This is a genomic window from Sorangium sp. So ce1014 (assembly GCF_051521505.1).
GTDB lineage: Bacteria > Myxococcota_A > Polyangia > Polyangiales > Polyangiaceae > Sorangium.
This window is the reverse complement of record NZ_CP150356.1, coordinates 5,462,501-5,518,184: the sequence shown is the minus strand read 5'-3', so window position 1 is coordinate 5,518,184 and position 55,684 is coordinate 5,462,501. Positions and strand designations below refer to the sequence as shown.

54 protein-coding genes and 1 pseudogene (2 of these 55 cut by a window edge) are annotated in these 55,684 nt (G+C 72.2%); 30 read left to right on the top strand and 25 right to left on the bottom strand.

Annotation, left to right across the window (positions count from 1 at the left end; translation table 11 throughout):
• Positions 1-423: the 3' end of a transketolase gene (tkt, locus tag WME75_RS21115; RefSeq protein WP_437493659.1), read on the top strand. 1,566 nt of this gene lie to the left of the window's left edge; the window shows 423 of its 1,989 coding nt (coding positions 1,567-1,989); its start codon lies off the left edge, out of view; the stop codon is at positions 421-423.
• A gap of 168 nt (positions 424-591) precedes the next feature.
• The gene (locus WME75_RS21110; protein ID WP_437493656.1) at positions 592-1,530 is read left to right on the top strand and encodes an AEC family transporter; all 939 of its coding nucleotides are present in this window, start codon (positions 592-594) and stop codon (positions 1,528-1,530) included.
• Between the two features lie 61 nt (positions 1,531-1,591).
• On the opposite strand, the gene WME75_RS21105 is transcribed toward WME75_RS21110, so the two are convergent.
• Positions 1,592-3,142: an Hsp70 family protein gene (locus WME75_RS21105; protein WP_437493653.1), complete on the bottom strand. Its 1,551-nt coding sequence runs from the start codon at positions 3,140-3,142 to the stop codon at positions 1,592-1,594.
• 250 nt (positions 3,143-3,392) lie between these two features.
• Here WME75_RS21105 and WME75_RS21100 point away from each other — a divergent pair, with 250 nt between their 5' ends.
• From WME75_RS21100 to WME75_RS21075, 6 genes and pseudogenes are all read left to right on the top strand, one after another.
• Complete coding sequence (locus tag WME75_RS21100) at positions 3,393-3,824, top strand: carboxymuconolactone decarboxylase family protein (RefSeq protein ID WP_437493650.1); 432 nt, start codon at positions 3,393-3,395, stop codon at positions 3,822-3,824.
• A gap of 1 nt (position 3,825) precedes the next feature.
• Entirely contained in the window at positions 3,826-4,755 is a 930-nt protein-coding gene (sigJ, locus tag WME75_RS21095; protein ID WP_437493647.1) for an RNA polymerase sigma factor SigJ, read from the top strand.
• Between the two features lie 365 nt (positions 4,756-5,120).
• A complete protein-coding gene (locus WME75_RS21090; RefSeq protein ID WP_437493644.1) occupies positions 5,121-5,567 on the top strand; it encodes a hypothetical protein in 447 nt (148 codons plus the stop codon).
• The gene (locus tag WME75_RS21085) at positions 5,567-5,884 is read left to right on the top strand and encodes an SDR family NAD(P)-dependent oxidoreductase (RefSeq protein WP_437493641.1); all 318 of its coding nucleotides are present in this window, start codon (positions 5,567-5,569) and stop codon (positions 5,882-5,884) included. The genes WME75_RS21090 and WME75_RS21085 overlap by 1 nt, the downstream gene beginning before the upstream one ends.
• Positions 5,863-6,108: pseudogene (locus WME75_RS21080) on the top strand (SDR family oxidoreductase); the annotation flags it as partial. The gene WME75_RS21085 and the pseudogene WME75_RS21080, both read left to right, overlap by 22 nt.
• 55 nt (positions 6,109-6,163) lie before the next feature.
• Positions 6,164-6,298 (top strand): SDR family oxidoreductase, encoded by a 135-nt coding sequence (locus tag WME75_RS21075; protein ID WP_437493638.1) that lies wholly within the window; start codon positions 6,164-6,166, stop codon positions 6,296-6,298.
• Positions 6,299-6,335: 37 nt separating this feature from the next.
• On the opposite strand, the gene WME75_RS21070 is transcribed toward WME75_RS21075, so the two are convergent.
• Positions 6,336-7,256: a transposase gene (locus WME75_RS21070; RefSeq protein ID WP_437493635.1), complete on the bottom strand. Its 921-nt coding sequence runs from the start codon at positions 7,254-7,256 to the stop codon at positions 6,336-6,338.
• Positions 7,257-8,196: 940 nt separating this feature from the next.
• A complete protein-coding gene (locus WME75_RS21065) occupies positions 8,197-8,367 on the bottom strand; it encodes a hypothetical protein (RefSeq protein WP_437493632.1) in 171 nt (56 codons plus the stop codon).
• 99 nt (positions 8,368-8,466) lie between these two features.
• On the opposite strand from WME75_RS21065, the gene WME75_RS21060 reads away from it, so the two are divergent.
• Positions 8,467-9,375: a hypothetical protein gene (locus WME75_RS21060; protein ID WP_437493629.1), complete on the top strand. Its 909-nt coding sequence runs from the start codon at positions 8,467-8,469 to the stop codon at positions 9,373-9,375.
• A 75-nt stretch (positions 9,376-9,450) separates the two neighbouring features.
• On the opposite strand, the gene WME75_RS21055 is transcribed toward WME75_RS21060, so the two are convergent.
• Entirely contained in the window at positions 9,451-9,852 is a 402-nt protein-coding gene (locus WME75_RS21055; protein WP_437493626.1) for a PEGA domain-containing protein, read from the bottom strand.
• A gap of 137 nt (positions 9,853-9,989) precedes the next feature.
• Between WME75_RS21055 and WME75_RS21050 the strand changes: the two genes are divergently transcribed.
• The 13 genes from WME75_RS21050 (at position 9,990) to WME75_RS20990 (ending at position 22,609) form a co-directional block, all read left to right on the top strand.
• A complete protein-coding gene (locus tag WME75_RS21050) occupies positions 9,990-11,543 on the top strand; it encodes a radical SAM protein (protein ID WP_437493623.1) in 1,554 nt (517 codons plus the stop codon).
• Positions 11,540-13,042, top strand: coding sequence for a radical SAM protein (locus tag WME75_RS21045; RefSeq protein WP_437493620.1), 1,503 nt, complete (start codon positions 11,540-11,542; stop codon positions 13,040-13,042). The genes WME75_RS21050 and WME75_RS21045 overlap by 4 nt, the downstream gene beginning before the upstream one ends.
• Positions 13,039-13,782, top strand: a complete 744-nt coding sequence (locus WME75_RS21040; RefSeq protein WP_437493617.1) for an SDR family NAD(P)-dependent oxidoreductase — start codon at positions 13,039-13,041, stop codon at positions 13,780-13,782. Before WME75_RS21045 ends, WME75_RS21040 begins: the two co-directional genes overlap by 4 nt.
• Positions 13,782-14,522 carry an SDR family NAD(P)-dependent oxidoreductase gene (locus WME75_RS21035; RefSeq protein ID WP_437493614.1) on the top strand — a complete coding sequence of 247 codons (741 nt, stop codon included), beginning with the start codon at positions 13,782-13,784 and terminating at the stop codon, positions 14,520-14,522. Before WME75_RS21040 ends, WME75_RS21035 begins: the two co-directional genes overlap by 1 nt.
• Entirely contained in the window at positions 14,522-15,124 is a 603-nt protein-coding gene (locus WME75_RS21030; RefSeq protein ID WP_437493612.1) for a hypothetical protein, read from the top strand. The genes WME75_RS21035 and WME75_RS21030 overlap by 1 nt, the downstream gene beginning before the upstream one ends.
• Complete coding sequence (locus WME75_RS21025) at positions 15,124-15,600, top strand: 3-hydroxyacyl-ACP dehydratase FabZ family protein (RefSeq protein WP_437493609.1); 477 nt, start codon at positions 15,124-15,126, stop codon at positions 15,598-15,600. Before WME75_RS21030 ends, WME75_RS21025 begins: the two co-directional genes overlap by 1 nt.
• On the top strand, positions 15,597-16,508 hold the full coding sequence (locus WME75_RS21020) for a beta-ketoacyl synthase N-terminal-like domain-containing protein (protein WP_437493606.1): 912 nt from the start codon (positions 15,597-15,599) through the stop codon (positions 16,506-16,508). The genes WME75_RS21025 and WME75_RS21020 overlap by 4 nt, the downstream gene beginning before the upstream one ends.
• A complete protein-coding gene (locus WME75_RS21015; protein WP_437493603.1) occupies positions 16,505-17,752 on the top strand; it encodes a beta-ketoacyl-[acyl-carrier-protein] synthase family protein in 1,248 nt (415 codons plus the stop codon). Before WME75_RS21020 ends, WME75_RS21015 begins: the two co-directional genes overlap by 4 nt.
• Positions 17,749-18,507 (top strand): SDR family NAD(P)-dependent oxidoreductase, encoded by a 759-nt coding sequence (locus WME75_RS21010; RefSeq protein WP_437493600.1) that lies wholly within the window; start codon positions 17,749-17,751, stop codon positions 18,505-18,507. The genes WME75_RS21015 and WME75_RS21010 overlap by 4 nt, the downstream gene beginning before the upstream one ends.
• Positions 18,504-19,133 carry a nitroreductase family protein gene (locus WME75_RS21005; protein ID WP_437493597.1) on the top strand — a complete coding sequence of 210 codons (630 nt, stop codon included), beginning with the start codon at positions 18,504-18,506 and terminating at the stop codon, positions 19,131-19,133. The genes WME75_RS21010 and WME75_RS21005 overlap by 4 nt, the downstream gene beginning before the upstream one ends.
• Positions 19,130-19,579 (top strand): phosphopantetheine-binding protein, encoded by a 450-nt coding sequence (locus tag WME75_RS21000; protein WP_437493594.1) that lies wholly within the window; start codon positions 19,130-19,132, stop codon positions 19,577-19,579. The genes WME75_RS21005 and WME75_RS21000 overlap by 4 nt, the downstream gene beginning before the upstream one ends.
• Positions 19,580-19,665: 86 nt before the next feature.
• Positions 19,666-21,099, top strand: a complete 1,434-nt coding sequence (locus WME75_RS20995) for a hypothetical protein (protein ID WP_437493591.1) — start codon at positions 19,666-19,668, stop codon at positions 21,097-21,099.
• Positions 21,100-21,160: 61 nt separating this feature from the next.
• Positions 21,161-22,609 carry an amidohydrolase family protein gene (locus WME75_RS20990; protein ID WP_437493589.1) on the top strand — a complete coding sequence of 483 codons (1,449 nt, stop codon included), beginning with the start codon at positions 21,161-21,163 and terminating at the stop codon, positions 22,607-22,609.
• A gap of 57 nt (positions 22,610-22,666) precedes the next feature.
• Here WME75_RS20990 and WME75_RS20985 read toward each other — a convergent pair whose 3' ends face one another.
• Genes WME75_RS20985 through WME75_RS20965 form a run of 5 tightly spaced genes read right to left on the bottom strand, consistent with a single transcriptional unit; the run spans position 22,667 to position 26,022 of the window.
• Entirely contained in the window at positions 22,667-23,041 is a 375-nt protein-coding gene (locus tag WME75_RS20985; protein WP_437493586.1) for a hypothetical protein, read from the bottom strand.
• Between the two features lie 51 nt (positions 23,042-23,092).
• Positions 23,093-23,653 carry a hypothetical protein gene (locus tag WME75_RS20980; RefSeq protein WP_437493583.1) on the bottom strand — a complete coding sequence of 187 codons (561 nt, stop codon included), beginning with the start codon at positions 23,651-23,653 and terminating at the stop codon, positions 23,093-23,095.
• Positions 23,625-24,428, bottom strand: coding sequence for a ParA family protein (locus tag WME75_RS20975; protein ID WP_437493580.1), 804 nt, complete (start codon positions 24,426-24,428; stop codon positions 23,625-23,627). The genes WME75_RS20980 and WME75_RS20975 overlap by 29 nt, the downstream gene beginning before the upstream one ends.
• The gene (locus tag WME75_RS20970; protein ID WP_437493577.1) at positions 24,425-25,300 is read right to left on the bottom strand and encodes a DUF4388 domain-containing protein; all 876 of its coding nucleotides are present in this window, start codon (positions 25,298-25,300) and stop codon (positions 24,425-24,427) included. Before WME75_RS20970 ends, WME75_RS20975 begins: the two co-directional genes overlap by 4 nt.
• Positions 25,300-26,022 (bottom strand): TRP-like protein, encoded by a 723-nt coding sequence (locus tag WME75_RS20965; protein ID WP_437493574.1) that lies wholly within the window; start codon positions 26,020-26,022, stop codon positions 25,300-25,302. The genes WME75_RS20970 and WME75_RS20965 overlap by 1 nt, the downstream gene beginning before the upstream one ends.
• Positions 26,023-26,710: 688 nt before the next feature.
• On the opposite strand from WME75_RS20965, the gene WME75_RS20960 reads away from it, so the two are divergent.
• Complete coding sequence (locus WME75_RS20960) at positions 26,711-27,469, top strand: hypothetical protein (RefSeq protein ID WP_437493572.1); 759 nt, start codon at positions 26,711-26,713, stop codon at positions 27,467-27,469.
• A gap of 358 nt (positions 27,470-27,827) precedes the next feature.
• Here the strand turns inward: WME75_RS20960 and WME75_RS20955 are convergent, their stop codons facing one another.
• From WME75_RS20955 to WME75_RS20935, 5 genes are all read right to left on the bottom strand, one after another.
• Positions 27,828-28,208 (bottom strand): VOC family protein, encoded by a 381-nt coding sequence (locus tag WME75_RS20955; protein WP_437493569.1) that lies wholly within the window; start codon positions 28,206-28,208, stop codon positions 27,828-27,830.
• 214 nt (positions 28,209-28,422) lie between these two features.
• Entirely contained in the window at positions 28,423-29,118 is a 696-nt protein-coding gene (locus tag WME75_RS20950) for a fatty acid desaturase (protein WP_437493566.1), read from the bottom strand.
• Between the two features lie 355 nt (positions 29,119-29,473).
• A complete protein-coding gene (locus WME75_RS20945) occupies positions 29,474-29,812 on the bottom strand; it encodes a hypothetical protein (protein ID WP_437493564.1) in 339 nt (112 codons plus the stop codon).
• A 699-nt stretch (positions 29,813-30,511) separates the two neighbouring features.
• Complete coding sequence (locus WME75_RS20940) at positions 30,512-30,862, bottom strand: hypothetical protein (protein WP_437494882.1); 351 nt, start codon at positions 30,860-30,862, stop codon at positions 30,512-30,514.
• Positions 30,863-31,955: 1,093 nt separating this feature from the next.
• Complete coding sequence (locus WME75_RS20935) at positions 31,956-32,231, bottom strand: hypothetical protein (protein ID WP_437493561.1); 276 nt, start codon at positions 32,229-32,231, stop codon at positions 31,956-31,958.
• An 88-nt stretch (positions 32,232-32,319) separates the two neighbouring features.
• On the opposite strand from WME75_RS20935, the gene WME75_RS20930 reads away from it, so the two are divergent.
• Both WME75_RS20930 and WME75_RS20925 read left to right on the top strand, forming a co-directional pair.
• Positions 32,320-33,189, top strand: coding sequence for a hypothetical protein (locus tag WME75_RS20930; protein ID WP_437493558.1), 870 nt, complete (start codon positions 32,320-32,322; stop codon positions 33,187-33,189).
• A 288-nt stretch (positions 33,190-33,477) separates the two neighbouring features.
• Positions 33,478-35,313, top strand: coding sequence for a M2 family metallopeptidase (locus tag WME75_RS20925; protein WP_437493555.1), 1,836 nt, complete (start codon positions 33,478-33,480; stop codon positions 35,311-35,313).
• Positions 35,314-35,350: 37 nt separating this feature from the next.
• Here WME75_RS20925 and WME75_RS20920 read toward each other — a convergent pair whose 3' ends face one another.
• From WME75_RS20920 to WME75_RS20885, 8 genes are all read right to left on the bottom strand, one after another.
• On the bottom strand, positions 35,351-36,151 hold the full coding sequence (locus WME75_RS20920) for a GNAT family N-acetyltransferase (RefSeq protein WP_437493552.1): 801 nt from the start codon (positions 36,149-36,151) through the stop codon (positions 35,351-35,353).
• A 93-nt stretch (positions 36,152-36,244) separates the two neighbouring features.
• Positions 36,245-36,811 carry a hypothetical protein gene (locus WME75_RS20915; protein ID WP_437493550.1) on the bottom strand — a complete coding sequence of 189 codons (567 nt, stop codon included), beginning with the start codon at positions 36,809-36,811 and terminating at the stop codon, positions 36,245-36,247.
• 295 nt (positions 36,812-37,106) lie between these two features.
• Positions 37,107-37,412, bottom strand: coding sequence for a DUF3817 domain-containing protein (locus WME75_RS20910; protein ID WP_437493548.1), 306 nt, complete (start codon positions 37,410-37,412; stop codon positions 37,107-37,109).
• Between the two features lie 111 nt (positions 37,413-37,523).
• Positions 37,524-38,759 (bottom strand): ferritin-like domain-containing protein, encoded by a 1,236-nt coding sequence (locus tag WME75_RS20905; protein ID WP_437493545.1) that lies wholly within the window; start codon positions 38,757-38,759, stop codon positions 37,524-37,526.
• Positions 38,760-38,975: 216 nt separating this feature from the next.
• Complete coding sequence (locus tag WME75_RS20900) at positions 38,976-40,268, bottom strand: cytochrome P450 (protein ID WP_437493542.1); 1,293 nt, start codon at positions 40,266-40,268, stop codon at positions 38,976-38,978.
• A gap of 84 nt (positions 40,269-40,352) precedes the next feature.
• Positions 40,353-41,963 (bottom strand): S8 family serine peptidase, encoded by a 1,611-nt coding sequence (locus WME75_RS20895; RefSeq protein ID WP_437493540.1) that lies wholly within the window; start codon positions 41,961-41,963, stop codon positions 40,353-40,355.
• A 465-nt stretch (positions 41,964-42,428) separates the two neighbouring features.
• Positions 42,429-43,451: an ABC transporter permease gene (locus WME75_RS20890; RefSeq protein WP_437493537.1), complete on the bottom strand. Its 1,023-nt coding sequence runs from the start codon at positions 43,449-43,451 to the stop codon at positions 42,429-42,431.
• Positions 43,448-44,206: an ABC transporter ATP-binding protein gene (locus tag WME75_RS20885; protein ID WP_437493535.1), complete on the bottom strand. Its 759-nt coding sequence runs from the start codon at positions 44,204-44,206 to the stop codon at positions 43,448-43,450. The genes WME75_RS20890 and WME75_RS20885 overlap by 4 nt, the downstream gene beginning before the upstream one ends.
• A 76-nt stretch (positions 44,207-44,282) precedes the next feature.
• On the opposite strand from WME75_RS20885, the gene WME75_RS20880 reads away from it, so the two are divergent.
• From WME75_RS20880 to WME75_RS20865, 4 genes are read left to right on the top strand one after another with little or no spacing between them, the layout of a single operon-like run.
• Entirely contained in the window at positions 44,283-45,773 is a 1,491-nt protein-coding gene (locus WME75_RS20880) for a radical SAM protein (protein ID WP_437493533.1), read from the top strand.
• Positions 45,770-46,522, top strand: a complete 753-nt coding sequence (locus WME75_RS20875) for an SDR family NAD(P)-dependent oxidoreductase (protein WP_437493530.1) — start codon at positions 45,770-45,772, stop codon at positions 46,520-46,522. Before WME75_RS20880 ends, WME75_RS20875 begins: the two co-directional genes overlap by 4 nt.
• A gap of 1 nt (position 46,523) precedes the next feature.
• Positions 46,524-47,831 (top strand): aspartate aminotransferase family protein, encoded by a 1,308-nt coding sequence (locus WME75_RS20870; protein WP_437493527.1) that lies wholly within the window; start codon positions 46,524-46,526, stop codon positions 47,829-47,831.
• The gene (locus WME75_RS20865) at positions 47,828-48,535 is read left to right on the top strand and encodes an SDR family NAD(P)-dependent oxidoreductase (RefSeq protein WP_437493524.1); all 708 of its coding nucleotides are present in this window, start codon (positions 47,828-47,830) and stop codon (positions 48,533-48,535) included. Before WME75_RS20870 ends, WME75_RS20865 begins: the two co-directional genes overlap by 4 nt.
• On the opposite strand, the gene WME75_RS20860 is transcribed toward WME75_RS20865, so the two are convergent.
• Positions 48,484-49,170: a DUF1349 domain-containing protein gene (locus WME75_RS20860; RefSeq protein ID WP_437493521.1), complete on the bottom strand. Its 687-nt coding sequence runs from the start codon at positions 49,168-49,170 to the stop codon at positions 48,484-48,486. The two genes, WME75_RS20865 and WME75_RS20860, sit on opposite strands and share 52 nt — an antisense overlap.
• A 192-nt stretch (positions 49,171-49,362) precedes the next feature.
• Here WME75_RS20860 and WME75_RS20855 point away from each other — a divergent pair, with 192 nt between their 5' ends.
• Positions 49,363-49,737, top strand: a complete 375-nt coding sequence (locus WME75_RS20855) for a hypothetical protein (protein WP_437493519.1) — start codon at positions 49,363-49,365, stop codon at positions 49,735-49,737.
• 359 nt (positions 49,738-50,096) lie between these two features.
• Here WME75_RS20855 and WME75_RS20850 read toward each other — a convergent pair whose 3' ends face one another.
• On the bottom strand, positions 50,097-54,737 hold the full coding sequence (locus WME75_RS20850) for a HEAT repeat domain-containing protein (RefSeq protein WP_437493516.1): 4,641 nt from the start codon (positions 54,735-54,737) through the stop codon (positions 50,097-50,099).
• 37 nt (positions 54,738-54,774) lie between these two features.
• A protein-coding gene (locus WME75_RS20845; RefSeq protein WP_437494880.1) for a hypothetical protein crosses the window boundary here: on the bottom strand, positions 54,775-55,684 show its 3' portion. Its footprint extends 605 nt past the window's final position; 910 of the gene's 1,515 nt are visible here — the last part of the coding sequence; its start codon lies beyond the right edge, outside the window; the stop codon is at positions 54,775-54,777.

Sequence of the window (55,684 nt, the reverse complement as noted above, 5' to 3'; positions counted from 1 at the left end):
GTCCCGATGCTGCCGGGCGACGCCGCCGCGAAGCGCGAGGGCGTGCGGCGCGGCGCTTACGTCCTCGTCAAGGAGACGGCGGCGCTCGAGACGATCCTGATCGCGACGGGCAGCGAGGTGCAGCACGCCGTCGAGGCCGCGAAGCGGCTCGGCCCCGGCGTCCGCGTCGTGTCGATGCCCTGCGTCGAGCGGTTCGCGCGACAGGACCGCGGCTACCATGAGGCCGTGCTGCCCGCCGCGTGTGCGCGGCGCGTGTCCCTCGAGGCCGGCGTCACCTTCGGCTGGCACCGGTGGGTCGGCTCCAAGGGGCTCGCCCTCGGGATCGATCGCTACGGCACGAGCGCTCCCGGCGACATCGTGCTGGACCGGCTGGGCATGAATCCGCAGGCGATCGTGCAGGCGGTGCAGGAGCTCGTGCCCTGAGCCTCTGAGGAGAGGATCCGCGCGGGCTGCCGCATCGCCCGCGCCGGTTGTCCTCCCGCGTCTTTCGTCTCCCGTCTCCCGTCTCGATCTCCCCTCTTTCGTGCGCATGCGCGTGCGCGTGCTCCTCCTATCGCTGGACGCCGCCCGCCGCGGAGCTAAAAGCCGCCCGTGCCGTCGGGCGACCTGATCTCACAGCTCCTTGCCCTCTTCGCGGTGCTCGGGGTCGGCGTGCTGCTGCGCGCGCTCGGCCGCGGCGGCCAGGCGGACGCCGCCGTCCTCCACCGGCTGGTCATCGACGTCACAACGCCCGCGCTGATCGTCTCCGTGCTGCGCCGCTCGGGCCTCGGCCACGGCGCCTGGGGCGCGGTCGCCGCCTCGTCGATCGCGCTCTTCGCGTGCGCCCTCGCGGGCGTCGCGGTCGCGCGCGCGCTCGGGCTGCCGCGCGCCGCGCAGGGCGCCGCCGGCGTCGTCGGCAGCTTCTCCAACACCGGCTTTCTCGGCGTCCCCGTCGTGCTGGCCCTCTACGGCCACGCCGGCGGCGCGGCGGGGACGGCGATCCTCGTCGACAGCATCGTCACGACGCTGCTGCTCTGGACGTTCGGCGTGGCGCTCGTCGCGCGCATGGGCAGAGGCGGCGGCGTGGACGCGCGGAGCCTGCTCACGGTGCTCCTGCAACCCAACGTGCTGTCGATCGCCGTCGGCCTCGCGCTCCACGCCCTGCCGATCCCGCTGCCGGTGTGGGTGGAGCGCGCGCTCGACGCGCTCGGCAGCGCGACCCCGACGCTCGTGTTCCTCGCGCTCGGCCTGAGCCTCGACCTGCGCTCCCTCCGCGGCCGCGTGCGGCCGCTCGCGGCCGTCGCCGCGGTGAAGCTGCTCCTGTCCCCCGCCGTCGCGCTCGGCGCCGCGCTCGCGCTCGGCCTGAAGCGCCCCGTGTCGGAGGTGGCGGTGCTGCAGTCCGCCATGCCGACCTCGATGGTGTCCGTGATCGTCGCCGCGCGGTACGGCTGCGACGGCGAGTTCGCCGCGGCCACCGCGGTCGTGACGACGATCGCGGCGCTGGCGACCCTGCCGGTCGTGATCGAGGTGCTGCGCCGGCTCCTCTCGTGACGCCGAAGAACGCGCGCAGCCGCGGCCGAGCGCGGATGGATTCAGGCCGCGCCCGGCGCGCTCACGCCCCGACCTGATAGACGCGCTGGTAGCCCGCCTCCACGTCGGTGATCGTCACCTCGACGATGCCGTGCGAGGTGATCGCGTACTGCTCCTCGATCAGCGGCCCCTCGTCGCTCACGCGCTGCACGGGCACGGCGGCGAGCTCGGCGGCGCGGTCGCGGAGGCGCCGGTCGAAGGGGAAGACGACCTCGTTGAACGCCGTGATGTCGCCGTGGGGCACGCCGAGCCGGTCGAGCGCGGCGCACTCGACGAACCGGTAGCGACCGACGTTGTGCGCCGCCCGGTACACGCGGCGCGAGACCACCGGCGCCTCGTGGCTCGACGGGATGCGCGCCTCCCGGTCGAAGATCGGATCGAACACCACCTCGTCCCCGCCGCCGCTCTCCCGGAAGACCCCGAAGTGGCGCGAGAGCCGGTCGGACAGCTCGAAGCCCGCGTCCTCGTCGACGGCGATGGCGAGGCCCATCGCGATCGCCGCCGAAGGGTAGGGGGAGCGATGGACGCGGCGCCCGAAGCGCTCGCGCAGCGTCCGCGCGACGACGGGCAACGAGCTCGCGCCGCCGACGACGTAGATCCCCGCGATGTCGGCCAGCGCCTCGCCCGCGCCGGCGTCGAGGCGCGCGATCACCGGCTGCATCGCGGTGATCGTCTCCTCCACGAGCGGCACGCACCGGTCGTAGAAGTCGGAGGCCGAGATCGTCACCTCGTGGGCAGGCGAAAGGTCGCCGAGGCACGCCTCCAGGTCGATCACGATCCGCCGGGAGTTCGGGTTGAGCCGCTCCTTCGCCTCGCGGCACTGGTCCGCGAGCGCCGCGAGCGCGCGCGCCGGCAGCTCCTCGCGCTCGAGCTTGGCCGCGGCGAGCGCCATCGAGGCCAGCACGGCGTCGAAGTCGTCGCCGCCAAGGTGGTTCAGCCCCGCGGTCGTCACGGCGTCGTGGCTGCGCCCGGTCATGTGGACGAGCGACGCGTCGAAGGTGCCGCCCCCGAGGTCGTAGACGACGATGTGCTCGCGCTTCGACGTGATGGTGCTGCGGTAGCGGTGCGTGTACTCGAAGCCGGCGGCCGAGGGCTCGTTCAGGAGCGCGATGACCTCGAAGCCGGCGCGGCGGAAGGCGTCGAGCGTCACGAAGCGCTGCGTCCCGTGCGCGTTCGCCGGGGTCGCGACGACGCAGATGAGGCGCGCGTCGTCGTCCTTCTTCTTCGGCCGGTTCGACCGGTGCAGCACGGCGTCGCGGAGCGACCTGAGGAACAGGGTCAGGAGGTCGAGCACCCGGAGCTTGGTCCCGCCGATCTCGACCTCGACGTCGGGCGACGCGCGCGGGCCCGAGAGCACGCGCTTGAACGAGCGGAGGACGGTCCACTCCGGGTCCGAGGCGACGGCGAGGGCGTCGAAGCCGAACCGGAGCTCCCCCTGCCGCTCGGCCGCCACGGAGGGGTAGAAGTCCACGGGGTCCCCCGCCGCATCCTGGAAGCTGATGACGGGGTAGTTCCCGCGGTCGCAGCACGCGACCACGGTCCGCGTGGTTCCAAAATCGATCCCGAGGCGCACGGTGGGGGGTTCCTCCGGCCCGCATGCTGCCACATCGGACCGCCCGAGGTGAAACTCCGCGGCGATGGGCTGCCGGAGATCTCGAGGTGCGGATGACGCCGGCCGCGAACGACGAAGTCGTTTGTTGTTTTGTTGTTAAATCATCACCCCAGAAAAAACGAGCGCGGGCGCCGGCCAGGCGTCACGGGCGGGAAGGCTGGATCGTCGTAAAGGTGGAGGGGCCCGCGGGCCCGTGGCAAGGAGAACCACCGTGAGCGACAAATCCGCTGTGAAATACGAGCAGGCGATCCCGGACGTGCTGCAGGCGCTGGCCGGTGTGCACGAGGTGATGAACCGGCACGGCTTCGACAGGAAGATCATCCACCTCGTGCAGCTGCGCGCGTCGCAGATCAACCAGTGCGCCTTCTGCGTGAAGATGCACACGAGGGAGGCGCGGCAGGACGGCGAGACGAACGACCGGCTGGACCGGGTGGTCGTGTGGGAGCACGTCAGCGATTTCAGCGAGCGCGAGCGGGCCGCGCTCGCCTGGACCGAGGCGCTGACCGTCCTCGACCGGCGGACCGACTATGCGGCCCTCCGCGCGCGGCTGCGGGAGCACTTCTCGGAGGAGGAGATCGGCGTCCTGACCTCCGCTGTCGCCATGATCAACCTGTGGAACCGCCTCCAGGTGTCGAAGCACTGAGATGGCGCAAGAGGAGGACGACGTCTCGGCGTTCGAGGCGACGAGGCCGATGCTCCTCGGCCTCGCCTACCGCATCCTCGGCTCGCGCGCGGAGGCCGAGGACGCGGTGCAAGACACGTACCTGAAATGGCAGAACGCCGACAGGAGCGCGATCGAGAACCCGGGTTCGTGGCTCACGACCCTCTGCACGCGCCGGTGCATCGATCTCCTGCGGGCCGCCCGCAACGCCAGGGTCGACTACGTGGGAGCGTGGCTGCCAGAGCCCATCCACGCGCCGACCGACGCGCCGACCGAGGTTGAGCCGAGCGAGCGGCTGTCGCTGGCGGCGTCGCTCCAGACGGCGTTTCTGCTGGTGCTCGAGCGCCTCACCCCGAAAGAGCGGGCGGCGTACCTGCTCCACGAGGTCTTCGACGTCTCCTACCCGGAGATCGCGGCGACGCTCGGCATCCAGGAGACCACGTGCCGCAAGCTGGTCTCGCGGGCGCGCGCCAACGTGGGTCAGTCGAAGGTGCGGTACATCACCCCGCTGCACCGGCAGGAGCAGCTGCTCGCCGCCTTCCAGACGGCCGTGGCGAGCGGCGGCACGGAGCACCTGTCGGCGCTGCTCTCGGACGAGATCGAGCTCTGCGCCGACGGGGGTGGCAAGGTGTCCAGCCTCCTTGAAGTCCTGCAGGGGAAGGCCGAGGTGCTCGATTTCATCGGTCGCGCGCTGCACGCGTACTGGGGCGACTATGCGTGGGAGGCGACGGACATCAACGGGGGCCGGGGCGTCGTCCTGTGGAAGGACGGCGCGGCCGCGGCCTGCGTGTCCTTCGCCTACGACGAGGACGGCGCGGCGACGAACATCTATATCGTGCGCAACCCCGACAAGCTCGCTCGCCTGGGCGGGGACGGCGGAGGTGGGCAGGGGGGTGGGCGCGAGGCGCGGTGACCGGGCGGATCGCGCCTGGGCGAGCGGCGCGCCAGCGCTGTCGGCGTCACGCCGAGGACGCGGCGCATGCACCGACCTACCGCCTGCTGGAGGCGACCGAGGTTGCCGCCGCCCTAGGTTGCCGCCGCCCTCGCCGGCAAGGTCGCCCTCGCCGGCAAGGTGGTCGTTCAGCTGAGCACGGGGACCCCACACGACGCGCGCCACAGCGAGGCGTGGGCGAAGGAGCGAGGCGTCGATTACCTCGACGGCGCCATCCTGGCCGTCCCGAGCCAGATGGGAAAGCCCGAGAGCAGCATCATCGTCTCAGCATCATCGTCTCGGGTTCGGCCACGGCATTCCAGAAGAGCAAGACGCTCCTCGAGCGCATGGCCGGCACCGTGTCGTACCTCGGCGAGAAGGTGGGCTCGGCGTCGGCCCTGGACCTGGCCTTCATCTCGTTCGTCTTCGCGGCGCTGATCGGCTTCTATCACGGCGCTCGCATCTGCGAGGCCGAGGGCCTGCGCGTGGGCGACTTCGGTTCCATGCCCGCCGACGTCGCTCCGGCCGTCGGCGCGATGAGCAAGCAGGACGGCCACGCCCTCCAGGCCAGGAGGTACGTGAGCGCCGAGAGCTCGGTGGAGATGTGCGCGCGAGGCGCCGAGATCGTCCTGCGGCAGGCCCGGGAGGCGAGGATCGACGTGGTGATTCCGGCGTTCGCCACGGGGCTCTTCCGGAAAGGAGTGGCGGCAGGGGCGCCAAGTCTCCGGGCGCGCTCATCAAGGTGCTGCGCGAGGGTGCTGCGCGAGGGTGCTGCGCGAGAAAACCTGAGTTGATGAAAGGACTGGTTGTGAAGAGGTATTCAGGGAAGAAAGCGGTCGTCACCGGCGGGACCCACGGCATGGCGCTCACTACGGTCAAGGCGCTCCCGGTCAAGGCGCTCCTCGACGGAGGCGCCGAGGTGCTGCTCACCGGTCGGAACGAGAGGAACCTGGAGGCGGCGCGGCGCGAGCTCGGCCCGGAGGCGCATGTCGTGCGATCGGATACGGGGAGCATGGCGGACGTCGACGCGCTCTCCGTGACCGTGAAAGAGACGCGGTATCAATCAATACAAAGGGCGCGTTCTTCACAGTGCAGCGGCAGGTCCCGCTGATCCGGGACGGCGCGGCCATCGTGTTCACGACCTCGATCGGCAACGAGGGCGGCAGCCCCGAAGGCGGCAGCCCCGGGATGAGCGTCTACGCCGGATCGAAGACGGCTCTGCGGGCGTTCGCGCAGGTCTTCTCGGCAGAGCTCCTGCCGAGGCAGATCCGCGTGAACGCGGTGAGCCCCGGGTTCGGTGAGCCCCGGGTTCATCAAGACGCCAACCATGGGCATCGCGGGGGGCCTCCGCGGAGGCGCTGGCGGCCTTCGAGCAGGAGGGGTCACCCCCATGAAGCGCATCGGCACGTTCGAGGAGGTGGCCCGCGCCGTGCTGTTCCTTGCCTTCGAGGCGACCTTCACCACGGGCGTCGAGCTGCCCGTCGACGGCGGTCTGGGCCAGGGCATCGTCGCGCCCCACGCCTAGCCCGGCCCGTCTTGCTGTCGCGCCCTCGCGCGGGGTGCTATCCCGTGAGCACCACCTCATTGACGTTGGCGCCGTGAAACGTGCGCATCCACCACGTCCCCACCGGGAACAGGACGCTGCGCACGCCAGCTCGCCATCGTTCGAGCGCAGAATGGTACGACGCACGAAACGCACGTACAGCGGTAGCAGCGGTTTGCCACGAGTCACCCTGGTCACGGCCAACGGCGAATGTCGGATTGCGCCCGCCCAATTCCTCGGAGCTCGTGGCTCGCTCGTAGGGGGAGACCCTGCTGACTCGCTCGGCGCCCAAGAAGCGGAGCCCTTGCCGCTCCGCCTCCGCATGGGCCTGCGCTTCCAGGCGCTCGAGTTCGGCAGCGATCTGATGGCGAAGGCTCCCCGCGTTCTCCTGTTCGATGCCCGGCGGCAGCGCCAGCGGCAGCGTCGCTTCCTCGACCCACTGTGGATTCTCCGGATCGAGATACACCGAGGGACGTGTCGCGCGCAGCACGCCACAGCCTAGCTCGCCCACATCCACCTTGACGCCCGGCCATTCCCTCGCATGGCGGACCAGACCAGCGGCCACTGGGTTCGCGAGCACGTAGGCGATCTTCTCCACCACCGCAGCCGGCGTCAGCAGCCGTACCACGCTCGTGGCCTCGTGGTCCCATACTGGCCCTTCCCACTTGCGCAGCACCTTCGTGCCCAGCGCGACGAGGCGGTGGAAGAGCTGCAAGAAGCGCGGCAATACGCCGTGCACATCGGTCACCACGAGGTGCAGGTGCGTCGACATCGCGCAAAGAGCGTGAACCTCGACGCCGTAGCGGCGCGCTGAGACAGCGAGGGCGTAGACCAACAGCTGGTTCATGGCCACATCGGGGCGCAACAGGAAGTGACGGCGCAGGACGCGACGGGTGAGCAGGTAAGTGGCGCCGGGGGCGATCTCGCGAGGCTGGCTCATGGCCGGAGCGCAGAGACAAACGCCGCGCCGTGAGTCGGTGTGAATCATTTCAAGGGTTTGCTCCGCTCACAGGGTGGCGGCGGGGGATTCCGCCAGTTTCCGCCACCCTGGGTCGGCGCGGCGGCGGCGGCGGCGCGGGCACCGGCGGCGGCTGCGTCGTGGAGACGCCCGCCGAGGACCCGGCGCCGCCCGTCAACGCCACGCCGTTGGTCTTCCCTCCGGATGCGCCCTACGAGCAGCGCCCCCGTGGCGCGCGGGCTCGTGCACCGGCTGGTCGCAGGTCCCGCCCGTCTACGATTACCCCGCTCCTGCCATCTCGGACGAAAGCCCGTGGATCGTCAGCGGCCAGTACCTGAGCTCCTCGCACGTCCTGCATCTCACGCGCTGCGGCTGGACGATGACGGGCTTCGGACCGCACCTGTCGCTCTACAACGTCGCTGCCGGGACGGACTGGGTTATGATCTCCACCAGCGACAGCACCCAGCTCCCGTACCGCCGCGGCGGGACCTGGTACAACATCGCTGATCCGGAGCCCGGGGCCGGCGCCGGCCGTGTCCACAACGTCGGTGGGACCCTGGCGACCTGGGTCGGGGTGGCGGGCGGTTCCCAACCTGGGTCGGGCGGTTCCCAACCTGGGTCGGGGTGCTGGCGGGGTCGGGGTGCTGGCGGGCGGTCCCAACCTGGGTCGGGGTGCTGTTGCTGTTGCTGGTTCCAACCTGGGTCGGGTTGTGTGTGCCACTACGACACCGGCGTCCGGCACTGGGACGGTTCACGCTGGCGAGAGCTCTCCGGCCCGGCGCCGCAGCGCTACGCCGCGATCGCGGGGAGCGGGACCGAGGTGTTCGTATCCGGCGCCGAGGAGCTTTACCTGGTCTCGGGCGATTCGCTCGCTCGTACAGCAGCCCGCGCCGGACTGCGGAGACGGCGCCGTCGTCACATCCTACGCCGACCTGGCGGCCGGGGGCGGGACGCTGGCCCTCAGCGTGAAATGCCGCGCCGCAAGCTCGGACACGTTGACGTTCCGGGTCTTCCTCCGGAGCGGCGGCGCGTGGGTCGCGACGCCCGCGCTCCCGGAGCCGTTCCCGTTGCAACCGCCCACGAACGACGCCACGGCGGGCGTCGTCTATGCCAGCGCGGCCGACGGGCAGATCCAGCGGCTCGATCCGACCGGCTGGACATCGCTCGTGGAATCACCCGCGCCGCCGCGCCGATGTGGAGGTCGTTCGCGGGCCGCACGCGCGACGAGCTCTACGCCATCGGCGACGGCGTCGCCCGACTCCCGGCGGACGGCCTCATGTGGGCGCCGGTCGCCGGCTCCGAGGCCATCCGCGGCCGCTCGGCGTGGCAGGCGCCGGACGGCGCGCTCTTCGTCGTCGCGATGGACGCCGGCGTGAGCTCGGTCTGGCGACATGACGGCGCGGCATGGACGCGCGACCTGTCGCTGCCGGCCGCGTCGACCTCGAACCTCGTGGGGCGATCGTCGTCCGAGGTCTACGTCGCGCTGGACAACACCCTCCACCGCTGGGACGGCGCCGCGTGGTCGTCGCTCGGCGCGTCGCCGTGCGACGGGCGGGATCCGATCATGGCGCGCCTCGCGCTCGCGGGCGCGCAGGCCGTGGTCGCGCTGTGCGACAGGCACGCGCTGGACGACTCCCGGGGACCGTCATTCGTGGAATGGGACGGCGCCGCGTGGTCCGAGTCGCCCGCGACCGGAGACTCCCTCGCGCAGATCGGCCCGCCCGACGCGCTGGAGGCCTACGCGTGGGAGAAGGCGCGGGGACTGGGCGTGTACCGCGTGCGCGATGACCTCGGCTGGGGGCTCGGCGCCTTACCTCCCACGACGCACATCGAGGATCTCGCGGGCATGCCCGGGCGGCTCGTCGCGAGCGCCTCCTTGCACAACGCAGAGCCGTTCGACCAGTCCCTCGGCCGGACGGACGGCACCTCGTGGACCCGCAACCACGACTGGATGCATTTCTCGTCGAACGGCGAGACGGAGCTCCCTTCCGGGCTCTGGAGCGACGGCCGCTGGGTGGCCACCACGGTCAACGTGGGTGCGCGGAGCAGCCACCACGGCGGTCTGGCGAACGCCGCCGTCCTGTGCGATCTCGGGCCGTAGGCTCGAGCGCCCGTCACCGCGGGAGCTCGCGGCGCTGGCCTGCGCAGGACCGGCGACGCCGCGTGGGCCGCGGCGCTACTTCTTCTCTTCGGCCTTCTCGCCCTTGGCGTCGCCGGCGTTCTCCCTGATGGAGGGCGGCGGGTCCGACTGGACCGTCTTCGCGTCGCCGGGTTCGAGCGTCACCATCATCGTGCGGTTGCCGCGCTCCGGATCCACGAAGGTCACCTCGTGCGTGCCGGGCGCGACCTTGCGCCCCGAGATCGGCGTCGCCCCGATCGGCTTGCCGTCGAGCAGGATCTCGGTGGGCTGCGCCGAGACGACGTCGAGCATCGGCGCGTCGTCGAGCGGCGGCTCGGGCTCGGGCTCGGGTGCGGTGACGGCCGGCGGAGGCGTGGGCTCGACCGGCGGCGGCGGGCTCGCGGCCCCGCCGCAGCCGGCGAGCGCGATGACGAGAAGGGGAGCGGCGACACGGACCATGCGCCGGAGGCTAGACACGAATCACGCGCGGGGGAATGGCCCGGCGCTGGCACCACGCGCGCGCCGCGCTCGCGCGGTGCCAGCGCCGGGGAGCCGGGCGTTGCGCTGCCCGACCAGCCCAGGTACTCCTGGTCGCCATGTCGACCGTGGCGATCTGCGGAACGGGGAACCAGCGACAGCCGACGGAGCACGTCTACTACTCGTCGACGAAGAGCCTCTGCAAGACCTGCAAACAGGCCGTCGACGCCAAGATCCAGTTTTCTGGTGGGGCGGTATATTTCGACAAGTTCTGCCCTGAGCACGGCCACCAGCGGGTGCTCGTCGCCTCCAGCGTCGACTGGTACCTCGACGCGCTCTCCTTCCTTGCGCCGCACACGCCGCCGCGCGGCGAGATCCGCGCCGTGCGGAGCGGCTGTCCCTTCGACTGCGGCCCGTGCGCCTCGCACCAGCAGAAGGTGTACATGCCCGTCGTCCCCATCACGTCGGCGTGCAACCTCGATTGCCCCATCTGCTACACGGTCAACAAGAACGAGGGGGCGCACCAGATGAGCGAGGGCGAGTTCGCCGCGATCCTCGGCCACCTCCGCGCCCAGCACGACGAGCTCGACATCATCAACTTCACGGGCGGCGAGCCCACCATGCACCCCGAGCTCCCGAAGCTCCTCCGCATGGCGTCCGAGGCGGGGATCCGCCGCCTCACCATCTCGACCAACGGGCTCAAGCTCCGGAACGAGGCCTACGTCCGCGAGCTCGCCGCCCTCGACGCGCGCATCGTGCTCTCGCTCGACACCTTCGACCCCGAGATCGACCAGCGGATGCTCGGGGCCAACACCGTGCGGGCCAAGCTCGAGGCGCTCGAGCTCCTCGAGAAGCACGACGTCACGACGACGCTCCTGCCCGCGATCGCGGCCGGCCTGAACGACAAGGACCTCGGCAAGCTCTTCGACCTGATGATGCGCAAGCCGAACATCGTCTCGCTCGAGCTCCACACGCTCACGTTCACGGGCCAGGGCGGCGCCGGGTTCGACCGCGCCGCGCGCATCACCACGCCCGATCTCCACCGGCTCCTCGAGGAGCACACAGGCGGCGCCATCGCCGCGCGCGACTTCGTCCCTTCGCCGCTCGCCCACCCGCACTGCTACTCGATCTGCTACCTGCTCGTGCTCGACGGCGGCGGCGTCGCCCCGTTCGCGCGCTTCATGGGCCGGGACAAGCTCTTCGAGCTGCTCGGCGACTCCCTCTATATCCAGCCCCGCGAGCCCATCGAAGAGGCGCTCCGGACCGCGATGGACGAGCTCTGGGCCGATCCGGACAGGCTGCCTGAGAGCGAGGCGCTGCTCCGCACGCTGAAGCGCCTGCTCCGCGAGATGTTCCCCCCGGGCAAGCCGCTTCCCCTCGAACAGCGGCAGAAGCTCGCCGAGCGCGCGACAAAGGCGATCTACATCCATTCCCACATGGACGAGGAGAGCTTCGACGTCGCCCGCGTCATGAAGTGCAGTATCGGCGTCCCCGATGTCGACGGCAGCAACATCCCGACGTGCTCGTACAACGTCCTCTACCGCGAGAACGACGCGCGCTTCGCCGATCCCGACATGCTCGCTCGCATGGGGCGGACCGAGCCGCACCCGCTCCTCGCGCCCGCGCCCCCCGCGAACAGGCGCTCTCTCCCGCTCCTCAAGGTGCCGTCATGACCGCGAAGCTCCCCCTCGTCGACCGGAAGTTCACGTTCACCCCGAGCGCGAAGGACCGCGAGGTCTTCCACTCCTTCTCGCGGGGGCTGTGCCCCCAGTGCAAGAAGGCCGTCGACGGCGTGAGGCTCCTCCGCAACGGCAAGGTGTACCTCCGCAAGCAGTGCCCGGCGCACGGGCAGAGCGAGGCGCTCATCTCCGGCGACGCCGACTGGTTCCTGAGGTCCCTCACCTACGTCAAGGAGGGCTCCAGGCCGATCGAGTACTCGACCTCGGTCGAGCGCGGCTGCCCGGACGATTGCGGCCTTTGCCCGGATCACGAGCAGCACTCGTGCCTCCCGATCATCGAGATCACGAACCATTGCAACCTCGAGTGTCCGATCTGCATCGTGCAGAACCGGCACAACTACACCATGACGCGCGAGGAGTTCGGGCGCGTGCTCGACGGCATCGTGGCCAAGGAGGGGACGCTCGAGACGATCAACCTCTCCGGCGGCGAGCCGACGCTCCACCCCGAGTTCCTCGCGCTCCTCGACATGGCGTGCGCGAGGACCGAGATCGCGCGCGTCTCCATCTCGACGAACGGCCTCCGCTGCGCGAGCGATTACGCCTTCTGCGAGGAGCTCGCCCGGCGCAAGGTGTACGTGAGCCTCCAGCTCGACGCGCTCAGCAACCCGGCCCTCCGGGTCCTGCGCGGGGCAGGGGACCAGGCCGCCGCGCGGGAGAAGGCGCTCGCCAACCTGAAGAGGGCGGGCGTGCGCACCACCCTCGTCTCGACCGTGGCCCGCGGCGTGAACGACGACCGCATCGGCGACTGCCTCCGGCTGCTCTACGACAACGACTTCATTCTCTCCCTCACGTTCCAGCCCGCGGCGTACACCGGCTATGGCGGCGCCCACTTCGCGCCGCACGATCCGCTCGACGTCATGACCATCCCCGACGTCGTCCGCGCGGCCGAGGAGCAGACAGGGCTCCTCAAGAAGAGCGATTTCTTGCCGCTGCCGTGCTCCCACCCGAGCTGCTTCGCGCTCACCTACCTGCTCAAGGTCGACGGCGAGTTCATCCCGTTCCCCAGGTTCCTCGAGCTCGATCGCTATCTAGAGCTCCTGGCGAACCGCGGCACGATCCGGCCCGACGAGGAGCTCGAGGGCGCCCTGCGCGACGCGATCGACCAGATGTGGACGAGCTCGGGCCAGGTCCCCGACTGCGACCGGATCCTGAAGGTCCTGCGCCGGGCGATCTTCCTCATGTACCCCGAGGAGCGCGCCCTCGCGCTCGAGGAGCGCCTCCACATCGGCGAGGGCCTCGTGAAGACGGTGTTCATCCACGCCTTCATGGACGTGCACAACTTCGAGATCGACCGCATCAAGAAGTGCTGCACCCACTACGCGCTCCCCGACGGGCGGCTGATCCCCGGCTGCGCGTACAACAACCTCTACCGCGACAAGGATCCGCGGTATGCGGGCCCGATCGGCGCGCCGCAGATCTGGGGCAAGACGTGACAGGCCTGCTCGCCGGCAAGCGCGCGATCGTCACCGGCGGCGGGCGCGGCCTCGGCCGGGAGATCTGCGCGACGTTCGCGCGGCACGGCGCCCGGGTGGCGTTCACCTTCACGAAGAGCGAGGAGGGCGCCCGCCGCCTCTGCGACGAGATCGCGGCCGCCGGCGCGGAGGCGCGCGCGTTCCGGGCGAGCGTCCTCGACGCGGACGCGACGCGCGCGATGGTGCGCGCCGTCGAGGAGGCGTGGGGCGGGGTCGACGTGCTCGTCAACAACGCCGGCGTGTCCCAGAATCTCCCGCTCGCGCTGCTCGAGGAGCAGGACTTCGATCACGTCCTCGACCTGAACCTCAAGGGCGCCTACCTCACGGCCCGCGAGGCGCTCCGGTCGATGATCCGGAAGAAGCGCGGCGTGGTGCTGAACATCGGGTCGCTCGCCGGGGTCAGGATGATCGAGGCGCCCATCCATTACTGCGCGAGCAAGGCCGGCCTGAAGGGGATGACCGAGGCCATGGCCAAGGAGGTCGCGCGGCACGGGATCCGCGTCCTGTGCGTCGCGCCCGGGCTGCTCGAGGACGGCGTCGGCCGCAACCTGCCCGAGCACCGCCTCGCCGACTACCTGAAGCACTGCGCGCTCGGCCGCGTCGGCACCTTCCGCGAGGTCGCCGAGCTCGCGGCGTTCCTCGTGTCGGATCGCAACGGCTACATGACCGGCGCCACCGTCGTGGTGGACGGGGGCGTGTGATGGCCGCCGCCGCGAAGCCGCGCCGCTGCGTCGTCCTCGGCGGCTCGGGCACGGTCGGGCGCGCCCTTGTCGCGGAGCTCGCCCGCGCGGGGGCGCGCGTCGGGTTCACGTACAGGCAAGGGCGCGAAATCGCTGATGATCTGGTGCGCGCTCTCCCGGGTACGACCGCGCTCGAGGTCGACCTCGGCGATCCGCGCGCGGCCGCGGAGGCGGCGGAGGCGCTCGCGCGCCGGCTCGGGGGCGTGGACGCCTTCGCGCACTGCGCGGTCCGCACGTCGTCGGTCGATCCGCCCGCGTTCGACGCGATCGAGGACGTCAGCTTCGAGGGGTTCGCCGACGTCCTCGCCGTCAACGTGACCAGCGCCTTCGCCGCCGCGCGGAGCCTGCTCCCGCACTTCGACGGCGGCGGGAACATCGTCCTGTTCGGCTCGGTCGACGGCATCAAGCCGGTGCCTTCACCGGTCCCCTACGCCGTGTCGAAGGCGGCCCTCGCCGGCCTCGTGCTCAGCCTCGCCAAGTCGCTCGGCCCGCGCGGGATCCGCGTGAACCTCGTGGCGCCCGGCGTCCTGGAGGCGGGCGCCTCGCGCACGCTGCCCGACGACCTGCGCAGGGAGTACCTCAAGCACTGCGGGCTCCGCCGCCTCGGCAAGGTCGAGGAGGTCGCGGCGCTCGCCGCGTGGCTCGCGCTCGAGAACACCTACGTCACCGGCCAGACGATGATGGTCGACGGGGGGCTCTGATGGCGGCGCCTTCCTCGTCGTCGTCGTCGCGCCTCCGGGTGCTGGGCGGCCTCGCCGCGACGGCGTTCCTCGTCCACGGCGGCAACCACGTGCGGCGGGGCTCGCCGCACGACGTGCTCTGGATGTGCAACGTCGCGCCGCTCCTGCTCGCGGCCGGCTGCTTCCTCGCGAAGCCGGACCTCGCCGCGATCGCGGCGCTGTGGCTCGCGTTCGGCACGCCCATGTGGCTGCTCGACATCGCGACGGGGAGCGGCCTCATCCTGACCACGTTCCTGCCGCACGTGCTCTGTCCCGTCGTCGCCGTCCTCGCCGTGCGGGAGATGGGGCTCGCGCGGCGCGCCTGGCTCAAGGCCACCGGGGCGCTGCTCGCCCTCGGTGGGCTGACGCGCGTGCTCACGCCCCCGGAGGCGAACGTCAACCTCTCCCACCGCGTCTGGGCGGGCTGGGAGGCGATGTTCCCGCGCTACGACCGGTACTTCGTCCTCGTGGCGGCCGCGGCGGCGCTCACGTTCTTCGTCCTCGATCGCGCGCTCGCGGCGTGGCTCGGCCCGCCGCGCCGGCGCGCCGCGGACGGCATCACCCCCGGAGCGAGCACCCCCTGATGCGTTACATCCTCCTCGACCGGATCACGTCCGTCGAACCCGGCCGCTGCGCGCGCGGGCTGAAGGCGGTGACCCTGACCGACGAGGTCCTGCACGACCACTTCCCCGACTACCCGATCTACCCCGGCGCGCTGCTCGTCGAGGCGGCCGCGCAGCTCGCCGGCTTCCTCGTCGAGGTGACGGAGAACAGGCCGTCCGAGGCGCCGCGACGCGCGCTCCTCGCGCAGATCGACCGGGCGAAGTTCTACCGCCCCGCCCAGCCGGGGGACAGCGTCGAGCTCTTCGCCGAGGTGGCGCAGTCGCTGGACGCCGCGGCGAAGCTCTCGGTCGGCGCCGACGTCCGCGGCGAGCGGTGCATGCGGGCGACGCTCACCTTCGTGCTGAAGGCGATCGACTCGGAGCGCTTGCACGCGCAGCGGCGCTACCTCTACGCGCTGTGGACGCGCGAGCTCCCGGACAGGGTGTGGCTGCCGTGACGCTCGTGACCGGCCTCGCGTCCGTCGTGCTCTCGCCCGGTGATGCGTGCGATCCGTCGCCGTTCCTCCGCGAGAAGAAGAGCAGGAAGTACCTCGGGCTCCAGGACGCGCTCGCGGTGGTGAGCGCCGGGCGGGCGCTCGCGGCGGCGGGGCTCGCCGCGTCGCTGCCGGGCGAGCGCACCGGGCTCTACCTCGCGGTCGGCTACATCCCGTTCCTGGAGCGCGACATCGCGCCGGTGCTCGAGGGCTCGCTCGACGAGCGCGGCGATTTCAGCCCGGCGCGCTTCGGCGCCGAGGGGTACACGCGCGCGCACCCGCTGCTCGCGTTCCGCTGCCTGCCCAACATGCCCGCCTACCACGTCGCCGCGAGCTTCGGCGTGGAGGGGCCCTACGCGGTGCTCTACCCGAGCGCGGGGCAGCTCTACCTCGCGCTCGAGGAGGCCGTGCAGGCGCTCGATCGCGGCGAGATCGACGTGGCGCTCGTGGTCGGGGTGGCGCACCAGCGCAACTACCTCGTCGAGCACCACATGCGGCGCATCGACGACCCCGTGCCGCCAGACCGGCTGTTCGACGCGTCGGCCACCGTCGTCCTGGAGCGCGGAGCCCACGCGGCGGGGCGGGGCGCGCGGGCCCTCGGCGAGCTCGCGTCGGTCACGGTGGCGTACGCGCCGTTCGATCCGCTGTCCCGTGCGCCCGCGAAGCGCGAGGCGGTCGCGGTCGCGTCGCCCACGCCGGCCGACGGCGGCGGCGGGGACGCCGCGCTGGACGCGGGCGCGGAGCTCGGGCCCGCGTCGCCGCTCGTCGCGCTCGCGCGCGCGTGGGAGCGCGGCGCCGTCGAGCTCGTGCACCGCCTCGAGGGGCGCGACGGCATCACCGCGGAGAGCCGCTGGATCCGGAGGGTCTCGTGACGGCGCGCCACGCGGTGGTCGTGACGGGGATGGGCGTCGTGTCGCCGCTCGGCGATCGCGTCGATGCGTTCGGCGACGCGCTCCTCGCCGGGCGGAGCGGCGTCGGTCACATCACCCTGTTCGACGCGTCCACCCTGCCGACGCGCATCGCCGGGCAGGCCCCGCTGCCGGCCGAGGTGCCGCTCGGCGATCGCAAGGTCGCGTTCGCGCTCGCGGCGGCGAGGCGCGCCGTGGAGGCGTCCGGGCTCGCGCTCGGCGCGGGCGGTGACGCGCCGCGCGCCGACGCGGGCGTGAGCCTGGGCGTCGGCCTGGAGCTCTTCAACATGGAGCACCTCGCGGCGGCGCGGCGCCCGGGGTTCGCGCTGCCGGAGGGGCTCGCCGCGCGGCTCGCCTTCATGCAGACGCCCTCGGAGGTCTGCGTCCACGCGCTGAGCCACCGCTTCGGCCTCGCCGCGCCGCCGCTCGTGCACGTGTCGGCCTGCGCCGCGGGCACCGACGGGATCGGCGCGGCCTACCGGCTCATCGCCACGGGCCGCCGCCGCGTCATGCTCGCGGGCGGCACGGACTCGATGATCAACCCCCTCGGCGTCGCGGGCTTCTGCGCGCTGCAGGCGACGAGCCTCCGCAACGACCGGCCCGAGGCGGCGTCGCGGCCGTTCGACAGGACGCGCGACGGCTTCGTGATGGGCGAGGGGGCGGCCGTGCTCGTCCTGGAGCGGCTCGACGACGCGCGGGCCCGCGGCGCGCGCATCCTCGCCGAGGTGGCGGGGTACGGGAGCAGCTTCGACGCCTACAAGATCAGCGATCCGCACCCCGAGGGGCGCGGCGCCTTCCTGGCGATGTCGCGCGCGCTCGCCGACGCGGGGATCGGCCCGGACGAGGTCGACGCGATCAACGCCCACGGCACGGGAACGCCGAAGAACGATCCCGCCGAGACGCTCGCCCTGAAGCGGCTGCTCGGCGAGCGCGCGCGCGGCGTCCCGGTCTCGGCGACAAAGTCGATGATCGGCCACCTGATCTCGGCGTCCGGCGCGGTCGAGGCCGTGGCCGCCGTCGTGTGCATGCTGCGCGGCGCCGTGCACCCGACGATCAACCTCCACGAGCCGGACCCCGAGTGCGATCTCGACTACGTGCCGAACGAGGCGCGCGCGCACCGACAGCGTCACGTGCTCTCGAGCTCGTACGGGTTCGGCGGGCACAACGCGGCCATCGTCCTGCGCCACCCGGAGGCGATCCGGCCGTGAGCCTCCTGCTCGAGGGCAAGCGCGTCGTGGTGACGGGCGCGAGCCGCGGCCTCGGCCGGGCCATCGCGCTCGCGTGCGCGCGGGAGGGCGCGGCCGGCGTCGGGATCGGTTACCGCGAGCGGGCGAGCGAGGCCGCGGACGTCGCGGCCGCGGTCGAGGCGGCGCGCGGAGGGCGCGCGCTGGCCCTCGGGTTCGACGTCGTCGATGAGGCGGCCGTGGCGGCCGCCGTGGCGCGGTTCGAGGCCGAGGTGGGGCCCATCGACGGCTGGGTCAACGGCGCCGGGGTCGTGGCGCCGGGGCTGCTCGTGACGGGCGACGTGGCGCAGATCCGGGCCCAGATCGACACGAACCTGCTCGGCCCGCTCCTGTGCGCCCGCGCCGTGCTGCCGCTCATGATGCGGCGCAAGCGCGGCGTGGTCCTCAACGTGAGCTCCGTCGCGGCGGTCCGCCCTGCCCGCGGCCAGGCCGCCTACGCGGCGGCGAAGGGAGGGATCGAGGCGCTCACGCGCGCGCTCGCGGTCGAGTACGCGAGGAAGGGCATCCGCGTCGTCTGCCTCCGGCCCGGCCCGGTCGACACCGACATGCTGGGCGGGACGCGCGCGCTCGCCGGCGAGGAGATCGTGGCCCGCGTGCCGCAGCAGCGGATCGCCGCCCCGGGCGAGATCGCCGACTACGCGGCGTTTCTCCTGAGCGACCGGGCCGCGTACGTCACCGGCGCGGTGGCGTCGGTGGACGGGGGCTACGCGGTCGGATGACGCTCGAGGAGCTCCTGCGATCGCGCCGCAGCGTGCGGCGCTTCCTCCCGGAGCCGCCGCCGGACGGCGTGATCGAGCGGCTGATCGAGCTCGCCGTCACCGCGCCGTCGGCCAGCAACAAGCAGCCGTGGCGCTTCGTCGTCGTGAAGCGCCCGGAGGCGATCGCGGCGATGGCGAGCGCGGTGCGCGAGGCGGTGGCGACCGTGGCGGAGCACGTGCCGCCCGACAGCCAGGGGGCCTTCGTGGCCTACGGCGACTACTTCACGCGGTTCGAGGGGGCGCCGGTCGTGATCGCGCCGATCTACCGCGGGCACACGGTGCTGTCGGGCCTTGTCGCGCCCTCGCTGCCGGCGGAGCTGCGCGAGACGATCGCCGCGATGGAGCGCGACTCGGGGCTGACGGGCGCGTCGCTCGCGCTGATGAGCCTTCTCCTCGCGGCGCACGACGCGGGCCTCGGCGCGTCGGTGATGACCGGTCCGCTGCTCGCGGCGGGTCGGCTCAAGGAGATCCTCGGCGTGCCCGCGAGCTGGGGTATCGTCGCGCTCGTGGCGGTCGGGTACGCCGCCGGCGAGCCGGCGCCGACCGATCGCAAGGCCGGGAGCAAGGTCACGAGGTGGATCCGATGACGGACACGGACGCAGCGAGCGTGGACATCCCTCCGCACGTGGTCGAGGCGGTGAAGCGCTGCATCGTGGAGAGCCTCGCCGTCGAGGCCGACGCGGTCGAGCTGGGGAGCCGCCTCATCGACGACCTCGGCGCCGACTCGCTCGACTTCGTCGACATCGTGTTCATGGTCGATCACGAGCTCCACATCCGCGCGCGAGAGAGCGAGTTCAACTTCATCACCCGCCTCGATTTCTCCTCGCCCGAGGTGATGAAGGAGGGGTTTCTCACCGGGCCCGTGGTGGCCCGGCTGGAGACGTGGCTCCCGGCGCTCGCGGCGGTGGAGGACAAGACGCGGGTGACGCCCCGGCAGCTCTTCTCGCTGATCACCGTGGAGGCCCTCTGCATCGTGGCGGCGCGCCGGCTGGCGCCGCCCGCGGGCGGCGCGGGCTCGGCAGCGCCGGAATAGCCGGCGGGATCACCCGCGCAAGGACAGGTGGAACGAGCACCTGCCCCCGCCTTGCCGTGCACGCCCGGCCGCGTCACGACCCAGGCATGCATCCCGTCCTCGCCGCCGTTCGCGCCGCCCTCGCCGTGGGTCCGGTCGCGCCCGGCGCGCCCCCTGACCCGTGGCATGCGTGGCTCGTCGTCGTGCTCGCGCGGCAGGTCGATCGGCAGCGCTGGCTGGTACGGGTGCAGCACGAGCGCCTCCTCCCGGCCTCCGACGCGGACGAGGACGAGGGCGCGGACGAGGTGCCGGGCATGCCGGGCTGGAGGTTTCTCTTTCACGGCGCCGGCCTGTGCCTGACCGCGCCCGACGGCGAGACGATCGACGTCGACGACCACGGCGACGGCGGTCTCACGATCGATCCTTACTTCTTCACCCAGCGCATCCTGAGCCTCCGTCACCCCGCGCTCCCCGAGCGACGCCTGCTCGCGTTCCTCCCCACCGCCGACGTCCTGGTCGCCGCGATCCGCGAGCTCGTCCGGGAGGGGTTGCTCGTCCTCGGCAAGCACGGGCACGTCTTCCGCGTCGCCCGTGAGCTCGAGGAGGACGCCGGAGCGGTCGCCTCGATCGACTTCTCCGACGCGGCCCTCCGTGTCCGCTGGGCGGAGCACCTCGGCGATCACGAGCTGCTCGCCCGCGAGCGGCCCTCGGCGGCCGTCGAGGCGCGCGCCACGGTGCAGCGCGAGGCGTACAAGCGGTACTTGCTCGCGGGGATCGCAAGCGAGGCGACGGCGCGCGCGTTCATCGATCCCCTCGAGGCGGTGCTCACGCCGGCCGAGCTCGTCGATGCGTGCGCGGGGTTGATCGACGCCGCGGTGAACGCCACCGCGGGACACGCGATCGAGCGGCTCGACGCGCACCCGGACTACCCCGTCTGCCCGGCCGTGAGTCGGCTGCTCGCTCGCGCGGATCCGGAGCGGCATCACCCCTACGCCGTGCACGCCGCCGCCAGGTACCTGCTGCGACGCGGGATCGAGCGCGAGCGCGCCGTCGAGGTGGTGCTGGCGTTCGCTCGCGTCTGGGTCGTCGCCGGCTACAAGGGCAACCCGTTCCTCGGCGAGCTGGCCCTGCTGCTCCTCGAGCACGCACCGGCGCACGCGCTCGACGCGCTCCGCCGAGCGCTCCGGTCGAGCACGCCCCTCGTCCGGACGAACGTCGCCGCGGCGCTCGCGGCGCTGGGCCAGCCGTGGTGCCAGCGCGAGCTGGAGCTCGCGCTGGACGACGCGGCGACCTTCGAGAAATCGGCCTCGGTGCGGGCCGCGCTCTCCTGGATGGGGTCGGACGAGGCGCGCGCGGCGGTGACGCGCTGGACGCAGACCCACGTCCTGCGGGCGACCAAGGGCCCCGGCTATGGATGGGAGGAGGTCCAGGAGGCCAACGTCGATGGGTCTCTCGCGCACGAGATCGACCAACGTCGCGCCTGGGCCGACGCGGTCCGAGCGGGGATCGATCCGGATTTCGACCGCGTGATGTGGGGATGAGCCCGCGTCATGGCGACGCGCCGAAGTGAACGCCTGAGCCGGAACCAACAGGAGTCACGGAATGAAAAAGAGCCTGCCTGACGATGATCTCCGCCTGCCGGTGAAGCTGGACTCCACGAGCAACGGTGAGTACTGGCCGCGTCCACCGGACGCGGCGCTGCGCGAGGTCCAGCGGAGCGCGATGGAGAACGCGGTCGAGAACGCGCGCAAGCTCGGGATGAGCCGGCGCGAGTACCTGGCCAGCACGTGCGGCGCCGCCACGGTCTTCCTCGCGCTGAACCAGCTCGGCTGCGGCGGCGGGCGCTACCAGGTCACGAAAGCGTCGACGCTCGACCCCGGCGCATCGAACCAGGTGCTGACCGGCAAGGAGTTCATCTTCGACGTGCAGACGCATCAGGTCAGCGCGGATCGCGTCTGGTGGAAGGAGGGGCAGCCGTCGCTCGCGAATTTCCTCAAGACGACGCCGCAGGCGGACTGCGGCGCGCCGGTCTGGGCGCGGTGCTTCACCGACGACGTGCTGATCCGCGAGGTCTTCATGAACAGCGACACCCAGCTCGCCGTGCTGAGCGGGCTCTGGGGCGATCCGCTGCCCATGCTGACCGACGAGGCGGCGCGCACGCGCGAGAAGGTCGCGCAGCTAGGGCGGGATCGGCTGCGCATCCACGGCGTGGTCCAGCCGACCGTCGCGCCCTGGGAGAAGATCGCCGACGAGATGCGCAAGCAGGCCGAGGCCTTGAAGCTCAGCGCGTGGAAGCTCTACACGGTGTGGGGACCGACCGGGGAGGGCTGGTGGTTGAACGACGAGGTGGGCCGGAGCACGATCGAGCACGGCATCGCCCTCGGCGTCCCGATCTTCGCGGTGCACAAGGGACTCCCGCTCTCGGGGATGAACCCGGAGTACACGCGGCCGAAGGACGTGGGACCGGCGGCGCGCGCGTTTCCGGGGGCGACGTTCCTCATCTACCACTCCGGCTATGAGCCGGACCTCACCGAAGGTCCGTACGACCCGAAGGCGACGCGCGGCGTGGACGCGCTGATACGCTCGCTCCAGGAGAACGGCATCGGGCAGAACGGGAACGTGTACGCCGAGCTGGGCTCGACGTGGCGCGAGGTGATGAAGAAGCCGGACGAGGCGGCGCACGTCCTGGGCAAGCTGCTCAAGCACGTGGGCGAGGACCGGATCCTTTGGGGGACCGACGCCATCTGGTTCGGCTCGCCGCAGGATCAGATCCAGGCCTTCCGGGCGTTCGAGATCACCCCCGAATTCCAGGAGCGTCACGGGTACCCGGCGCTGACCCCGGCGCGGAAGGCGAAGATCCTCGGCCTCAACGCCGCGCGCGTGTACGGCGTGGACGTCGCCGAGGTGCAGCGAGCCCAGGCCAGCGACGAGGTGAGCCGTGCTCGCGCGGAGTACGCGAATGCGCCGATGCCTTCGTTCCAGACCTATGGTCCGAGGACCCGCCGGGACATGCTCCGGCTGCTCGATTTCACCGCGGGCCTGCCGGACTGACCCCCGCGGACCTTCTCGAGGGGAGGCCGTCGAGGCGCCGGGCGGGGGCCGAAGAGCTCAGAGCTCCATCGCCTGCGCGACGGTCTCGATCATCCGCGGGATGGCGACGGAGATGAGGATCCCCAGGTTCGCCCGCCTGTTGTCCACCAGCATGCCCTGGAGCAGCTTCCCGTGGTTCAGCACCACCACGGTGTGGTTGCCCGCCATGTCGAGCATGTAATACCGCCCGAGCGATGGGAAATTCGAGTCGCGCAGCGAGCTGTCCAGCTCCTCGGTGATGCGCGTGAAGAGGGCCACCGCCACCGGCTGCTGGTTGAAGCCGGCGAGCGACAGGCCTGCCGTGCGTTCCCAGATGTCGGTGGCCAGCAGCCCGTCGCGGAGGATGTTGCGGAGATCATGGACTGCGGCGTCGAGGACTTTGGTATCGATCATCGTGCTTCCGTCGTTCCTGGGCGCGCGCGCCCGTGGTGAAAACCGGATCCGTTACAGCCCGCGCACGGTCGTTCCGAGCGCTTCCTTCAGCTGCTCGAACGCCCGCGTGGAGAGAGCCTCGTCCCCCACCGTCCCGAGGCAGAAGCCGCCGCGCGTCGTGCGCGCCTCGACCCACGACATCATCTGCGCGCCAAGCCAGAGCGCGCCCGCCGTGGCGTCGACGCCGGGGATGGTGCGGACGCCGACCAGCGCCGAGAGCAGCGGGCCCACGAGGGACACGTGCGCCTCGGAGATGCCGTGCGCCGCCAGCGTGAGGCCGTTGTCGTCCGCGACGAAGGCGCCCACGCACGCCTGATGAGCGAGCGTCCAGGCGACGAGCGCGTCGAGCCGGTCGGCCGGGTTGTCGGAGGTCTGCACGAGGCGCGGCACCTCCTTCGGCGCCTTCGGCGCGGCCTTCGCCGGCGTCGGCGCCGGTTTCCCCGGCGCGCCGGCGCGCGCTGCCCCCATGGCGCTCACGAGCGCCGCGGGCTCGGGGGAGCGCGTCGCGGTCACCCGCGCGAGCAGCGAGCTCACCCGCTGCGCGTCAGTCCACGAGACGGATCGGACCGTCATCCTCGCCTCCTGCCGTGGTGCCGAGGCGCTCCTCGATCTCGGCCACAAGTTTGTCGAACACCGCAGAGACCGCCGGCGGGCGGCGGCTGAGCAGACCGAGCGGCACGCCCGCGCGGCTCGCCTGGAGGAACGTGCCGTCGCGCGGGACCGCCGTGTCGAAGACCTGATCGCGGTAGAGGGACCATAGCTCCTCCAGCGAGGCCAGCATCACCGGGTCGCGGAACGAGCTCATCGTGCCGACCACGCCGAGCAGGGAGCAGGCGGAGCCGATCTCGCGGAGCCGCGCGAGGAGCTCGAGCAGCCGCGGCAGGGCCCGCAGCGCGAGCGGCTCACACTGCGCCACGGCGATGACGCTGTCCACCTCCTCCAGGGCGAGGCGCGACATCCCGCCGAGCCCGGCCGGCGTGTCGAAGAGGACCAGGTCGAAGTCGCGCTGGCTCTGCTCGAGGACGCGCCCCAGGAGGTTGGCCTCGCGGGCGTTGACGGCGAAGCGATCCTCGTCGAGCGCGTCGACGGGGCCCATGGGCAAGAGGCAGAGCTCCGCGAGCCGGGTCTTCACCATGCCCTCGAGCGGGGGGCCGCCGCGCGCGAGGTTCGCGGCCAGGCCGGCGCGGTCGCCGACACCGTCGAGCGACATGCCGATGGCGCCCTGCTGATCCGTGTCGACGAGGAGGGTCCGCGCGCCTCGGCGCGCGAAGGCGAAGGCGCAGTTGAGCGCCACGGTGGTCTTTCCGACTCCGCCCTTCAGACTGGCGAATGCGATGGATCGGGTCATCTTGGGTATCCGAGCTTGCGTAGCTGTTCCAGGTTAGCGCGCACGAGGCTCGACGCAGGGTCGAGCGTCGAGAGGTCGGTGAGGACGCGGGCCGCGTCGCTGTAGCTGCGTTCCATCAAGAGGCGCCGCGCGTCGGAGTTGAGCTGCTTGATCCGGATCGCGACCTGCTCCGGCGAGGCGAGCGCGACCTCGAGCCGCCTCGACGAGATCGGCGGCGGCGCCTCCACGCTGCCCTCGTCGATCCGGCGCAGCGAGTCGAGCAGCAGCTCCGCCAGGTCCTTGAAGATGGTGCGCTCCTTCGTCGAGCCGACGGCCGGGGTGACGCGCACCCGCATCTCGGGGCGGATGAGCCGCGCGAACGCGGCCTCGCCCACGCCGAGGCCGTCGAACGCCGTCCATACCTTGCCGCGCCGCACCTCGATCAGACCCACGTCGGCGCTGTCGCTGCTGACCACGAGGACGTGCGAGTCGCCGGACATGCAGATCATCTGCAAGAAGTCGACGGGCATGAAGTTCATCCCGATCGGCGTCGATTGCGCGCCCGCGGCGTGCGCCATGAGGATGAGCGTCTCCTCGGCGATGGGCCACGTCACCCGCGTGGTGTTCACCGCTCCCGGGACCTCCGCGCCGTCGTTGACGGCGAGCACCAGCCGCGCCGTGCGGCGGAGGAGCTGCGCGATGGCGTCCTCCGGCGCGCCCGGGAGCGACGGCGCGTAGATGATCAGCTCCGTGCTCGGCGCGCCCTCGAGGGCCTGCTCGAGCTCCTCCCAGGCGGCGGCGCCGAGGGCGCTCACCGGCGTCTGCCCGGCCATGACGCGAATGCACCGCATGCGCTCGCGCAGATCGGGATCGGCGACCACGACGATGGGCATCAGACTCCGAAGTCGCGCCGCGCTCGGCGCAGCATGACCGACGACGCCGCGTCGCCCGGGCGCATGCGCTCGCAAGCCTCGAACGCCTCGATCGCGTCGGCGAAGCGGCGCTGCACGAACGCGGCGGTGCCGCGGGCGAACGCCTCGCGGTAGCGCCGATCCTCTTCCGTCTCGAACACCCGCGGCGTGAACGGCGCGCTCGCGGGGGGAGGCTCCGGTGATTGCCGGCGCAGCCCGCGCTCCGGCATGGTCGGCGGCCCCGGGTCCGTGCCGGGCTCGGACGGCAGCGTGTCGAGCTGCCGCCGCCAGGACTGCGGCGTCCTCTCGCTGAACGGCGACGCCACCTCCTTGCCCGTGTAGAGGCCGACGAGCACCTGCAGCGTGCGGAGCCGCCCGAGCGGGCACATTTGCACGATGTCGTCGAACGTCGACGAGCCATCGATGTACCGCACCACGAGCAGCGCGTCGGGCGAGCGACCCGCGGCGACCGGGATGGGCCCCGCCACCCGATCGAGGCCGCCGAGCCGCTTGGCGTACGCGCCGGCGAGGAACTCCTTGATCCGCTCGATGCTCGTCTGCAGCTCGCGATCGCCAGGGGCCTCCGAGCGCGCCTGGTACAGCACCGCCAGCGCCTCCTCGTAGCGCTTCTCACGGACCAGCCGCACGACCTCCGCCCGTACGGGCGCGCTCTTCGGGAGCGTGCGGCTCTCAGGTTCCATCATCAAAGCTGAATCGCGTGGGTCTTTCACGGCACGACTCGGCAAGCTACATGCCTCGACCGCCGACCTTCAAGCTGTTTGGTTGCCCCTTCGCGGGAACCTTCGTCAGCGCCGTCCACCCGGATCGCCGCACGTCAGGTGCGTGCGTGTGGGACCAGCCGGAACCCTACTCTGAAGCATCGGGTGCTGCGACATGGGCCCACGTGAAGCGGTGGAGACATTGACGAGGCGATGACAGCGACCCGCTTCCGCAATCGGTGCATTGAGTCGCCGAACGCCCTCGCGCGCCCCGCAGAATGGATGGCCAGCCGATCCTGGATAGCGAATACGGTGTCGCACATCGGCTCCGGTTCGCCCACCCGGATCCCGATCCCGATTGGACTGGAGATCCATGAAGATACTGGATGCAGCTTACGCCGCACTTGCGCTAGAGTGGGTACACCGAGTGGATGCACCCTCCAACGTCGCATAGCGTTTGAGGTGGTTCGAGGAAGTTTCCGAAAATCAAGCTCGGACTGCAAGGGGGGAGGGGAATGCAGGATTTTGACACGGCTGAGATCCAGCAGCAGCGTCCATTTGGGTACGCCGTGGTCTTGCCTTGAGGCGTCACGGGGCGCGCAGGGCGCTTGGCTTTTGCAAACAGAGGGATCGCTCAACCAACTGACACCCACAGCCGAGAAGGAGATCGCTTATGCGGCAGGTCTTGCGGCACATCTTCGAGAAGAAGCAGGCGTATGCTCGTCTACCCCTGTTCGAGCGGATGCGTGACGAACAGCTCGATCCTAGCGAGCGGCTCGCGTTCTACCCATGCATGGCTTATTTCATCCTGAGCTTCGGTGATTTGAACAGGTTCGTGTTGAGGGAGGAGCACGCGGCGGACGAGTACCAGGAGATGGTCAACGTCCACACACATGAGGACGATCACCATTGGCCGTGGTACCTGGAGGATCTGGCCAAGCTCGGCTTCGACATCGAGGCGCGGAGCTCGGACCTGATGAACTTCCTCTGGGGCGAGGAGACGATCGAGAATCGGATCCTCACCGCGCGGCTCACCGCGCTCATCAAGGGCACGACGGGCCTCGAGCGGCTGGTCATCATCGAGGCCATCGAGGAGACTGGCAACGTCCTCTTCGGCGCGATGCTTCCCCTGGCGGAGGCGCTGGAGAAGGAGCTCGGAACGCAGCTGCGCTACTGCGGCCCGTTCCATTTCGAGCGCGAGTCGGGCCACGCGGTGAACGCCGACCATGCCGAGCTCGCGCGCATCTCGCTCGACGCGGAGACGCGCGAGCGGTACAAGGCGCTCGCGGACGAGGTATACGCGATGTTCGAGCCGTGGACACACGAGCTCCTGCGCTATGCCCTCGCGCACCCCGTGAGCGCCCCCGTGGCCGACCCCGAGACGGACGGCGTGAGCCAGGTGATGACCCGGTCATCGGTGCTCGCCGCGTGATGCGACGCGGTTGGGGTCCCTCGGGCCTCAACCGCACCGCCCCCTCCACGGCGCCCGGCCCCCTCCCGCGCTCGCCACGCGCCGAGTATTCTGTGTAAATCTCTGTTGCAGTCTTGCACGGAAGGCGGTAGCCGGCCGCCGACTCGCGTGGCGAGCAAACCCCACCGAGCTCGCCCCTCGCCCCACCGGCGCTGCCGGTGGAGCGAGGACCCATGGGCTCCCACATCGACCCTTCCGGCGCGGCGGACGAGCGCCGGCTCCTCGGGCCTATCCTCTTCCGGGATCCGGGACGAGCATGGACGACGAGGTGCTGGAGATTGGATGAGCGCCCGTCCGCCGGGAGCGCGGCGCGCCCGGATCAGCCGCCGCCGTAAGGGCGGGTGATGATCTCGAGGAAGTGCCCGTCCGGGTCGGGGAAGTACACGCCGCGCCCGCCGTCGTTGTGGTTGATCTCGCCGGGGCGCTGCGCTCTGGGATCGGCCCAGTACTGGAGCTTTCGCTCCCGGATCCGACCGAAGATCTCGTCGAACTCGGCCTCGCTGACCAGGAAGGCGTAGTGCTGCGGGCGGATTTCGTCAGTGCTGTCGGCGAAGTCGAGCGTGACGTCGTTGTCGAGCTGCACCGCCAGGAAATGTCCGAACGGCTTCGGGGCGGCGAGGCCCAGGACCTCGGCCATGAAGGTGGCGGACACCTTCTTGTCCTTCGCGGACACGATGGTGTGATTGAGCCGGACGCTCATGCTCGCACCCCCGTTCCGCTGCGCCCGAGCAGGCCTCGCGGCCGCTGCGTCGAGGCCATGATTCCAGTCTTTGGCCTGGTGTCATTCATCTCTGTACCCTCCGTCCAGGCCGAGCCCGGCCGAGCGAGCCGCTGCACCAGGCTCGCCGCGCGTGCCCGCCCGGGATCAGGGCGAGCGTGCCATGGTGGGCTCACCCGAGCAACCGCACTGGCGGCTAGCAATCGGCGGAGGGGAGGGCGAGGCGGCTGCAGGGCAGGTTGGGGATGCGGTGGTGGCGCTCGTGGTAGGCGAGGCTCAGCGCGATGGGTGAGCGGGTGAAGGCGAGCCGGCGGGCGGCGGCCAGCATCCAGGCCGGGGCGTTGTGCGGGATGTACGCGGCCCACACGGCCATGGTGAGCTGGAGAGACGCGGCGGTGGCCGCGAAGGCGAGGAGCGCAGGCCGCCGCGATGCGAGCAGGAGGGCGAGCGAGGCGAGGTTGAGCGCGGCCTCGGCGAGCTGCCAGCGGCGGCCGGAGGGGCCGGCGGCGCGGAGCGCCTCGGCGCGGAGGGCGAAGGCGGCGCGGGGGGCGCCGACGAGCGCCCGCGAGAGCGGCAGGCGCGCGGGGGCACCCTCGGTGTCGTCGGGCGCGAGGGGGCGAGCGTGGTGGCGCAGGTGCATGATGCGCAGGGCGTGACCGCTCATGAGCATCAGCGCGGCCGAGAGGGTGAGGGCGATCTCGTTCGCCTTGCGCGGCAGGCGGAGGGCGCCGTGGGCGACATCGTGCATCAGGGCGAAGGAGGCGAAGAAGAGCGAGCCCCCGGAGGCCGCGGCGAGCGTCGCGCTCTCGATGCGCGCAGCGGCGGCGACGCCGGAGGCGCAGAGACCGATACGGGCGATGTGCAAGGCGAGGTCGCCGAGGCGAGGCTTCATGACGTTCGAGGGGTGCGACCACCGTGCCAGGGAGCACGCGCCGGCGCGGAGCGCACCGCGGTGGCGCGCTTGACGGTGCCGGCGCGCGTGACACGACCTCCGGTGTCCACGCGGTCGGCACGCCGGGTGTCCACGGCGTGGACAGCCACGAAGGCGCGTGGGCGGGCGGGGCCGAGGCGCGCGCGTGGAGGCGGCGGGAGCGGCGCGCTGTCGTGGTTCCTGGGGTTGGTGAGCGGCTTGCAGATGCAGAAGCGGTGACCCGCGGGGGACCACGGTGACCCACGGGGACCGGGGCGGGAGATCTCGCTTGTTCGGGTCCTTCGAGCTCAGGGATGGATGTACCATGGCCATCGCGTCATTTTTCCTCGCCGTAATCTGCCTCCTCGGCGCGTTCGATATCGCCTACTTCCACTGGTACCGGTGCCGTCTCGGGGACCGTGCCGACTCGCGGGTCGAGGTGTGGCTCCATGTGGCGCGCGGCTTCATCTATGCGCTCCAGCTCGCGCTCGTGCCCAACATCCAGCTTCATGGCGACTTCTATGCCGTCTTCGTCGCGCTCTTCGTGGCCGATATCGGCGTTGCCATGGCCGATATCGCCGTCGAGCCGGCGTCGCGGCGCAGCCAGGGAGGGTTGCCCGGCGGGGAGTACCTGATGCACATCGTCCTGAGCGTGCTCGTCGGCGCCTATCTGCATGCGATCGCGCTGGGTTCGCTGGCATGGCGGCACCTACCCTCGGCGGTCGTTTATGCGCCGGCGGACGTCCCCGGCTGGCTTCGCGGGCTGCTCGGGCTCATGGGCGCGGGGGCTGCGCTCGTCGCGGTGGTCGAGGGGCTCGCGCTCGTCGAGCAGCGCCTGCCGCGACCGGCTCCGATCCATGTCCGCGTCCGGCTCCGCACCACCGTCGAGCGGCTCTGGGAGGTCACGCAGGATCACAGGCTCCATCCGAACTGGGACCATCGTTTCAGCAGGATCTCCATGCTCGGGGAGGTCATCCGGACCGGGACGGCGATGCGTTACGAGAAGGACCTGCTCGGGGTGACGATCCGCGGCGGTGGGCGGTACAAGCTCCACCGGCCGTGCCGGCAGTCGACGTTCGAGTTCTGGTCGGAGGATCGGCGATCGCTGATCCGCCGTGGAGTCGGGCTCTGGCTGTATCGGGTCGTGGGAGAGGGGATCGTGGAGTTCTCGACGTCGTATACGTACGAGGTGCGCTGGGGGGTGGTCGGGCGGTGGATCGATCGGTCGGTGTTTCGGCCGCTGTTCCAGCGCGCGACGGAGCGGAGCTTCCGGCGGCTGGCGGAGCGGTATTTCCCCGAGGGGGCGTCGCGGGTCGCGGGGGCGCGCGGGAGGAAGCCGGTGCTCTTCCTCGACGGAGGTGATCTGGCGCCTTCGTCAGGGGCGAGCGCCTCGAAGCCGCGCGCCGGCCCAGGCGCACGGCAGCGCGATCGCGATGTTCGCGAGCGAGTACCACGCGGGGCCGAGCTCCCACATCATGACGGCGCCGAGGGTGGCGAGAGCGACGCCCAAGAAACCGAGGGCGAGCGCGTGGCGCATCGGGCGAGCCGGAGCGAGCTGGGCCGCGACGTAGCAGCCGGCGGCGTTGAGCGGGATGCGGTAGGCGAGCGCGAGCACGAACAGCGAGTCGGACATCCGCTCGCCGTGCGGCGGAAAGATACCGGAGGCGTGAAACGCCAGATCCACGGCTGTGGTGAGGATGACGGTCGCGAAGAGGCCGCAGAGCACCGCGCCGGCGCTGCGGAGCGTGGTTCGAGCCGGGGCGGCCTCGGTCGTGACGGTGAGCGTTCCCTGGAGAGCTTCGATGGTGTTCATGAGGTCCTCGTCCGCGTGATGTCACGCCGTTCTCGGCGCTACACAGAGGAGTCGGAGCCGCCGGTGCGTCATCGACATCGGCGGTGACGATTTTTCGGTGGCGACCGGACCCGGGTCGGGTTGGGTGGCGGAGCGGCGGAGCCGACCCGGGTTGGGGGGCGGAGCCGACCCGGGTTGGGTGGCGGAGCCGACCCGGGTTGGGTGGCGGAGCCGACCCGACCGGGGTTGGGATGGGTGGCGGAGCGGATGGCGGAGCCGACCCGGGTTGGGGGGCGACCCGACCGGGGTTGGGATGGGTGGCGGAGCCGATCCGGGTTGGGTGGCGGAGCCGACCCGGGTTGGGTGACCCGGGTTGGGTGGCGGAGCCGACCCGGGTTGGGGGGCGGGGGGCGACCCGGCAGAGCCGACCCAGGTTGGGGTGGGTGGCGGAGCCGACCCGGGTTGGGGTGGAAGGTGGGGCGACCCGACCGGGGTTGGGGTGGGCGGTGGGTGGCGGAGCCGACCCAGGTTGGGGTGGCGGAGCCGACCCAGGTTGGGGTGGCGCAGGTTGGGGTGGCGGAGCCGACCCAGGTTGGGGTGGCGGAGCCGACCCCGGAGCCGACCCAGGTTGGGGTGGCGGGTTGGGGTGGCGCGAGGTTGAGGTGGCGCGGGGCGGAGCCGGACCGAGCTTTGCGTAACCACGCAATCCGTCGCGCCGGGGCCCGGGCTGCGCCCGGCCTCCGCGCCACCCGCCACCAGCAGCTGCGCCGCGACGCGACGCGCGAGCATCCTGTAGTGGTATATTCATTGCAGTTTTCCGATGGTGGCGCGCGATGGCGGCGTGCCCCCCCCGGACGCGCGCGGGTTGCGCGCCTGCGGATCAGCGGCGTCTTCAAGGCGAGGAGAGTCGAAACGAGATGAGAACCATGAGACAGACCTGCTTGCTGGCGGGAGTCGTGTTCGGTCTGGGATGCACCTCGTCGTTCGTCGATGAGGAATACCCGCCGCGCCGATGCATTCCGGGTCATCAGGTGACCTGTGCTTGCGGTGATGGGCGCAGCAGCGCGCAGCTCTGCGGGGATGACGGGCGGTTCCTCGCATGCCAGTGCAGCGAGGGCATGCCTTGGAGCAGCGGCGGCGTGGGCAGCGGCGGCGGCGTGGGCGCCGTGGGCACCGGCGGCGGCGGAGTGGGCAGCGGCACCGGCGTGGGCAGCGGCGGCGGCGTGGGCGCCGTCGGTACCGGCGGCGGTGGGGCCGTCGGCGACGGCGAGGTGCGGCTCCGGACCGGGACATCGGTGCTCATCGATGCCTTCCTGGCCGACTCGGGTGTTATTATCGTGCTGGCCGACTCCATCCTTCTGATCGGTCGCGGAGGCGAGGAGATCACGCGTGTGGACTCGCCTCGCGAGAACACCGCGGCGGCCTTCGACGGCGAGATCCTCGTCGTCGCGGACAAGGCTCGATTCGCGAGCTACGACGCCACGCTGTCGAGGATCACGGAGAGCGACCTCGTCGAGGCGTGCGCGTCGGCCGTGCTCGTCAGCGATCACCGCTTCATCTGCGGTCCGAGCAACGACTGGGATCGCCTCTTCTATACGTACGATGCACAGACCGGGGCGTTCGTCGCCTCCTCCGAGAAGTACACGTACCATGGCATCCCCATGCGCCGCATCCCGGGAACCGACGATTTCGTGACCGTCACGGTCGGCTCCTCGCCCTCGGATTTTCACCTGTACTCTGTGCTAGGTACGGGCGTGGCGCAGTTCGTGAACGAGTCGCCCTACCACGGAGACTTCGGGGTCACGAACGTCTATGCCTACGACGGCAGCCCGCCCACCCACCTCGTGACGCACGAGGGCCTCATGCTCCGCATCTACGGCTCCCAGTGCAGCGCGGCGGAGAGCAGCTTCAGCTCCGAGTGCTTCGTCCGCGACGGGGGCATCGGGACGCTCCTTGGCGCCCAGCGCTTCCTTGGAATGGATAACGACGCCGGAGGCAAGATCTACGGGCTGGTGAGCCTGTCAGGCGCTTCGTTCTCCGATCCCCCCTGCGACGCCGGCTGCCTCGTCCAGCGCGTCGACATTCCCTCCCGCACGGTCGAGGCCCAGCGGACCCTCGCCCTCGATCTGGGCGCCGTCGTCGTCGTCCGCCACGATCCGCTCTCAGGCGCTCTCCTGGTCGGCTATCGCCTCCCGGGCGACCACTTTTTCCCGGACGATCCCTATCCTGGTTTTGCGGTCTCACTGCTCAGCTACGAGTGAGCCCGGTGCTGCCGACGGCGGAGATCGCAAGAGGAACGACCCGCCAACTCATTGCCGATGTCGCGGTAAGGGGCCATCCTCCAGGCTGACGTGATGGCGTGAAAGGAGCCGACTTTGCCGCATGTCAGCCCCTCGCGAGGATGCACCCCCGAGGATTGCTCGAGCCGCCGAGCGGCCTTAGAGGCCCATCAGGATCGCGGCGCCGAAGCGCACCCCGCGCCCTCTGCGCGTCCGGGGTGGAGGGACCATTGCACGCTTCAGCTGTCGGCGATCCAGGAGCGGCGGGAAATGGTGCGCATGGTTCCGGTGTTCGTCGTCGCCTTGCCCTGCAGCGCCCTCGCGCTCACGGCGGCCTGCTCCGATCCCACCCCTCCGCCGCGGCCCCAGCCCGGCTCCCAGCCGGCGGCGGAGGAGGCCGCGCGACTCATCGAGGCGGCCGAGTCGGAGCTCCACGAGCTCAGCACCCACAACAACCGAGCCGCGTGGGTGGCGTCGACGTACATCACGGTCGACACGCAGATCCTCGCGGCCGCGGCGAGCGCGAAGCTGCTCGGCGCGCAGTCCGAGCTCGCCAAGCGGGCGGCCCGCTTCCGCGACCTCGATCTGCCCTACGACGTCCGCCGGCGGCTCGATCTCCTGCGCACGTCGCTCACGCTGTACGCGCCCGCCGATCCGGCGAGGACGCAGGAGCTCGCGACCATCGCGTCGCGGCTCGAGGCGATGTACGGAGCGGGCAAGTACTGCCCCGCGGCCGGCCAGTGCCTCGATCTCCAGGAGCTCAGCAGGATCATCGCAAAGAGCCGCGATCCCGAGGAGCTGAAGCGAGCGTGGGTCGGCTGGCGCACGGTCTCCGCGCCCATGCGCGGCGACTTCACGCGGCTCGTGGCGCTGGCGAACGAGGGCGCCCGCGAGCTCGGGTTCAAGGACACAGGCGATGCCTGGCGCTCGAAATACGAGATGCCGCGGCAGGCGCTGCCGCGGGAGGTCGACCGCCTCTGGGAGCAGGTCAAGCCGCTCTACGACGCGCTCCACTGCTACGTGCGCGGCCGGCTCGCCGCAAAGTACGGCGAGGACGTCGTCCCCTCCGCGCGCCCGATCCGGGCCGACCTGCTCGGCGACATGTGGGCCCAGAGCTGGAGCAACATTGACGATCTCGTCGCGCCCGAGGGGGCGGCGCCGATCTACGATCTCGACGCGGCGCTCCGCGCGAAGGGCCTCACACCGATCGAGATGGTGAAGACGGGCGAGCGATTCTTCGTCTCGCTCGGGTTCGATCCGCTCCCCGCCACCTTCTGGGAACGATCGCTGTTCGTCAAGCCGGCGGATCGCGACGTCGTCTGCCACGCGAGCGCCTGGAACCTCGATGACGAGGAGGATCTGCGCATCAAGATGTGCATCGAGATCACGGCCGACGACTTCCAGACGATCCACCACGAGCTCGGCCACACCTTCTACCAGAGGGCCTACAATCACCTGCCGTGGCTGTACCGCGACAGCCCGAACCCCGCGTTTCACGAGGCCATCGGCGACACGATCGGGCTGTCGGTCACGTCGGAGTACCTCCAGCGGATCGGGCTCGTGGACGAGCTGCCCCCGCCGTCGAGCGATCTCTCGCTCCTCCTCCGCGACGCCCTCAACAAGGTGGCTTTCCTGCCGTTCGCGGTCCTTGTCGATCGGTGGCGCTGGGGGGTCTTCTCCGGGGATATCTCGCCGGCGGAGTACAATCAGGCCTGGTGGGAGCTCCGGACGAGGTACCAGGGCGTGATGCCGCCGGTGCCCCGCTCCGAGGCGGACTTCGATCCCGGCGCGAAGTTCCATGTGGCGGCGAGCGTCCCGTACCTCCGGTACTTCTTCGCTCATATCCTCCAGTTCCAGCTCCACCGCGCGCTCTGCGAGGAGGCGGGGTACAAGGGGCCGCTCCACCGCTGCACGATCCACGGCAGCGAGCAGGCCGGCGAGCGCCTCCGGCGGATGCTGGAGATGGGGCGGAGCCGCCCGTGGCCGGAGGCGCTCGAGGCGGTGACCGGATCGCGGCAGATGGATGCGGCGGCGATGCTCGACTACTTCGCGCCGCTCAAGGGGTGGCTCGACCAGCAGAACCGCGGCAGGACGTGCGGATGGTAGGCCGCGGCCGCAGCGGGACGCGCGCGCCGCCGGGGCTTCAGGCCTGCGGCGGCGTGTAGAAGGCGAAGCGCGTGACGGCGCGGTAGCCCATCCCTTCGTACACGGGCCGCCCCATCTCCGTCGCGTGGAGGACGGTCCTCGTGACGCCCGTTTCGCTCAGCGCGTCGTCGAGGCAGCTGCGCATCACCGCCTCGGCGTACCCCTTGCGCCGGTGCTCGGCCGCGGTGACGACGAAGCCCACGTACCGGATCTTCTCCACGATGAACGTCGCCGCGGAGCACACGGGCTGGTCGCCAACGTAGCCGACCCGCCCGAACGCCCGGTCGTTCCACAGCGCCTCGTGGGCCACGGAGGCGCGCCCCGCGGGGATCGGGACGCTGTACGCGGCGGAGTTGAGGTCGGCGATGGCGGCGCGCGTCTCGGCGTCGGCCACGCGCCGGAGATCGAGGCCGGCGGCCGGGCGCCGCGAGGGGGTGATCGCGTCGGCCACCATGCCCATGAGCGACACGGCCGGCGTGAAGCCGAGCCGGGCCAGGAGCTCGGCGGTCGCGCCCGCGTCGCCGCCCGGCGACCAGCTGTCGGACAGCGCGAAGAGCCACGGAACGCCGCCGGTCCGCGCGAGCTCGACGGCCCTGAGCGCCCGGCGCTCGAGATCCTGGAGGTCGGTTGCCGGCGAGGAGAGCGTGGCCGTGTTGAGCAGGACCATGTCCGTGCCCGAGAGGACGACGGTGACGCCGTCGGTGTGCTCGATCCGATGGCCCGGGAGACCCTGGCTGAAATGCATCCAGGCGGCCAGGAACTGAGCGTTGGACTCTTCGATCTCGATCGGGACGGGCATGCGAAACCTCCTCCGGGCGGAGAGTAGCCGGAGATAGGGCGGTGGCGCCGAGGACGCTGAGATCCGCGTCGCTCGCTCACGCCTAGCGCCGTCTCACGGCTCGACATCCTCCACCGTGTGGCAGTTGTTGCACGAGAACTCGCCGGTACCTGTCATCGGATCGTACCTGGCGACCTGGAGCAGGTCGGCCATCTCGGGCACGACCTGGTTGTACATGAAGTCGGTCCACTCCATGCGCTCCGGGTGCTCCGGGTCCGACACCCACTCGGGGAACTCCTCCTCGCCGAGGAGCGGGGCGATCTGCGGGTTCGGCATCGCGTAGGCGCGCTCGACCGCGTCGTCGCCGTGGCACGTCGTGCAGTCCATGGACGCGTACTTCGCGTCGTACGCGACGAAGACCTCCTTCATCCGAGGCATGACGACGTTGTTCATGTACGTGGTGCGCTCCGCGAAGCTCATGTCCGTCCACGCGACCGGATCGGGCTCGCCGTCGTCCGCGCCGCCGCACGCGGCGACGAACAGGCACGCTGCCATCGAGATGCGCCTCATGACCGTGCTGCCTCGCGTCGTCCGGCGATCGGACGGCGCCACGTGAGCCGGCTGCTGCGTGTCCGTCCTCGCCTCGTTCGCTGCCGGTCCCGCGGTGTTCATGGATCGCATCGTCGTGTCTCCTTCTGGTTCGAAGCGGCGCGTCCGGGCGTTGCCGACCGGATGCGCCCCGGTTCTATCGTCACGACGAACGGGCAGACGCGGGATCGACACGCCGGTCCATTTTTTTACGATCATCTGTAAGTATATGAAATAATTGTGTTTGCGCTTGCCGCCCGGCGAGGAGCGCCCGGCGTCGCCGGCGCGCGCGGGCGGCTCCGCGGCGAGGTGCGCGGGCGCTGGCGCGGTGCCCGGCTGACGCGGGGTGGGCCAGGCGACCCCGCGATCGCGCCGCCTGCGCGCCTGCCTACGACGACGGCAGGGTCGCCTCGATCTCGCGCCGCAGCGAGCGGTCGAAGACGAACGTCCCGAAGGGGACGATCGACGACACGAGGGCGAGCAGCGAGCGGCCGAGCGACCACCGGCGCCGGACGGCGGCGTGGACGAGCGCGGCGAGGAACAGCACGAAGAGGAGGCCGTGGGCGCTGCCGACGACGCGAACGGCGAGCGGCAGGTCGGCGAGGTACTTGAGCGGCATCGCGATGAAGAGCAGGAGCAGGTAGGACAGGCCTTCGAGGATCGCGATGAGGCGGAGCTGGCGAAGCGCGGTCATGACGGGAAGGTAGGCCAGGCGGCGGGGAGGTTCGTGGGATTCGTCTCGGGCATCGACGTCGTGCTCGTTCCTTGACGTAGGCGCGGTCGGGCGCCGGATCCAGGGGGGAGGCTACGCCGGGGCGTCGAGGCCGGCGTCGGCCGCGGCGGTGGAGGGCGGCGTGGACAGCAGCGCCTCCGCGCACGGCGCGATGACCTCGCGCGCGGCGTCGAGGTGGCAGCGCGCCCGCTCCGCCTCGGTGAGCCGGCCGTGATCGTGCCACGCGGCGGCGTCGATCCCGGGGCGCTCCGGGCCGCGGGCGACGCGCACGTCGGCCAGCGCCTCATCGAACGCGCGGGCCACGGCGGCGCGCACCGGCTCGCCGCCGCGCGCGACGGCCCAGCGCACGAAGGCCCACGCGAGCTCGGCGTGCGCGGCCTCGTCGGCGGCGATCCGGTCGAGTGCGCGGCGGACCTCGGGGTCGCACGCGCGGCGCCGTTGCTCGTCGGCCTGCAGGGCGGCGAGCGTCTCGCCCACGCAGCCCTCGCGCACCGCGCTGGCCGCGGCGCCGGCGAGCGTGGGCGCGTCGAGCGCCCCGTCCATGGCGAGCGCCCCCGGGCCGAGCGAGCGGCCGGCGTAGCGGCTCGCGAGGGTGAAGCAGGCCCGGGCGTGCTGCAGCTCGTCCGAGAGGGCGCGCTGCGCGGCCTCGATCAGGGCGGGCGGCGCGCCGAGGGCGAGCAGATCCAGGGTGAAGCGCGCGAACGACGCGACGGACGCGTGCTCGAGCCGCGCGTCGGCGAGCCACGCCTCGGCGAGGGCGGCGCGCGTCACGGGGTCGACCGCGAGCGGCTCGTCCGCGGCGGCGTCGAGCACCCAGTCGGCCCGCGCCTCGACGCCGGCCAGGCGCGGCGCGCCGCCCACGAGGAACGGGCGGCCGCAGGCGCCGATGCCCGGGTCGTTGACGTCGTAGCAGCACTGGCCGTCCTCCAGCCGGCCATTCTCGTAGACCACGCAGGACACGGGGTTCGGATGGTACTCGCTCGGGCAGGTCTCGGCGCTCCCTCCCGCGCCGCCGCTTCCGCCAGCGCCGCCGCCGCCGTCGTTGCTGGCCCGGACCTCGTCCAGCGAGAAGCACCTCGTCTCCGAGGAGGTGCCCTGACCGCCAGCGCCGCCCTGACCGCCGGCGCCGCCCTGACCGCCGGCGCCGCCCTGACCGCCGGCGCCGCCGGTTCCTCCAGCCCCGCCGGTCCCGCCCGCCCCTGTCGCCGCGCCGCCGGTGCCGTCCTGGCAGCCGAGCGCCAGCGACAGGCCCGTGAACATGCCAGCTCCCACGATTTGCATGATGCGCGCGCGCAGCTCTCTGTTCATGGCGCTCCGCCTCCCAGCGATGTTCCGTCGATAGGCATCCAAATGCTCAACTGCTCCGTCCCAGCTCTTCTATCGAGTCCGAGCGTACCCGGTCCGGCGATCGAGCGAAAGTGGCGACCCGGAGACGAGGACCGGCAAGACGCCAAAGACGCCGGGAGAGCTCGGAGCGCTCGTCTTGGTGGCCTGTCCCGTCCTGAAGCGCGGCGGCCGCCGCGGTCACGCCGCGCCGAGCGTCACGGGCACGGCCGTGGGCTTGCGGAAGAACAGGCTGGGCGCGTAGCTCGGGCGCGCCGCGGAGGCGAGGCGCAGGCCGGGGAACGCGGCGCGCAACGCCTGCACGGCGCACCTCACCTCGATGCGCGCGAGCGCAGCGCCGATGCAGGTGTGCACTCCCCAGCCGAAGCCGAGGTGCCGCGCACGCGGGCCGGCGACATGGCGGTTCACGTCGAACCGCTGCGGGTCCGGGAAGACCGCCGGATCGTGGTTGGCGGCGCCGAAGAACGCGAACGCCGTGGCCCCCGCGGGGATCTCGACGCCGCCGACGACGGCCGGCGCCGTCGCGCGCCGCGGCTCCATCTGCACGGGGGCGTCGATCCGGAGCGCCTCCTCCATCGCCCCCTGGAGCAGCGCCGCGTCGCTGCCTATGGCGTCCCACAGCGCGGGCGCCTCGAGCAGGCGGAGCACGAGCGAGCCAATCAGGCTCGCCACGGTCTCGTAGCCGGCGAAGAACAGGATGATGATGTGGGAGATCATCTCTTCGACCGAAAGCGGCGCCTCGCCGTCGACACGGGCGCCGATCAGCGCGGTGATCAGGTCGTCGGCGGGCTCGGCGCGGCGCCGCTCGATGAGATTGGCCAGATAGCGCTCGTAGGCGACGAACCTCCGCGCGGCCTCGACCTTCCGCGCCGTGTCGAGCGCCGGCTCGTAGAGCTTGAACCGCTCGTCCTGGCAGGCCCTGAGCAGCGGCGCGTCCTCCAGCGGTATCCCGACCAGGGCGGCGATGATCTGCAAGGGGAGCGGGAAGGCGAGCGCCTGCATCAGATCCACCGGGTCGCCGCCCGGGTCCATCGCGCGCACCAGCGCCTCCGCCGCCAGGGCGATCGTCGGCTCGAGGGAGGCGAGCCTCGCGGTCGTGAACGCCTTGGAGAACAGCGCCCGCGCGCGCGTGTGCCCGGGAGGGTCGTTGTTGAAGAGCGCCGGCGGCATCTGGTAGATGCCGCGCTGGAGCTCGGCAATCACCTCCGGCGGCAGATCCGGCGGCAGGTCGAGGATGTGCGCCGAGGAGAACCCGACCGGCTCGCGGAGCACCTGCGTGACCTCGGCGTGCCCCACGATGAGGTAAGCGGAGAACGCCTCGCTGTAAGCGACCGGCGCCTCCCGGTGCGCCGCTTGATAGAACGCGAGCGCGGGGTTGTCCGCATAGCTCGGCGAGAAGGGTTCGAACAGCGCGCCTACCCGGCGCGAGCTCTCGGCGACCGGCGGCCCCTGAAGCGTGTTCTCTGCGATCATCGAGCCCGAGCGTACCGGGGCCGGCGATCGAGCGAAAGGGGCTGCCGGTCGCCCGGGGGGCGGACTACAGGTCTGGCCTGTGCGTCACCTGCTATGCGAGAGGTCGAAGCGCCGCAGCGGTACGAGCCTGAACGCGCGCACGGTGATCTCGTCGTTCCGGATCGCGACCCGGGCGGCGGCCGGCTGGTAGCCGAACGCCGTGACCACGACGTCGTACACCTCGAGTCGGTGCGCCGGAGCCACGGGCAGGGACATCGCGTACGCGCCCGCCTCGTCCGTGAAGGTGCTGCGCTTCAATCCGTCGTCGCGTCGCTGCGCGACGATCATCGCGTGCTCCACGCGCCTGCCCGTGCGGGCTCCGATGACGGTGCCGATCAGCTTGCCCGCGACCCGCTCGCTCGCGGCGACCGCCCGGAACGCGTCGATCCGGCCGTCGCCATAGGTGTTGTTCGGGTCGCCGTCCGCCGCGCCGCCGCACTCGAAGCTCCGGCGATTGACGGCGGTCCTCCGGATCAGCTCGAACGATTTCCCGATGTCGCCGATCAGGTCCGGAGCAGCAGACCAGACGAGGGCCAGCGTGCCCGTGACGTGGGGCGCCGCCATCGACGTGCCGCTGAAGATCGCGTAGCCGCCGGGGACGCTCGAGCGCACTTCCACGCCGGGCGCCGACGCATCCGGCTTGATGGGTCCGAACGCCGAGGGGCCGCGGCTCGAGAACGCGGCGATCTCATCCATCCTGTCGGTGGCGCCGACGCCGAAGGATTCGGGGTAGTCGGCCGGCGACCCCGCGGTCCCGCAGGCCGGTCCGGCGTTGCCGTTGGCGAACACCGGGGCCATCCCCGCGGCGCGCCAGGCCTTGACGATGCCCCGGAAAAACGGATTCCCTGGGCCGTCACCCCAGGAGTTGTTGATGAGGTGAGGCCGGCGCGAGGGCTTCGGGTTCCTTCCGAGCAGATCGGTCGGCGCCAGCATCCACTCGCCCGAGGACACGAGCGCCGCGAACGAGCAGGACGTCGGTTCGCACCCTTTGGCCGTGATCCACTTCACGCCCGGCGCCACGCCGATGTCGTCCTCGAAAGGGCCGAGTCCATCGCCGCCGGCGATGGTGCCCATCGTGTGCGTGCCGTGGCCGTCGTTGTCGCAGGGCGGGCTGCCGGGCGGCCCGCAGATCTGCAATGGATCCCAGAAGTTGTAATCGTGCACGAACCTGCCGTCGCCGAGGTTGCCCCGGTACTGGCGGACGAGCGCCTCGTGGTCGAATTGGACGCCCGTGTCGATGCTGCCGACGACGATCCCGTCGCCGTCGCCGAACGCCGACCAGACTTTATCCGCGCGGATCCTGGCGATGTTCCACTCGACCTCGTCGCCCGGGCCTGTCCCGTCGTCCACGGGAGGCGGGATGCTGAAGGCGCCGTCGAGGACGATGGCCTCCACCTCGGGGCGCCGCGCGATCTCGTACATCAGGTCGCGCGTCCCCGTCACTTGCATGACATTGATGATCCAGTGGGCGCGGTGCGCCGCTCCCCTCGCGCGCACCAGGCTGCGCACGCCGCGCTGGCTGCGCTCGGCCACGGCCTTGAGCGCCTCGAAGACGAATTGACCTCTCGCGTCCCAGTCCTTGATTGTCGGCGCCGCGCGGAGGTCCGCGCGTTCGTTGAAGACAACCCAGAAAGTTGCATCTGCTCTGTCCGCCATGGCGGCGAGTACGCCCTCGTCAACGTGCGCCTGCGGCGGGTCGTCCCCACCGCTACAGCCAAGCTGCGAGAAGCTCAACGCCACCACGAGAACGCATGCGATCCATCCGATTTTCCGGAGGATTTTACCCATGATTCCCCCCAATTCTAGGGTTCTTGACCCTGCTGGGGTTCGATGCGTGCTCCTGGATACGAGTTGTGAAAATGTGCGATAAGGGGCGCTCGCGGCGAGCAAAGCATGAGCGTGCTGGGCGACACGGCTCCGGGCGGGGCGAACGCTCCATCTCGCGATTGTCCTGGCAGCCCAGATGGGGACTCTCGCGTAGAGATCGGCTGCAGACCGAGCGCGTGGACAGGCAGCTTTAGAGACCGTGGCGGTCGCCTTCCTCGGGCGTGCTGCCCCCGGACCGTTGTTGGAAGGCTGCTCTGCCCTCCGGCGACCCCGCCCACGTCGGGGTCGCCGCCCTCAGCGATGCCACCGGAAGAGCCGGAGGCTGAGCGCGAACGTCGCGACCGTCCAGCCGGCGAGGACGGCGATGCCGCCGGCGAGCTGGCCCGGATCGGTGGCACCGAACAGCAAGATCTCGCGGGTGAGCTGCACCATGTGCGTGCTCGGCAGGAGGGCGCCCAGCGCGGCGAGCGGGCGGGGGAGGGCGTCCAGGGGGAAGAAGATCTCGGACAGGAAGACGAGCGGCAGGTTCACCGCGCTCACGATGTCGACAACCAGGTCCTCGGTCCTGAGGACGCACGCGAGCACGAAGCCGATGCCCATGAACGCGAGCAGGCCGAGCAGCGAGACCAGGGCCACCCAGAGGGCCGACACCGCGGTGAACGGCACGTCGAAGAGCAGCGCGCCGGCCGCGGCGACGAGGGCGATCTGCCCGAGGACGAGGACGGAGCGCGCCGCGATCTGCGCCCCGACGAACGCCGCCTTCGGCATGGGCGTCGTCGCGAGCTTCTTCAGGAAGCGGTTCTGCCGGTAGAGCACCATCGTGTAGCCGGTCGCGAAGAGCCCGGCGAGCATGACGCTGAACGTGAGGATCCCCGGGAAGAGGTAGTGGACGTAGCCCCAGCGCGGGAGCTCCACGACGGCGAGCTCGGCCCGCACCCCGGGCGACGCGGCGATCCCTCGCCCGAAGAGCCGGTCGCGCGGCCCCACGAGCACCCGCGAGATCCCGTCGCCGCGCGGGAGCACCACGACGGCGCTCGCGGTCCGCGCCCGGAGCCGCGCGAGCCCGGCGGCCTCGCTCTCCACGTGCACGAGCCGCGCGGGATCGAGCTCGCCGCCGAGCGCCTCCAGCGGGCGCTCGGCGGCGCCGGGGCCGGCGACGACGGCGATCGTCCGCTCCTCGAACGGGTGGCCGTTCATGAACACGAACCCGACGACGACGAGGAGCACGACCGGGAAGAGCAGCACGAAGCTCGTCGAGCTCGCGCTCCGCAGCACGTCGAGCAGCCGGAGGCGCGCGAGCGCCCAGAAGGCGCTCACGACGGATCCTCCGCCTCGCCGCGGCGCATCCGGACCGCGCAGAAGTGGAAGAACGCGTCCTCGACCCCGAGCCCTGTCCGGCGGCCTTCGGGCACCGCGGCCACGAGCTCGTCCCGCGTCCCGCTCGCCCGGAGCTTGCCGCCGACGAGGAAGAGCAGCCGATCGCAGAGGCTGTCCGCCTCGCGCAGGTCGTGCGTCGTCATGACCACCGTGCGCTCGCGGGCCACGCCGCGCAGCACCTCGCCGATCTCCTGCTTGCCGGCCGGGTCGAGCGGCGCCGTGGGCTCGTCGAGGAAGAGCAGCTCGGGCTCGTGGACCAGCGCGGTGGCGATGAACAGGCGCGCCGCCTCGCCGCCCGACAGGCGCGCCATGGGCACCGACGCGCGCTGGGCGAGGCGCGCCCGCTCCAGGATCCGCGTCGCGCCGTCACGCACGCCGTAGATCGCGGCGAAGAGGCCGGCGTACTCCCGCGTCGTGCAGCGCTCGAGCTGGACCTCCTTCTGCAGGACCACGCCGACCCGCCGCCGCGGGTAGGGCGGCACGGGCGCGCCGAAGAGGCGGACCGCGCCGCGCGTCGGCTCGCTGAGGCCCTCCAGGAGATCGAGCAGCGTCGTCTTGCCGGCGCCGTTCGGGCCGAGGACGCCGACGAGGCCGGGGCCCTCGACGCGGAAGCTCACGTCCGAGAGCGCGGCGACCCCGCCGAAGGTCTTGGTGAGCGACTCGACCGCCACGATCTCGTCCGGCGCGCGGGGCATGCGCGTGAGCCTATCAGGCCGCGCGGGGCGTCGACGGGAGCGCGCTCGCCCCGAGGAGCCTGATATCGTCCGTCCCATGGGGACCGACCGGCTGATCCACGAGACGACGAGCCTGTGCCCGGCCTGCAAGATCGCCGTCCCCGCCCGGGTCGTGGCGACGCCCGCCGGCGAGGTGTGGATGCGCAAGGCGTGCCCCGAGCACGGCCCGCGCGACGTGCGGCTCTCGACGAGCGCGGCCTGGTACGAGTCGACGCGCGCGCTCGCGCCGGCCCCTGCGCCGCCGCGGGCGCCGCGGCGCCCGATCGAGCACGGCTGCCCCTTCGATTGCGGCCCGTGCGAGGCCCACACTCAGCGGGTCAGGATGCCGGTCGTCACGATCACGAGCGCCTGCGATCTCGACTGTCCCATGTGCTACGTGCACAACAAGAACGACGGCGCGTTCTTCATGAGCAAGGCCGAGTTCGGGGAGGTGCTCCGCCACCTCTGCGACGGCGCCGGCGGCGATCTCGACCTGATCAACCTCACGGGCGGCGAGCCCACGCTCCACCCCGAGCTGCCCGAGCTCGTCGCGATGTGCCAGGAGGCGGGCATCCACCGCGTGAGCATCTGCAGCCACGGCTTCGGCCTGCTCAGGAACGACGCGCTCCTCCGGCGCCTCGCGGAGCTCGGGGCGCGCATCGCGCTCTCCTTCGACACCTTCGACGACGCCACGGACAGGGCCCTGAACGGCGTCAGGAGCGTCGACAAGAAGCTCGCCTGTCTCGAGCGCCTCGACGCCGCCGGCGTCGACACGACGCTCATCCCGGTCATGACCCGCGGCCTCAACGACCACGAGATCGGCCGCATCCTCGAGCTCGGCTTCCGGCTCGGCTGCGTCCGCCACCTCGAGGTCCACACGATGACGTTCACCGGCCAGAGCGGCGCCTCGTTCGATCGCGGAGGCCGCATCTCCACGCTCGAGGTCCTCGAGCGGATCGCCGAGACGACGGGCGGGCTCCTCTCGCCGGGCGACTTCGTCCCGTCGCCGTGCGCTCATCCGCTCTGCTACCAGGTCGCCTACCTGCTCATGGATCCCGCGGGCGGCCCGCCGGTCCCGTTCACCCGGTTCATGAGCCGCGAGGCGCTCTACGCCTGCCTCGGCGACCACCTCTACCTCGAGCCGAGCGCGCGCCTCGAGCGCGCCATGCAGGACGCGATCGACGCGCTCTGGTCGCGCGGCGACGACGACCGCGCGCTCGGCCTCCTGAACGGCCTCCTGCGCGCGCTGTTCCCGGCGAAGAAGCCGCTCCGGCGGGAGGAGTCCCTGCGGATCAGCGAGCGCGCGGTGAAGGCGGTGTACGTCCACTCGCACATGGATGAGGAGACGTTCGACGTCGAGCGCGCGGCCCAGTGCTGCGACAGCAACTGTACCGCCGACGGGAGGACGGTGCCTGTCTGCAACTACAACGTGCTCTACCGGGAGAAGGAGCCGCGGTTCATGAGCGAGCCGCGGGCGTGGCCGGATCGATCCGGCGGCCGGCGCGCCCTCCCGCTCCTCTCGCCGTCGCCTCGCCGGGAGGCCCCGTGAGCGCCGCCTCCGGCCTCCTCGCCGGCCGGCGCTGCCTCGTCACGGGCGGCTCGCGCGGGCTCGGGCGCGCGATCGCCCTCGCGTTCGCCCGGCACGGCGCGCGCGTCGCCTTCACCTACGCGACCGACGACGCGGACGCCGCCGAGGCGGGCCGACAGATCGCCGCGACGGGCGCCCCGCCGCTCGTCTTCAAGGGCTCGGTGGCCGACGCCGCCCACGTGAAGGACACCCTCGCCGCGCTGCACCGCGCCTGGGGCGGGCTCGACGTGCTCGTCAACAACGCCGGCATCACCCAGGTCCTGCCCATCTCGCTGCTCGAGGAGGAGGACTGGGACCTCGTGATGGACGTGAATGTGAAGGGCGCCTACCTCATGAGCCGCGCCGCGCTGCGGTTCATGATCCGCGAGAAGCGCGGCGTCATCCTGAACATCGGCAACTTCGCGTCGGAGCGCGTGATCGAGGCGCCGGTCCACTACGCCGCCTCGAAGTCGGCCCTGCGCGGCCTCACCGAAGCGCTCGCGCGCGAGGTCGGCCGCTATGGCGTGCGCGTGAACCTCCTCGGCCCCGGCCTCCTCGAGGAGGGCATGGCGCAGGGGCTCCCGCAGCACCGCCAGGCGGAGTACGTCGCGCACTGCGGCCTGCGTCGCCTCGGCCGCGTCGACGAGATCGCCGAGCTCGCGGTGTTCCTGTGCTCCGACGACAGCGCCTTCATGAGCGCCGCCAAGCTCGTCGCCGACGGAGGGCTCTGACGTGGACGCGTTCGACGACATCCTGCGCGACGGGTTCGACGACTACCGCGCCTTCGTGAACCCGCTCATCGCGCAGCGGGCGAAGCTCGCCCGCGAGCCCATCCGGGTCGTGCGCGCCGAGGGGGGCCTCCTCGTCGACAGCGAGGGCCTCGTGATCGAGGACTTCCACGGCACCCAGGCCTTCGGTCATCGCAACCCGAGCGTCGCCCGCGAAGTGCGCGCCTTCCTCGACTCGGACGCGCCCTCCTGGTACCCGTCGCGCGTCAACCCGTTCGCCGGCCGCCTGGCGCGCCGCCTCTGCGAGCGCGCGGGCCACTACGACAACGTCTTCTTCGGGTGCACGGGGAGCGACGCCGTCGAGGCGTCGCTCAAGCTCGCCCGCGCGCTCACCCGGAAGCCCGTCCTCGTCGGGCTGACCGGCGCCTACCACGGCTGTTCTTACGGGAGCGTCTCGTTCATGGGGGAGGGCTACCTCCGCGACCCGTTCGTGCCCTTGCTGCAGGGCGCCACGTCGATCCCGTTCGGCGACGTCGACGCGCTCGCCCGGGTGTTCGCCGGGGGCGACGTGGCGGCGGTGCTCGTGGAGCCGATCCAGGGCGAGGGCGGCGTGCGCGAGCTGCCGCCGCCGTTCGTCGAGGCGCTCTGCGACCTCACGGCGAGGCACGGCGCGCTGCTCATCGCCGACGAGGTGCAGACGGGCGTCGGCCGCACGGGGCGCGGCTTCCTCGCGACCGAGCGCTGGCCGCGCCGGCCGGACGTGGTGCTCCTGGCGAAGCAGCTCGGCGGCGGACTCCTGCCGCTCTCGGCGATGCTGACGAGGCGTGACCTCTTCGTGCGCGCCTACGGCAGCCAGTTCGCCGCGGGCGAGAGCCACAACAACACCATGGGTTACAACGCCCTCTCCGCGGTCGCGGGGCTCGCCACGCTCGACCTGATCACGGACGAGCTCATCGCGTACGTCCGCGAGACGGGCGCGTACCTCCGCGAGCGGCTGGAGTCGGCGCTCCGGCCGAACCGGCTGTTCAGGGAGGTGCGCGGCGCGGGCCTGATGCTCGGCGTGCAGCTCGATCCGCCGGATCACCCCTGGCTCTCCTTCGAGCATTTCGGGTTCCCGGATCTCGCGCACCACTCGGTGGTGTCGCCGCTCGTGTGCCACCGCCTCTATCGCCGTGGCTTCTTCTGCTTCACCTGCGGGCACGACTGGACGATCTTCCGGCTCCAGCCTCGGTTCGACATCCCGCGCGACACGCTCGACACCTTCGTCGACGCCGCGGCCGAGGCGCTCGCGTACGTGGAGGGCCTGACATGAAGCACGCCGTCGTTTTCGGGGGCACGGGCGCCGTCGGCGCCGCGGTGCTGCGCGCGCTCGCCTCGCGCGGTGCGAGCGCCACGTTCACGTACTGCCGGAGCGAGGACCGGGCGGCCGAGCTGTCGCGCGAGCTCGGCTTCCGCGCCGTCCGGCTCGATCTCACCGACGCCGCCGCGCTCCGCGAGCTCGTCGGCCGGATGGGCGCGGACGAGCCGGTGCCCGCCGCGGCGATCCACTGCGCCGGGAGCCTCGACGCCACGCCGGGCCTCGAGCTGTCGGACGAGGCGTGGGACCGGGCCTATGCGTCGAACGCCCGCGCGGCCTTCCTTGTCGCCCGCGATGTCGGGGCGGCGATGGCGCGGGGCGTCGGTGGGGAGATCGTCCTCGTCGGCGGGCCCGATCGCGCGCAGTCGCTGCCGATCCCGGTCGCGTTCGCGGCGAGCCAGGGGATGATCGCGGCCACCGCCATGGCGTTCGCGAAGGAGCTCGGCCCGCGGCGGGTGCGGGTCAACATGGTGGCGCTGGGCCTGCTCGACGCCGGGCTATCGACGCGGCTCGACGAGGGCCTCCGCAGGGAGTACCTCGCGTTCTCGGCCCTGCGGCGCCTCGGCACGCCGGACGAGGCCGCGGCCGCGATCGCGTGGCTCGCCCTTCACAACACGTACGTGAGCGGCAAGGTCATCCCGGTCAACGGCGGCATATGACCGGCGCGCGCCAGCGCTGCGTCGCTCTCCGCGTGTCCGCTGCGCAGGTCGCCGACCCGGCGCGGCGTGAAGCGGATGTCGTCGAAGACGGCGGTGCAGCCGTCGCCTGCCGGCGACTGGGCCGAGAAGCCGACGTCGAGCTCGGTTGCGCTGCCGAGCGAGAAGCTGCGGAGCACGTGCCAGATCGTCCCGTCGGTGGAGGCGTGGAACGCGCACACCCGCCCGAGCCGCGAGACGCGCAGCCAGACGTGGTCGGCGTCGACGTTGAAGGATCTGCGGCTGTCGGACAGGCCGCGGGTCACCACGGAGACGACCGTCGGCACGCGCTCCGGCGACAGCTCGAAGCAGAGCTTGGCCCACGCGCGCTCGTGCGCCCAGAGCAGCAGCACGCCGGCGTCGTGCGCCGCCGCAAAGCCCACGGTCACCCGCGCGCTGGCGAGGAAATCCCCCTGCGGCGTCCCGAGCAGGCGCGGCGCGTTCAGGACGCCGGTGGTGCGCTCCGGATCGAGGAACAGGTCGGTCTTGCCGCCCGCCGTGACGGTCAGGCTTGATGCCTTGCCGGCGCTCCAGCTCCTGGGCGGTACCTCCCAGCGAAGCGGCGTCGGCAACGGCGCCAGGTGCACAGGATCACTCACCTTGGTTCCCTCCCCCCTGCATGGCGAGCATTGTACCGGAGTATGCTCCTGACCTGGCGTCGAATCGTTACTGTGTGTATGCAGGATCTCAGGTTGATGAGAATTACCGTCCTTCTGGTGTCCTGCTGTGTGGCTGTAAACCTGGCCGGCTGCTTGAGGGCGAAGCGCGGTCCCCCCGAGTTTTTGTTGGGGATGAGGCCCGTGCGGTCGGGTGGGAGCCCTGATCCCGAGCGGTCGGGTGGGAGCTCCTATGGTGATGCGGCGGCGGCGCTCGCCGCCGCGGCCGGGGCGGCTGTGGTGAACCGCGAGGTCTACGACACCTGCTACGCGATCTGTGAGATCGGGACGGCGTGCGACGCGGCGACGGGGCTGTGTGTGCGGCTGCCGTGTGGAGGGAAGTGCCCGGCAGATCGCCGCTGCAAGGTGGTCGAGGGCAAAGAGGCCTGCGTCCTCGGGGAGCCCGACCGCGGTGTCGTGCTTTTGCCGGCCGAGCCGGGGGGAGCGGCGGGCGAGATTGGGGGGCCGGGGGGAGCGGCAGGCCAGGTCGAAGGGGCGGGAGCGAACTGATGAGACGGGCGCGACGGCGCACATCGTTCGGCTCCTGGCAGGAGTGGAGAATTTAACGCAAAGGCGCAAAGACGCAAAGACGCAAAAAGACGATAGGGCGGGGCGTCCGACCTGGCAGATCGTTGATCGCGTGGTGTCTGTGTCACCGGCTGCTCACCGGAAGCGATGGCGTAGAAGTGCTCATGACAGGACTCAGGAATGAAGATGAGCCGCCCAAGGAAACCAAAGAGGACGAGATGGCATGATGCTCATGCTGCAATTCTATCTCTCCTCTTTTTTTTGCGTCTTTGCGCCTTTGCGCCTTTGCGTTGAATTCTCTCTCTCGGCCGGCCACCCTGCGGAGCAACCCTGTCCCCGCATCACAGCGTCCCGATCCGCCTCATCACCTCTGCGTAGACCTCCCGTCGATCCGGCCGCGCGTGCCCCAGCGCCTCCTTGAGGGCGGGGATCGCCGGCGCGCCCACGTGCGCGAGCCCCTCGGCGGCCGCTCGGCGGACGGCCTTGTGCGGGTGCAGCAGCAGGCCCACGATCGCGGGGATCGCAGGCGGCCACGGCGCGAAGCTGAGGATGCGGATCGCCGAGCGGACCACGTCGGGCAGCGGATCCGAGAGGAGCGCGCACGTCGCGCGCAGGTAGGCGGCGCGGTCCACCGCCTCGCGCAGCAGCCGGTGCGCGTGGAGCCGCACCCGGGGACGCCGATCGCCGAGCAGCTCCACGAGCAGCGCCGCGAGCTCCTCGTCCGGCGCCCCGGCGAGCGCCGACAGCGCCCGGCGGGACTGCTCCGGATCCCCGGCGCGCGCGAGCCGCACCAGCTCCTGCCGTGCCGTGCCGCGGTCGCCCGCCGCGGGCACCCGCGGCTCCGGGCGCGCGCGCAGCGCCGCGAGCGCCCGCGCGTCCTCGTCCGCACCACCGGGCGGCCGGAGCGGGCCGTCCTCGAGGACGATCCGCTTCGCCAGGTCGGCCCGCCCCTCGGCGCGCACGCGCCTCACCACGGCCTCGAGCTCCGGCGTGCGCAGCAGCGCCTCGCCCGCGACAAGGTCGAGGTAGCCCCACGCCCCCTGCCGGACGCACTCGACGATCCGCGCCGCCCGCACGTCGGGAGCGATGCGGCGGAGCGCCTGGGCCGCCGCCGCGCGCGTCGCCGGCGCGCCCGTCTCCCACCACCCGAGCAGCAGCGGGAACAGGCGCTCGACCGCCGAGTGATCGAGCAGGGCCGCGAGACGCGCCGCGCGCTCCCGGCGTAGCTCGTCGCCGGCGTCGCCCCGGAGCTCCTCCTCCGTGACCTCGAGCAGCGAGCCCGCCAGACGCGGCAGGCTCCGCCCATCCAGGCCCTCGACGTCGCCGCGCAGGTGAGCGCGCAGCACGGCCGCGCGGACGTCCTCCTCCGGCCACGAGAGCAGCGCGGTGGCCGCCGCGCGCCGCTCGGCCGGCGCGGGCGCGTCCAGCATCGACAGCAGGCGCCCGCGGAGCGCGGCCGAGCGCGGCTGGTCGAGATCGGACGGCCGCGGCGCCCGCGCGCCGCCGCTCCGCGACGCCGCCTGCTCGGCGAGGGTCCAGGGCGGCGCGCCGATCGGCTGCAGCGACTCCATCCAGTCCAGGAGGAGCGCCCGCGCCGGCCCGGCCGCGGACGGGAACACCTCGATCAGCGCGGCCAGCTGCGCCCGCGAGCCGACCCCGCCGCGCGGCCCCTCCGCCCGGAGCGCCGCGAGCTCCCCCGGCTCCTGCGCCGCGGCCCGGAGCGCCGCCTGCCACGCGGCCGCGCCCTCGGGATCCGCGCCCTCGCCCGCCTCCGCCGGCGCGCCGAACGCCTCGCGCAGGATCGCCGCCTCCGCCGTCCACGGATCGGCGGCCACGCGCGCCATGGCGAGCGCCTGCTCGACGTCGGTGCGCCCGAGGATCGCCCCGCACCGCCGCAGCACCTCGAGCGGTGACCGGCGCGCCCCGGGCGCCGGCGCGAGCCCGCGCACGCGCGCCGCCACGCCCAGCGCCTCGGCCGCCGGGAGCTCCGGCGCCGCCGCCTCGAGCAGCGAAAGGAGCCCGTCGCGCAGATCGGCCGCCGCCGCGGCGAGCCCGTCGAGCAGCACCGCGACCTGCCTCGCGAGCGCGCGCGCCTCGCCGGGCGACCACGGGGCAGGGGAGGCGCGGACGAGCAGCCGGAGCGCCGCGTCGCGCAGCGCCGGCTCGGCCGCCGCGAGGCGGAGCCACTCCGGCGCGAGCTGCCGCAGGGCCGCGAGCCCGTCCTGCGGCAGCGCCGCCTCCCGCTCGAGCAGCCGCCGCGCCGTCGCGTCGTCCCAGCCACCGCGGGCCAGCGCGGCCGCGAGCGCCGCCGCGGCGAGCGCCTCCCCCGCGCCCGGCGGCGCCGGTGCGCCCGCGGATCCCTGCTCGCGCCGGTGCGGGTCGCGCGCCTCGAGGTCCGCGGCGAGCTCGGCGGCGGTCCCGGAAGCGAGCGCGATCTCCCCGGCCATCGCCCGCTCCAGCAGCCGCGCCGCCGCGGCCGATCCCTGGCGGATCCCGCTCCGGATCGCCTGCGCCGACAGCGTGCGGCCCACCGCGTCGAGCAGCCGATCGCGCGCGCGCTCGTCCTCCGCGGCCTCGGCGGCGGCGAGGATCGTCGCCTCGCACGCCGGCCCGACGATCGCCCGCAGCGCGGCCTCGAGCGCCGCGCGCAGCCCCGGGTTGTCGTGGTGGCCCAGCCAGAAGACGAGCCTCGGCACGGCCTCCGGCCCGCCCGCCCGCGACAGCGCCTCGGCCGCCGTCTTCTTGATGCTCATGCTCGGGTGATCGAGGCACGCGGCGATCGCGGGGCAGGCCCAGCGCGCCTCCATGGCGCCGAGCGCGCGCAGCGCCTGCCGCGCCGTCTGCACGTCGCCGGCGCCCGTGAGGAGCGTCAGGCTGGCCGAGAGCGCCTCGGCGCCGCCCTGGGCCAGCAGCGCGATCACGCGCTTGCGCACGTGCGGGTCGCGGTGGCGGAGGAGGCGCGAGACGCGCGGGCGCGCGCGCCGCCACGGCGCCGAGCGCAGCAGGTCCACGAGGAGGGCGCGCTCGCCCGCGGACAGGCCGGGCCGGTCGAGGAGATCGAGCGTCAGGCTCGCGAGCAGCGCGTCGCCGGCCTCGCGCTCGCTCGCGGCGTCGAGCAGGCACACGGGCCGGATCTTCCGGCGCTGGTGCAGCCGCCGGCCGAGGCCGCGGATCGCCTCCGCGACCTCCGCCGGCACCGCCGGCTCCGCGGGCCGCTGGGGGCCCTGGTCGATCGCGGGCTCGAGCCGCTCGGCCGGCCCGCCGGGAGCCCACGCGGCCGCGAGATCCGCCGCGATCCGGAGCAGCAGGTCGGCGATCGCCGGGAGCGCGCGCGCATCGCCGGCGCGCGCGAGCGCCTGCAGCGCGTCCGCGGGCGTGCAGCGCTCCACCGCATGCTGGAGCACCGCGAGCTCCGCCGGATCGGCCCCGCCGAGATCGGCGGCGAGCTCGACCGGCAGATCGCGGGGGTTCAGGCGGGCGAGGAGCGCGCGCCGGTCCCCGGGCTCCTCCGTCAGATGCCAGAGCAGTACCACGGCACGATGCCGTTGGTGACGGATGTTCAGGGCGATCGACGATGGCGCGATGGACGGCGCGATGCTCGCGCCTGCGCCGTCGAGGCCGAGGGCGGTGCGGAGCGCGTCTGCCGTGCGCTGGCCGCCGATCGCGGCGAGCGCGTCCAGGGCCTCAGCGGGCGCGCGCGGCAGCGCGGCGAGCACGTCGTCCTCTGCGGCCGCGTGGCGCAGGGCGCCGATCGCGCGCAGCAAGGGCGCGGGCGAGGCGGCCTCGCGGAGCTTCTCGGCGAGCATGTCCCCGAGGGGGAGGTCTGTCGCGCCCTGCTCCGCCATGGCGACGGCGATCTCGGCCCGGCGCGGCCAGCGCGCGTCGCTGGCCGGCGCCGAGGCGAGCGCCTCGAAGAGCGCGCGCCTGCAGGTGAAGGTGATCGCCGCGACGTCGCCGGCGGGGAGGGTTGGATCGGCGAGGGCGAGCTCGAGGATCGCCGCCGCGTGCTCCGGGGCAGGGAAGTGGCCGCGCCGGTGCAGCGCGCGCAGGCAGGCGATCGCGCTCGGGCCGAGCAGCAGCGGATCGCGCGCGGCGAGCTCGAGGATCGCGCCCACGTCCTCGCGGGTCGCGCGCTCGCCCAGGAGCGCGAGCGCCCGCTGCCGGAGCCGCGGCGGCGCGTCCTCGCGCGCGGCGACCTCGCGGAGCGGCGCGCCTTCGCCGTGGCGCGCCGCGGCCTCCAGCGCCGCCGCGGCCACCTCGGGATCGCCGCGCAGGAGCTGCTCGAGGCGCGCGCCCGGGAGCGGCGCGCCGGCGAGGACCGCCCACGGCTCGGCGAGCTCGCGCAGCGCGGCGGCGGCGACCGCGGGCGCCGTCGCGACGGCGAGCGCGCCGAGGACCGCGCGCGCCTGCGCCGGCGCGAGCAGCGCCGCGTGGAGGCAGCGTCGGGTCAGATCGAGCGCTGCGGCCTGGAGGACCGGGTCGCGGCGCGCCGCGAGCTCGGGGAGGAGCGCCTCGGGCGCGGGGATCTCTGCCGGGTCGAGGGCGTGGAGCGCCTGGTAGACGAGCTCGCCGGCGGGCTCATCGCGGAGGACCTCGGGCCGCGTGAGGATCTCGGTCCGCAGCCAGGCCACGCGGACGGGCGCGTGGAGCGCGGCCTCGCGCCACGCCGGCAGCCGCTGCTCCGGGAGGAACGGCCAGAGCTCGCGGTAGAGCCCGGCGAGGAGCAGCGCTTCCTCCGGCGTCCCGTCCCCGTCGATCGCGCGCGGCAGCATCGCCGCGAGCGCCCGCCGCGCGCCCGCGCTGCGACGGGCGGCGGCCTGCGCGATCCGCGAGAGCCCCAGGTAGCGCACGCGCGCGTCGCCGTGCCGCACGAGCTGGCGGAGCACCTCGTCGGTGCAGCGCGCCTCGTCGAGGTGCTCGTCGAGCCACCGCACATCTCCGCGGCGCAGCGGCGCCGCGAGCGCCTCGTCCAGGTGCATCATCGGGCGGTCATCGTAGACCAGTCCGCGCGCCGCCCGCTCACCGTCTCCGCGACAGATCGAGCAGCGCCCTCGCGCGCGAGTACGCGATGTACGGGTTGTCTCCGGAGCCGCCCAGATCGTCGCTGTCATCGCCCGCGCCCTGCGGCCTCACCGGAATCCAGAGATAGTCCGGGTGCATCGCCTTGCCGTTCACGCCGTTGGCGAGGGCGGGGTTCCTGATCCACTCGCCGCCGAGCACCGTCAGCCGGTCATCGAGCTCGAGCACGTAGTGGAGCTCCGAGCTGAGGATCGGGACGCTGCGGAGCGCGGGCGGCTGGAGGAGCTCCGCGGGGCTCACCTCGTCCGAGATCATCCCGTAGCGCGCCCCGACGCGGACGAAGCGCCTCGCGTACGGGTTGAACCGGTAATTATAGCAATCGGCCCCCTGGTACCCGCCGTTACAGACGAGCCGCGCCGCCTCCTGCGCGCTCACCTCCGCCATCGAGTCGATGTTGAAGGATGTGACCGGGTAGCTCCACACCTCGCGGTGCCAGGTGTAGTCGACGACGAACGAGCGCCGCCCGTGCCCGGTCGACGCGGAGCTGATCGAGCTCGCGCCCAGCCCGAGGAGGCCGGTCATGGCCACGTGCATCGTCCCGGGGTTCAGATCGCGGCATGCGGCGTCGACCGGCCTGCCGTAGACGTCGCGCTGGACGAGGTCCTCCCGCGTCTCGCAGCGCCGCCCCGACACGGTGGCGGAGTCGTTGTGATAGACCTCGGTCATCAGCGCCTCGATGTCCGCCGTGCGGAACAGGATGCACCCTGGCTCGACCGACGCGCACTCGGTCAGCGTGGTGCCGGAGAGCTTCACGCGGATGTCGCGCAGCGGCGGGCCGCCGCCCTCGGCGACGACGTAGGCCGCCCAGCCGTTGCAGTGTCCCCACCAGTATTCCGGGGTCACGCCCTGG

What these genes read in the sequence shown, in the direction of transcription:
- WME75_RS21075 (WP_437493638.1), top strand. Translation starts at nt 6,164, where the DNA reads ATGAAGCGCATCGGCACGTTCGAGGAGGTGGCCCGCGCCGTGCTGTTC.
- WME75_RS20975 (WP_437493580.1), bottom strand. Translation starts at nt 24,428, where the DNA reads ATGACCCGATCCATCGCATTCGCCAGTCTGAAGGGCGGAGTCGGAAAG.
- WME75_RS20950 (WP_437493566.1), bottom strand. Translation starts at nt 29,118, where the DNA reads ATGAAGCCTCGCCTCGGCGACCTCGCCTTGCACATCGCCCGTATCGGT.
- WME75_RS21060 (WP_437493629.1), top strand. Translation starts at nt 8,467, where the DNA reads ATGTGGAGGTCGTTCGCGGGCCGCACGCGCGACGAGCTCTACGCCATC.
- WME75_RS21000 (WP_437493594.1), top strand. Translation starts at nt 19,130, where the DNA reads ATGACGGACACGGACGCAGCGAGCGTGGACATCCCTCCGCACGTGGTC.
- WME75_RS20980 (WP_437493583.1), bottom strand. Translation starts at nt 23,653, where the DNA reads ATGACGGTCCGATCCGTCTCGTGGACTGACGCGCAGCGGGTGAGCTCG.
- WME75_RS21045 (WP_437493620.1), top strand. Translation starts at nt 11,540, where the DNA reads ATGACCGCGAAGCTCCCCCTCGTCGACCGGAAGTTCACGTTCACCCCG.
- WME75_RS20970 (WP_437493577.1), bottom strand. Translation starts at nt 25,300, where the DNA reads ATGCCCATCGTCGTGGTCGCCGATCCCGATCTGCGCGAGCGCATGCGG.
- WME75_RS20915 (WP_437493550.1), bottom strand. Translation starts at nt 36,811, where the DNA reads ATGCGATCCATGAACACCGCGGGACCGGCAGCGAACGAGGCGAGGACG.
- WME75_RS21090 (WP_437493644.1), top strand. Translation starts at nt 5,121, where the DNA reads ATGGCCGGCACCGTGTCGTACCTCGGCGAGAAGGTGGGCTCGGCGTCG.
- WME75_RS20865 (WP_437493524.1), top strand. Translation starts at nt 47,828, where the DNA reads ATGAAGCACGCCGTCGTTTTCGGGGGCACGGGCGCCGTCGGCGCCGCG.
- WME75_RS20855 (WP_437493519.1), top strand. Translation starts at nt 49,363, where the DNA reads ATGAGGCCCGTGCGGTCGGGTGGGAGCCCTGATCCCGAGCGGTCGGGT.
- WME75_RS20925 (WP_437493555.1), top strand. Translation starts at nt 33,478, where the DNA reads ATGGTGCGCATGGTTCCGGTGTTCGTCGTCGCCTTGCCCTGCAGCGCC.
- WME75_RS21055 (WP_437493626.1), bottom strand. Translation starts at nt 9,852, where the DNA reads ATGGTCCGTGTCGCCGCTCCCCTTCTCGTCATCGCGCTCGCCGGCTGC.
- WME75_RS20960 (WP_437493572.1), top strand. Translation starts at nt 26,711, where the DNA reads ATGCGGCAGGTCTTGCGGCACATCTTCGAGAAGAAGCAGGCGTATGCT.
- WME75_RS21050 (WP_437493623.1), top strand. Translation starts at nt 9,990, where the DNA reads ATGTCGACCGTGGCGATCTGCGGAACGGGGAACCAGCGACAGCCGACG.
- WME75_RS20900 (WP_437493542.1), bottom strand. Translation starts at nt 40,268, where the DNA reads ATGATCGCAGAGAACACGCTTCAGGGGCCGCCGGTCGCCGAGAGCTCG.
- WME75_RS20945 (WP_437493564.1), bottom strand. Translation starts at nt 29,812, where the DNA reads ATGCAGATAGGCGCCGACGAGCACGCTCAGGACGATGTGCATCAGGTA.
- sigJ (WP_437493647.1), top strand. Translation starts at nt 3,826, where the DNA reads ATGGCGCAAGAGGAGGACGACGTCTCGGCGTTCGAGGCGACGAGGCCG.
- WME75_RS21005 (WP_437493597.1), top strand. Translation starts at nt 18,504, where the DNA reads ATGACGCTCGAGGAGCTCCTGCGATCGCGCCGCAGCGTGCGGCGCTTC.
- WME75_RS20905 (WP_437493545.1), bottom strand. Translation starts at nt 38,759, where the DNA reads ATGAACAGAGAGCTGCGCGCGCGCATCATGCAAATCGTGGGAGCTGGC.
- WME75_RS20880 (WP_437493533.1), top strand. Translation starts at nt 44,283, where the DNA reads ATGGGGACCGACCGGCTGATCCACGAGACGACGAGCCTGTGCCCGGCC.
- WME75_RS20990 (WP_437493589.1), top strand. Translation starts at nt 21,161, where the DNA reads ATGAAAAAGAGCCTGCCTGACGATGATCTCCGCCTGCCGGTGAAGCTG.
- WME75_RS20965 (WP_437493574.1), bottom strand. Translation starts at nt 26,022, where the DNA reads ATGATGGAACCTGAGAGCCGCACGCTCCCGAAGAGCGCGCCCGTACGG.
- WME75_RS21035 (WP_437493614.1), top strand. Translation starts at nt 13,782, where the DNA reads ATGGCCGCCGCCGCGAAGCCGCGCCGCTGCGTCGTCCTCGGCGGCTCG.
- WME75_RS20895 (WP_437493540.1), bottom strand. Translation starts at nt 41,963, where the DNA reads ATGGCGGACAGAGCAGATGCAACTTTCTGGGTTGTCTTCAACGAACGC.
- WME75_RS21025 (WP_437493609.1), top strand. Translation starts at nt 15,124, where the DNA reads ATGCGTTACATCCTCCTCGACCGGATCACGTCCGTCGAACCCGGCCGC.
- WME75_RS21070 (WP_437493635.1), bottom strand. Translation starts at nt 7,256, where the DNA reads ATGAGCCAGCCTCGCGAGATCGCCCCCGGCGCCACTTACCTGCTCACC.
- WME75_RS21030 (WP_437493612.1), top strand. Translation starts at nt 14,522, where the DNA reads ATGGCGGCGCCTTCCTCGTCGTCGTCGTCGCGCCTCCGGGTGCTGGGC.
- WME75_RS20920 (WP_437493552.1), bottom strand. Translation starts at nt 36,151, where the DNA reads ATGCCCGTCCCGATCGAGATCGAAGAGTCCAACGCTCAGTTCCTGGCC.
- WME75_RS20910 (WP_437493548.1), bottom strand. Translation starts at nt 37,412, where the DNA reads ATGACCGCGCTTCGCCAGCTCCGCCTCATCGCGATCCTCGAAGGCCTG.
- WME75_RS20885 (WP_437493535.1), bottom strand. Translation starts at nt 44,206, where the DNA reads ATGCCCCGCGCGCCGGACGAGATCGTGGCGGTCGAGTCGCTCACCAAG.
- WME75_RS21085 (WP_437493641.1), top strand. Translation starts at nt 5,567, where the DNA reads ATGAAAGGACTGGTTGTGAAGAGGTATTCAGGGAAGAAAGCGGTCGTC.
- WME75_RS20985 (WP_437493586.1), bottom strand. Translation starts at nt 23,041, where the DNA reads ATGATCGATACCAAAGTCCTCGACGCCGCAGTCCATGATCTCCGCAAC.
- WME75_RS20995 (WP_437493591.1), top strand. Translation starts at nt 19,666, where the DNA reads ATGCATCCCGTCCTCGCCGCCGTTCGCGCCGCCCTCGCCGTGGGTCCG.
- WME75_RS20935 (WP_437493561.1), bottom strand. Translation starts at nt 32,231, where the DNA reads ATGAGCACCGATGTCCCGGTCCGGAGCCGCACCTCGCCGTCGCCGACG.
- WME75_RS20955 (WP_437493569.1), bottom strand. Translation starts at nt 28,208, where the DNA reads ATGAGCGTCCGGCTCAATCACACCATCGTGTCCGCGAAGGACAAGAAG.
- WME75_RS20850 (WP_437493516.1), bottom strand. Translation starts at nt 54,737, where the DNA reads ATGATGCACCTGGACGAGGCGCTCGCGGCGCCGCTGCGCCGCGGAGAT.